The 56,468-nt window shown below is 72.2% G+C and carries 50 protein-coding genes (1 of these 50 running past the window's edge); 19 read left to right on the forward strand and 31 right to left on the reverse strand.

Translation table 11 applies throughout. The features are described from left to right. From ACZ7JA_RS14905 to ACZ7JA_RS14920, 4 genes are all read left to right on the forward strand, one after another. Window positions 1–228: hypothetical protein (locus tag ACZ7JA_RS14905; protein WP_470808575.1), on the forward strand; the 228-nt coding region annotated here is incomplete at its 5' end. 158 nt (window positions 229–386) lie between these two features. Continuing rightward, a complete protein-coding gene (locus tag ACZ7JA_RS14910) occupies window positions 387–1,433 on the forward strand; it encodes a zinc-binding dehydrogenase (RefSeq protein ID WP_470808577.1) in 1,047 nt (348 codons plus the stop codon). A 113-nt stretch (window positions 1,434–1,546) separates the two neighbouring features. Further along, window positions 1,547–2,176, forward strand: coding sequence for a TetR/AcrR family transcriptional regulator (locus ACZ7JA_RS14915; RefSeq protein WP_389448238.1), 630 nt, complete (start codon window positions 1,547–1,549; stop codon window positions 2,174–2,176). A gap of 126 nt (window positions 2,177–2,302) precedes the next feature. After that, a complete protein-coding gene (locus ACZ7JA_RS14920; RefSeq protein WP_389448236.1) occupies window positions 2,303–2,635 on the forward strand; it encodes an alpha/beta fold hydrolase in 333 nt (110 codons plus the stop codon). Here ACZ7JA_RS14920 and ACZ7JA_RS14925 read toward each other — a convergent pair. Further along, window positions 2,604–3,239 carry a TetR/AcrR family transcriptional regulator gene (locus ACZ7JA_RS14925; protein ID WP_351665450.1) on the reverse strand — a complete coding sequence of 212 codons (636 nt, stop codon included), beginning with the start codon at window positions 3,237–3,239 and terminating at the stop codon, window positions 2,604–2,606. The two genes, ACZ7JA_RS14920 and ACZ7JA_RS14925, sit on opposite strands and share 32 nt — an antisense overlap. 137 nt (window positions 3,240–3,376) lie before the next feature. Between ACZ7JA_RS14925 and ACZ7JA_RS14930 the strand changes: the two genes are divergently transcribed. From ACZ7JA_RS14930 to ACZ7JA_RS14960, 7 genes are all read left to right on the forward strand, one after another. After that, the gene (locus tag ACZ7JA_RS14930; protein WP_389448233.1) at window positions 3,377–4,522 is read left to right on the forward strand and encodes a VOC family protein; all 1,146 of its coding nucleotides are present in this window, start codon (window positions 3,377–3,379) and stop codon (window positions 4,520–4,522) included. Next, window positions 4,519–5,457 (forward strand): fumarylacetoacetate hydrolase family protein, encoded by a 939-nt coding sequence (locus tag ACZ7JA_RS14935; protein ID WP_470808581.1) that lies wholly within the window; start codon window positions 4,519–4,521, stop codon window positions 5,455–5,457. Before ACZ7JA_RS14930 ends, ACZ7JA_RS14935 begins: the two co-directional genes overlap by 4 nt. Continuing rightward, on the forward strand, window positions 5,454–7,055 hold the full coding sequence (gene mhpA / locus ACZ7JA_RS14940) for a bifunctional 3-(3-hydroxy-phenyl)propionate/3-hydroxycinnamic acid hydroxylase MhpA (protein WP_470808583.1): 1,602 nt from the start codon (window positions 5,454–5,456) through the stop codon (window positions 7,053–7,055). Before ACZ7JA_RS14935 ends, mhpA begins: the two co-directional genes overlap by 4 nt. A 16-nt stretch (window positions 7,056–7,071) precedes the next feature. Continuing rightward, complete coding sequence (locus ACZ7JA_RS14945) at window positions 7,072–9,105, forward strand: acetoacetate--CoA ligase (RefSeq protein WP_470808585.1); 2,034 nt, start codon at window positions 7,072–7,074, stop codon at window positions 9,103–9,105. Continuing rightward, on the forward strand, window positions 9,102–9,449 hold the full coding sequence (locus ACZ7JA_RS14950; protein WP_351665460.1) for a DoxX family protein: 348 nt from the start codon (window positions 9,102–9,104) through the stop codon (window positions 9,447–9,449). The genes ACZ7JA_RS14945 and ACZ7JA_RS14950 overlap by 4 nt, the downstream gene beginning before the upstream one ends. A 73-nt stretch (window positions 9,450–9,522) precedes the next feature. Beyond that, the gene (locus ACZ7JA_RS14955) at window positions 9,523–10,227 is read left to right on the forward strand and encodes a hypothetical protein (protein ID WP_450749935.1); all 705 of its coding nucleotides are present in this window, start codon (window positions 9,523–9,525) and stop codon (window positions 10,225–10,227) included. Between the two features lie 212 nt (window positions 10,228–10,439). Then, entirely contained in the window at window positions 10,440–12,125 is a 1,686-nt protein-coding gene (locus tag ACZ7JA_RS14960; RefSeq protein ID WP_351665464.1) for a ribonuclease J, read from the forward strand. Between the two features lie 56 nt (window positions 12,126–12,181). On the opposite strand, the gene ACZ7JA_RS14965 is transcribed toward ACZ7JA_RS14960, so the two are convergent. Then, window positions 12,182–13,162, reverse strand: a complete 981-nt coding sequence (locus tag ACZ7JA_RS14965) for a cupin domain-containing protein (RefSeq protein ID WP_470808588.1) — start codon at window positions 13,160–13,162, stop codon at window positions 12,182–12,184. 95 nt (window positions 13,163–13,257) lie between these two features. Beyond that, window positions 13,258–14,085 (reverse strand): AfsR/SARP family transcriptional regulator, encoded by an 828-nt coding sequence (locus ACZ7JA_RS14970; protein ID WP_351665468.1) that lies wholly within the window; start codon window positions 14,083–14,085, stop codon window positions 13,258–13,260. Window positions 14,086–14,893: 808 nt separating this feature from the next. On the opposite strand from ACZ7JA_RS14970, the gene ACZ7JA_RS14975 reads away from it, so the two are divergent. Next, on the forward strand, window positions 14,894–15,877 hold the full coding sequence (locus tag ACZ7JA_RS14975; RefSeq protein WP_389302789.1) for a helix-turn-helix transcriptional regulator: 984 nt from the start codon (window positions 14,894–14,896) through the stop codon (window positions 15,875–15,877). A gap of 293 nt (window positions 15,878–16,170) precedes the next feature. On the opposite strand, the gene ACZ7JA_RS14980 is transcribed toward ACZ7JA_RS14975, so the two are convergent. The 13 genes from ACZ7JA_RS14980 to ACZ7JA_RS15040 form a co-directional block, all read right to left on the reverse strand. Further along, entirely contained in the window at window positions 16,171–17,487 is a 1,317-nt protein-coding gene (locus tag ACZ7JA_RS14980) for an NAD(P)/FAD-dependent oxidoreductase (protein ID WP_351665470.1), read from the reverse strand. 142 nt (window positions 17,488–17,629) lie between these two features. After that, window positions 17,630–18,613 carry an LLM class flavin-dependent oxidoreductase gene (locus tag ACZ7JA_RS14985; protein ID WP_470808591.1) on the reverse strand — a complete coding sequence of 328 codons (984 nt, stop codon included), beginning with the start codon at window positions 18,611–18,613 and terminating at the stop codon, window positions 17,630–17,632. Between the two features lie 6 nt (window positions 18,614–18,619). After that, entirely contained in the window at window positions 18,620–18,787 is a 168-nt protein-coding gene (locus tag ACZ7JA_RS14990; protein WP_351665474.1) for a hypothetical protein, read from the reverse strand. Between the two features lie 22 nt (window positions 18,788–18,809). After that, on the reverse strand, window positions 18,810–21,656 hold the full coding sequence (lanM, locus tag ACZ7JA_RS14995; protein WP_470808594.1) for a type 2 lanthipeptide synthetase LanM: 2,847 nt from the start codon (window positions 21,654–21,656) through the stop codon (window positions 18,810–18,812). Next, entirely contained in the window at window positions 21,653–23,845 is a 2,193-nt protein-coding gene (locus ACZ7JA_RS15000) for a peptidase domain-containing ABC transporter (RefSeq protein WP_470808596.1), read from the reverse strand. Before ACZ7JA_RS15000 ends, lanM begins: the two co-directional genes overlap by 4 nt. 2 nt (window positions 23,846–23,847) lie before the next feature. After that, entirely contained in the window at window positions 23,848–26,865 is a 3,018-nt protein-coding gene (locus ACZ7JA_RS15005; protein ID WP_470808598.1) for a type 2 lanthipeptide synthetase LanM family protein, read from the reverse strand. A 110-nt stretch (window positions 26,866–26,975) separates the two neighbouring features. Further along, on the reverse strand, window positions 26,976–27,137 hold the full coding sequence (locus ACZ7JA_RS15010) for a class II lanthipeptide, LchA2/BrtA2 family (RefSeq protein WP_351665482.1): 162 nt from the start codon (window positions 27,135–27,137) through the stop codon (window positions 26,976–26,978). A gap of 36 nt (window positions 27,138–27,173) precedes the next feature. After that, on the reverse strand, window positions 27,174–27,335 hold the full coding sequence (locus ACZ7JA_RS15015; protein ID WP_174266226.1) for a class II lanthipeptide, LchA2/BrtA2 family: 162 nt from the start codon (window positions 27,333–27,335) through the stop codon (window positions 27,174–27,176). Window positions 27,336–27,364: 29 nt separating this feature from the next. Beyond that, on the reverse strand, window positions 27,365–27,529 hold the full coding sequence (locus tag ACZ7JA_RS15020; RefSeq protein WP_351665484.1) for a plantaricin C family lantibiotic: 165 nt from the start codon (window positions 27,527–27,529) through the stop codon (window positions 27,365–27,367). Window positions 27,530–27,694: 165 nt separating this feature from the next. Next, a complete protein-coding gene (locus ACZ7JA_RS15025) occupies window positions 27,695–28,459 on the reverse strand; it encodes an ABC transporter permease (RefSeq protein WP_470808601.1) in 765 nt (254 codons plus the stop codon). Then, window positions 28,456–29,373, reverse strand: a complete 918-nt coding sequence (locus ACZ7JA_RS15030) for an ABC transporter ATP-binding protein (RefSeq protein ID WP_351665488.1) — start codon at window positions 29,371–29,373, stop codon at window positions 28,456–28,458. Before ACZ7JA_RS15030 ends, ACZ7JA_RS15025 begins: the two co-directional genes overlap by 4 nt. Before the next feature lie 181 nt (window positions 29,374–29,554). Then, window positions 29,555–29,863, reverse strand: coding sequence for a transcriptional regulator (locus ACZ7JA_RS15035; protein ID WP_351665490.1), 309 nt, complete (start codon window positions 29,861–29,863; stop codon window positions 29,555–29,557). Then, window positions 29,863–30,369 (reverse strand): hypothetical protein, encoded by a 507-nt coding sequence (locus tag ACZ7JA_RS15040; RefSeq protein WP_351665492.1) that lies wholly within the window; start codon window positions 30,367–30,369, stop codon window positions 29,863–29,865. Before ACZ7JA_RS15040 ends, ACZ7JA_RS15035 begins: the two co-directional genes overlap by 1 nt. Before the next feature lie 148 nt (window positions 30,370–30,517). Here ACZ7JA_RS15040 and ACZ7JA_RS15045 point away from each other — a divergent pair, with 148 nt between their 5' ends. Both ACZ7JA_RS15045 and ACZ7JA_RS15050 read left to right on the forward strand, forming a co-directional pair. Next, window positions 30,518–31,480, forward strand: coding sequence for an ABC transporter ATP-binding protein (locus tag ACZ7JA_RS15045; RefSeq protein WP_470808995.1), 963 nt, complete (start codon window positions 30,518–30,520; stop codon window positions 31,478–31,480). Continuing rightward, window positions 31,477–32,652, forward strand: coding sequence for an ABC transporter permease (locus ACZ7JA_RS15050; RefSeq protein WP_389302272.1), 1,176 nt, complete (start codon window positions 31,477–31,479; stop codon window positions 32,650–32,652). Before ACZ7JA_RS15045 ends, ACZ7JA_RS15050 begins: the two co-directional genes overlap by 4 nt. Before the next feature lie 503 nt (window positions 32,653–33,155). Here ACZ7JA_RS15050 and ACZ7JA_RS15055 read toward each other — a convergent pair. Next, window positions 33,156–33,662: a MarR family winged helix-turn-helix transcriptional regulator gene (locus ACZ7JA_RS15055; protein ID WP_470808604.1), complete on the reverse strand. Its 507-nt coding sequence runs from the start codon at window positions 33,660–33,662 to the stop codon at window positions 33,156–33,158. 79 nt (window positions 33,663–33,741) lie between these two features. Here ACZ7JA_RS15055 and ACZ7JA_RS15060 point away from each other — a divergent pair, with 79 nt between their 5' ends. Both ACZ7JA_RS15060 and ACZ7JA_RS15065 read left to right on the forward strand, forming a co-directional pair. Beyond that, a complete protein-coding gene (locus ACZ7JA_RS15060; protein WP_351665498.1) occupies window positions 33,742–35,874 on the forward strand; it encodes an MMPL family transporter in 2,133 nt (710 codons plus the stop codon). A gap of 75 nt (window positions 35,875–35,949) precedes the next feature. Next, window positions 35,950–36,291 (forward strand): DUF3140 domain-containing protein, encoded by a 342-nt coding sequence (locus tag ACZ7JA_RS15065; RefSeq protein ID WP_351665500.1) that lies wholly within the window; start codon window positions 35,950–35,952, stop codon window positions 36,289–36,291. A 528-nt stretch (window positions 36,292–36,819) separates the two neighbouring features. Here ACZ7JA_RS15065 and ACZ7JA_RS15070 read toward each other — a convergent pair. The 8 genes from ACZ7JA_RS15070 to ACZ7JA_RS15105 all read right to left on the reverse strand — a co-directional run bounded on the left by ACZ7JA_RS15070 (window position 36,820) and on the right by ACZ7JA_RS15105 (window position 48,161). Beyond that, window positions 36,820–38,784, reverse strand: coding sequence for an SWIM zinc finger family protein (locus ACZ7JA_RS15070; RefSeq protein WP_470808996.1), 1,965 nt, complete (start codon window positions 38,782–38,784; stop codon window positions 36,820–36,822). A gap of 782 nt (window positions 38,785–39,566) precedes the next feature. Continuing rightward, window positions 39,567–42,428 carry a DEAD/DEAH box helicase gene (locus ACZ7JA_RS15075; RefSeq protein WP_404029600.1) on the reverse strand — a complete coding sequence of 954 codons (2,862 nt, stop codon included), beginning with the start codon at window positions 42,426–42,428 and terminating at the stop codon, window positions 39,567–39,569. A gap of 132 nt (window positions 42,429–42,560) precedes the next feature. Beyond that, window positions 42,561–43,142: a sugar kinase gene (locus ACZ7JA_RS15080; protein WP_351665504.1), complete on the reverse strand. Its 582-nt coding sequence runs from the start codon at window positions 43,140–43,142 to the stop codon at window positions 42,561–42,563. Next, complete coding sequence (locus ACZ7JA_RS15085; RefSeq protein WP_351665505.1) at window positions 43,139–44,284, reverse strand: ROK family glucokinase; 1,146 nt, start codon at window positions 44,282–44,284, stop codon at window positions 43,139–43,141. The genes ACZ7JA_RS15080 and ACZ7JA_RS15085 overlap by 4 nt, the downstream gene beginning before the upstream one ends. Before the next feature lie 117 nt (window positions 44,285–44,401). Next, window positions 44,402–45,205, reverse strand: coding sequence for an ATP-binding cassette domain-containing protein (locus tag ACZ7JA_RS15090; RefSeq protein WP_351665796.1), 804 nt, complete (start codon window positions 45,203–45,205; stop codon window positions 44,402–44,404). Next, complete coding sequence (locus ACZ7JA_RS15095; protein WP_351665507.1) at window positions 45,172–46,212, reverse strand: ABC transporter permease; 1,041 nt, start codon at window positions 46,210–46,212, stop codon at window positions 45,172–45,174. Before ACZ7JA_RS15095 ends, ACZ7JA_RS15090 begins: the two co-directional genes overlap by 34 nt. Then, window positions 46,209–47,213, reverse strand: coding sequence for a sugar ABC transporter substrate-binding protein (locus ACZ7JA_RS15100; RefSeq protein WP_351665508.1), 1,005 nt, complete (start codon window positions 47,211–47,213; stop codon window positions 46,209–46,211). Before ACZ7JA_RS15100 ends, ACZ7JA_RS15095 begins: the two co-directional genes overlap by 4 nt. A 210-nt stretch (window positions 47,214–47,423) precedes the next feature. Continuing rightward, on the reverse strand, window positions 47,424–48,161 hold the full coding sequence (locus tag ACZ7JA_RS15105) for a GntR family transcriptional regulator (RefSeq protein ID WP_389302795.1): 738 nt from the start codon (window positions 48,159–48,161) through the stop codon (window positions 47,424–47,426). 129 nt (window positions 48,162–48,290) lie between these two features. Between ACZ7JA_RS15105 and ACZ7JA_RS15110 the strand changes: the two genes are divergently transcribed. Further along, window positions 48,291–49,313 (forward strand): Gfo/Idh/MocA family protein, encoded by a 1,023-nt coding sequence (locus ACZ7JA_RS15110; RefSeq protein ID WP_351665509.1) that lies wholly within the window; start codon window positions 48,291–48,293, stop codon window positions 49,311–49,313. Window positions 49,314–49,353: 40 nt separating this feature from the next. Here the strand turns inward: ACZ7JA_RS15110 and ACZ7JA_RS15115 are convergent, their stop codons facing one another. Continuing rightward, on the reverse strand, window positions 49,354–50,544 hold the full coding sequence (locus tag ACZ7JA_RS15115; RefSeq protein ID WP_389448202.1) for a cytochrome P450 family protein: 1,191 nt from the start codon (window positions 50,542–50,544) through the stop codon (window positions 49,354–49,356). A gap of 200 nt (window positions 50,545–50,744) precedes the next feature. Between ACZ7JA_RS15115 and ACZ7JA_RS15120 the strand changes: the two genes are divergently transcribed. Continuing rightward, on the forward strand, window positions 50,745–51,140 hold the full coding sequence (locus ACZ7JA_RS15120) for a guanyl-specific ribonuclease (RefSeq protein WP_351665511.1): 396 nt from the start codon (window positions 50,745–50,747) through the stop codon (window positions 51,138–51,140). Window positions 51,141–51,266: 126 nt separating this feature from the next. Here the strand turns inward: ACZ7JA_RS15120 and ACZ7JA_RS15125 are convergent, their stop codons facing one another. The 3 genes from ACZ7JA_RS15125 to ACZ7JA_RS15135 all read right to left on the reverse strand — a co-directional run bounded on the left by ACZ7JA_RS15125 (window position 51,267) and on the right by ACZ7JA_RS15135 (window position 53,806). Continuing rightward, window positions 51,267–52,175 (reverse strand): DMT family transporter, encoded by a 909-nt coding sequence (locus tag ACZ7JA_RS15125; RefSeq protein WP_351665512.1) that lies wholly within the window; start codon window positions 52,173–52,175, stop codon window positions 51,267–51,269. Between the two features lie 134 nt (window positions 52,176–52,309). Then, window positions 52,310–52,918 carry a dihydrofolate reductase family protein gene (locus tag ACZ7JA_RS15130; RefSeq protein ID WP_470808999.1) on the reverse strand — a complete coding sequence of 203 codons (609 nt, stop codon included), beginning with the start codon at window positions 52,916–52,918 and terminating at the stop codon, window positions 52,310–52,312. A gap of 75 nt (window positions 52,919–52,993) precedes the next feature. Beyond that, window positions 52,994–53,806, reverse strand: coding sequence for an AIM24 family protein (locus ACZ7JA_RS15135; RefSeq protein ID WP_389302296.1), 813 nt, complete (start codon window positions 53,804–53,806; stop codon window positions 52,994–52,996). A gap of 101 nt (window positions 53,807–53,907) precedes the next feature. Between ACZ7JA_RS15135 and ACZ7JA_RS15140 the strand changes: the two genes are divergently transcribed. Further along, window positions 53,908–54,657 carry an SDR family oxidoreductase gene (locus tag ACZ7JA_RS15140; RefSeq protein WP_470808617.1) on the forward strand — a complete coding sequence of 250 codons (750 nt, stop codon included), beginning with the start codon at window positions 53,908–53,910 and terminating at the stop codon, window positions 54,655–54,657. A 319-nt stretch (window positions 54,658–54,976) separates the two neighbouring features. Here the strand turns inward: ACZ7JA_RS15140 and alc are convergent, their stop codons facing one another. Next, window positions 54,977–56,092: an allantoicase gene (gene alc / locus ACZ7JA_RS15145; RefSeq protein WP_470808619.1), complete on the reverse strand. Its 1,116-nt coding sequence runs from the start codon at window positions 56,090–56,092 to the stop codon at window positions 54,977–54,979. Window positions 56,093–56,147: 55 nt separating this feature from the next. Further along, window positions 56,148–56,468: the 3' portion of an allantoinase AllB gene (gene allB / locus ACZ7JA_RS15150; RefSeq protein WP_470808621.1), read on the reverse strand. It continues 1,017 nt past the right edge of the window; 321 of the gene's 1,338 nt are visible here — the last part of the coding sequence; its start codon lies off the right edge, out of view; the stop codon is at window positions 56,148–56,150.

Consider the following 56,468-nt stretch of genomic DNA (forward strand, 5'->3'; position numbering starts at 1 on the left):
CGGTTCGTGCAGAACGCCATCGCCAACGCCGCCGACACGGTGTGGCAGGCCATCCAGGACGGCGCGTACGTCTACGTCTGCGGTGACGGCCGCCGTATGGCCCCCGCCGTCCGCGAGGCACTCGCCGCCATCCACCGCCAGAAGACCGGCAGCAACGACGAGACCGCCCAGCAGTGGCTCGCCCAGCTCGAAGCGGACGAGCGCTACCAGCAGGACGTCTTCGCCTGACCGTCGCCCACCGTCAAGGCGCGCTGCCCCTCAGCCGCCGGGAGGCGTGCGGACGTCCTGCCTCCCCCGCACGCCTCCCGGCCCCACCAGCCGTTCAGACACCCCATGGCACATGGCCCGAACCACCGGGCCGTGCCGCTCACAGAAAGCAGATCACCATGGACACCATGCTCGCCGGGCGCTTCCACCTGGACAGCAAGAAGTTCGCCGTGGAAGAGGTCCCGATCCCCGTGCCGGGGCCGGGCGAGATCCTCATCGAGGTCAAGGCCGCCGGTGTCTGCCTCTCCGACGTCCACCTCCTCGACGGCTCCCTCGTCCCGCTGTTCGCCACCTCCGACACCGTCACCGTCGGCCACGAGGTCTCCGGTGTGATCCACACGCTCGGCCCCGACCTCAAGCGCGGCCTGCCCGTCGGCACCCGCGTCACCCTGGAGGCCGGCAAGACCTGCGGCACCTGTGCCGGATGCGTGCGCCACCGCCCGTGCACCCAGATGCTCACCGCCGGCATCGACTACGACGGCGGCTGGGCCGAGTACGTGATCGCCCGCGAGGACACCCTCATTCCCATCCCCGACAGCCTCCCCTTCGACCAGGCCGCGATCATCCCCGACGCGGTCTCCACCCCCTACGCCGCCGTCGTCGCCACCGCGGGCGTCCGTCCCGCCCAGTCCGTCGGCGTCTGGGGAGTCGGCGGAGTCGGCGCCCACAACGTCCGCCTCGCCCGCCTGGTCGGCGCCGCCCCGATCATCGCCGTCGACCCGCTGCCCAGCGCCCGCGAGCGCGCCCTCGCCTTCGGCGCGGACGTCGCCCTGGACCCGGCGGCACCCGACTTCGCCGACCAGGTCCGGGCGGCCACCGGCGGACGCGGCCTGGACTTCGCCTTCGACTGCGCCGGCGTCCCCGCCGTCCGCGACCAGGCCGCCTCCGTGCTCGGACTGGGCGGCTCCCTGATCCTGGTGGGCATCACCCCCAAGCCGCTCACCATCACCGAGGGCCTGACCTTCAACTACCTGCAGAAGCAGGTCCGCGGCCACTACGGCGGCAGCCCCGAGTCCGTCTCCGAGCTGGTGCGGCTGACCGCGGCCGGCCGCCTCGACCTGGCCCCCTCCATCACCGACCACATCCCGCTCGTCGACGCGGCCAACGCGGTCAGCCGGCTGGAGAACAAGATCGGCGACCCGATCCGCCTCATCCTCGTCCCCTGACGCCCGTCAGCAGGACGTCAAGCCACCCTGGGCAGGGGTGAGTGGGCGCCGGTGTGTGAGGGTGCACCGGCGCCCACGGCTTTCCCGCAGCCAGAACCCGTGGAGATGGAGCCATGCACACGACCGACGCCCCACGCCGCACTCCGCAGCGCAGCGACGCTCGCTCGAACCGCCGACGCATCCTCGCCGCTGCCCGGCAGAAACTACGGGACGACCCCGACGCGAGTCTCGACAGCATCGCCCTGGCGGCCGGCATCGCACCACGCACCCTCTACGGTCACTTCTCCAACCGTCGAGCGCTGGTCGCCGAGTTGACGCAGGAAGCAGCTCGGGCGCTACGACAGGCGTTCGCTGCGACCCGTGTCCCAGATGCCGACCCGCTGGAGACGATGACGCGGATGGCCCTGGCGGCATGGGCGGTGGGCGACCAGTACCGCATGCTCATCTCCCTGGGGCGACACCATCTGGGAGAGGCGACGATCCGCGCCACCCTGGCACCCGCTCGCGAAGAGGCCGTGGCGGCCATACGACGCGGCCAGCATTCCGGCGTGTTCGCGGACCACGTCCCCGCGCCCATCCTCGCTCAGGCGCTGGAAGCCCTGATGCTGGCCCTCGCCGAGGAGAACACCGCCTCCGCCTGGGCGGACCCTGCGGGTGAGGCCGCGGCGACCGCGTTCCTCGTCGCCGCCGGAGTGGCACCACACATCGCCTCGCACCGGGTTCGAGCCGTGTTGCGCCAGTAAGGGAGACTCCCGGAACGCTGCCGGGCCATTGGGCTCCCCTCGGGCAGACGCCTCCTGCCCCGGACTGGCCCCGGCCCATGGTCCTCAAGCATCCCGGCTGAGCCGGCCGAACGGACAGCCGGCCGCGTGGACGAGACCATGCGCGACAGCATTCTCAAGCTATACCGTTCCGCCTTGACGGTCGGTGCGGAGTGGGAACCGGATCTGGCGAACCCGGCCGGACCGTCCCTGGTGTTCTGGGGGGCGCTCGACCCGGTCTGCCCCGTCGAGTACGGCGAGAAGATGGCCGCTTCCCTGCGCGCCACCCGTTTCCTGAGGCTCGACAGCAGCCACTGGACGCCGATCCAGAAGCCGGCCGAGCAGGGCGACGGTGCCGTCGTACGAGGCGCACCACGCCTTGGCCCGCGGCGCAGATTTCGGCGGCTCCTCAGTCGAGGCCCGGCAGCGGGCGCCGGGTGACCTCGTGCGCGTCCTCCGGGCGAAGGCCCAGCATGCGCAGGACCATCGCGGCGAGGTCGGAGGCGGCCTCGTCGCCGTCGAGGTCGGGGCGGGCCAGCCTCAGTGCCACCAGGGACAGCAGGGTCCCGCCCAGAGCGGACAGGGCAGTGGTCGGATCGGTGCCGGTGAAGCGTGCCGAGGCGATGCCGCGTTCCAGATCACGAAGTGCTCGTGGCGAGAGGCCGCGGTCGGAGTGGATGTGGGCCAGGCCGCGGTCGCGCAGGATCCGCATGAGTTCGGGGTGTGAGTCCGCCATCCGTGCGGTCAGGCGGAAACCCGCAGCGACGAGCTCGGCGGGGTCGTCGATGCCTTTCACACGCTCGTCGATGACCTGCCCGAACTCCTCCAGGGCGTCCGTCACCGCGGCGTCGAACAGTTCCGTCTTGGACTCGAAGTGGTTGTAGAAGGAGCCGAAACCGACGTCGGCGCGCTCGGCGATGGCCTGGATGCTGGCGCTGGTGTCCCCGGTCTCCGCGAGGATCTGCCGCGCCGCACGGATGAGTGCCTGACGGGTCTCGGCGCGGCGCCGTTCGAAGCGGTTGCGGGGCGGGGCTGACGTCGGCATACGACGAGTGTAACAACCGTGCCGATGACACCCCCATGACTGATGATTGCCTCAATTCTTTGGGTCTGCTCTATTGACGATGAGGGACGGCAAAGTTGATGATTTCCTCATTACAGCAGTGTTGCTTGGAGGGCACCATGTCCCACACCCCCGTTAACAGGGCCGATCCGCAGACGCCCCACCAAGATCTCCACAGCGAGCTGGGCGCCCTGCGCGGTGAACACCCCGGACGAGCGAGAAACCCCGTCATCAAGGTGGCCGACCTGGCCTGGCTGGAGTTCGAGAAGCCGGACCTGGACCGGGCCGAGGTGTTCGCCCGCGACTTCGGGTTCGCCATCGCCGCCCGCACCGAGCGGGAACTGTGGCTGCGTGGCACCTTCACGGGCTCCCCGTGCATGGTCATCCGCCATGGGCAGGCGTCCCGCTTCGTCGGGCCGGCGTTCCGCGCGGCCGAACGGGCCGACCTGGACCGGCTGGCCCGGACGACCGGCAGTGAGGTCCGTGACATCGCCGTACCCGGTGGCGGACAGGCGGTCGCCCTGCTCGACCCTTCCGGCTTCCCGGTCCGGGTCGTGCACTGCGCCGAGCAACTGCCCGCGCTGCCAGAGCAGCAGCCGCTGATTCTCAACACCGGCAGCGAGCACCGCCGTACGAACGCCACCCAGCGTCCTCCCCGCGAGCCGTCGCGTATACAGCGCCTCGGGCACGTGGTGCTGGAGACACGGGTGTTCATGCGGGCCCTGAACTGGTACTTGGACACCCTCGGGATGATCGTGTCCGACTTCCTGTTCCTGGACGGACAGCGCGGCCGCGGGCCGACCATGGCGTTCATCCGCTGCGACCAGGGCAGCCTGGCGGTCGACCACCACACACTGGCCCTGCACCTCGGGCCGGGCACCGGGTACGTCCACTCCGCCTACCAGGTCACCGACCTCGACTCGATCGCCGCCGGCGGCGAGTACCTCACCGAGCGCGGCTACAAGCGCAGCTGGGGGATCGGCCGGCACATACAGGGCAGCCAGCTCTTCGACTACTGGCGCGACCCCGACCACTTCATGCTGGAGCACTTCGCCGACGGCGACCTGTTCTCCTGCGACCTCGAACCCGGGTGGGCTCCGATGTCGGCGAGCGGCCTGGCCCAGTGGGGCCCGCCGGTGACCCGCGACTTCCTGGGCGCCAGTCCCTCCCCGGCCAAGCTGCGCGAGGTCATGTCGGCCCTGCGCGGCGACAACGAACTCGACCCCGCACGCCTGCTGGGCCTGATGAAAGCGATGAGCTCATGAGCACCAACGTTCTGCGCACCCCCGACGGCTGGTGGGCCGTCCGGGCCGAGCGCGCCGTCCGCATCGAGACCAAGGCGGTCACCACCGCCGACCTGCTCGCCGAGCGGGCCGCGGTCAGCGCAGCCGCCGCCTCCACCGACAGCGGTACGCCCGTGGCCGACCTGGTGGCGCTGCCTCCGGTCACCACCCCCTGCCGCGTGGTGGCCCAGATGGTCAACTACCGCAGCCACGCCAAGGATTCCGGCTTCACGGGCGACATACCGCCCACCTTCTTCCGCAAGGCGTCCGGCTCGGTCAGCGGACCCCACGACACGATCGTCCGCCCGTCGCACGTGAAGTTCCTCGACTACGAGGTGGAACTCGGCCTCGTCATGGGCGCGACGCTCCCGGTGGGCACCGTTGTGGAGGAGCAGGACCTGCCCCGCTACGTCGCCGGCCTCGTCCTGACCAACGACGTCAGCGCCCGCGACGTCCAGCTGACCAAGACCCAGTTCTACGAGAGCAAGTCCTACCCGACCTTCACCCCGACCGGCCCGTACCTGGCCCTGCTGGAGCCCGAGGACTTCGCCCATCTGCTGAACCTGCGGCTGCGGCTGGACGTCAACGGCGTGTCCCGCCAGGACCGCACCCTCGCCGACATGATCGTGCGACCCGCGCAGGCGCTCACCCTGCTCGCTCGCTTCCAGACCCTCGACCCGGGCGACCTGCTGCTGACCGGCACCCCCGGCGGCACCGCCCTGAAGGCCCCGCCCAAGCCGGTCGAGAAGATCGCCGCGCTGCTGCCGCCCGCGCTGAAGTGGAAGGCGTTCTTCAACGGCCAGGCCAAGAACCCCCTGTACCTGCGCGACGGTGACCTCGTCACCGCCACCATCGCCACCCCGGACGGGCGGATCGACCTGGGCGAGCAGCGGACCGCCGTGGCGGACGCCCAGTGAGCACCACAGCCCGCAGACCGGTAGTGATCATCGGTGCGGGACCCGTCGGGGTCACGGCCGCGCTCCTGCTCGCCCGGCACGGAGTGCCCAGCCTGCTCCTCGAACGCCACCGGGACATCTACCCCCTGCCACGTGCTGTCGTCGTGGACGACGAGGTCCGGCGGATCCTGCAGAGCGTCGGTGTCCACGAGGAGTTCGCCGCCGTCTCGCGCCCGGCGCCGGGCCTGCGGCTGCTGGACGCCCGGCGCCGCGTGATCGCCGAGTTCCCGCGGTCCCTGCAGGGCCACCACGGCTTCCCGCAGACCAGCATGTTCGACCAGCCGGAGCTCGAGCGGCTGCTGCGCGAAGCTCTGGCGCGCCGCCCGGAGTGTGAGCTGTGGGGTGGGGTGGAGGTCGTGTCCGTCAGCCAGGACACCGACGGAACGGCTCCGGTCCGGGTCACCTTCCGCCGCGACGGCAGCGATGAGGACGAGCATGTGTGGGCCGACGCCGTCCTCGGCTGCGACGGCGCCGGCAGCCTCACCCGCGACGCCATCGGCGCCGTGTGGGAGGACCTGCACTTCGAGGAGAGCTGGCGGGTCATCGACGTGCGCACCAGCCTCCCGGTACGCACCTGGGAAGGCGCCGAGCAGATCTGCTGCCCCACCCGACCGGCCACCTTCATGCGAGTCGGCGAGGACCGCTACCGCTGGGAGTTCCGGCTGGCCGACGGCGAGTCCCTGGACGGCCCGGAAGGGCTGAAGCAGTTGCACGAGCTCGTCGCCCCCTGGGTCGATCTGCCGCCCGCTGCCCACGGGGGTGACGACTTCGAGGTGATCCGGCAGGCGCGGTACACCTTCCGGGCCCGCCTCGCCGATCGCTGGCGCCAGGGGCGCGTATTCCTGCTGGGCGACGCCGCCCACCTCACCCCGCCCTTCATCGGGCAGGGCCTGTGCGCGGGCCTGCGCGACGCCCGAAACCTCACCTGGAAACTCGCCCGCGTCCTTCAGCGGGGTGCGGACGACCGCCTGCTGGACACCTACCAGCAGGAGCGCAAGCCGCACGCCCGCCACGTGATCCGTGTCGCGGTCGCGGTCGGCTGGGCCATGACCGGGGGACAGGACCGCGGTGCGGCCATTCGTCGGGCCGTGGTGGGCGCGGCCTGCCGCATCCCCGGCGTGACAGCGGCGGTGAGCCGCGACCTCAGTCCCGCACTGACCGCCAATCCGCTGGTACGACGCCGCCCCCGGCTGACCGGCCGTTCCCTGGCCGGCACCTTCTGCCCACAACCCCGGGTGCTGTACCACGGTAGGCGCGAGCGCCTCGACGACATCCTCGGGGACTCCTTCGCCGTACTGACCGCCGTGCCGCCCACGGCACGGATGACAGGCATGGCCACGGCCCTGGGCGCATCCGTGATCCATGTCGACGACCTGGACGACGACGGCGCCCTGGCCTCCTGGCTGGCACGCGGCCGGGCCGACGCCGTCCTGCTGCGTCCCGACCGCGTCGTACTGGACACCGTCGCCACCGGCACCAGCGACTTCACCGACACCGCCGCCTGGGCTCCGCTGCTGCACACGGCCCGCCGCACCGCCGAAGCCCGGCCCGCACCCTGACGAGGAACACCACACCATGACCACCCCGCACTCCACGCCGCATCCGGAGCCCTTCCTGCCGCCCGACCCGAAAACGGCCGCGGGCAGCCGCATCGCGGACTTCGCCCGCTGGGCCGCCCGGCACGCAGGCGCCGAAGGCATCCAGGCCCCCACCGACTACCAGGCCCTGCACCACTGGTCCGTCACCGACCTGGAAGGATTCTGGGCGGCGGTGTGGGAGTACTTCGAGGTCGACGCGACCACTCCGTACGAGCGGGTGCTCGCCGAGGAGACCATGCCCGGCGCCCGCTGGTTCCCCGGCGCCACCCTCAACTACGCCCACCACGCGCTGCGCAACCTGCACCCGGACGCTCCCGCGATCACCGCACTGGACGAGACCGGAGCCGCCTACGAGATCACGGGCCGGCAGCTCCGCGCCCAGGTCGCCTCCGTCGCGGCCACCCTGCGCGACCTGGGCGTCGGACAGGGCGACCGGGTGGTCGGCTACCTGCCCAACACCCCGCACGCCGTCATCGCCTTCCTCGCCACCGCCAGCCTGGGCGCCGTGTGGTCCGTGTGCGGCCAGGACTACTCCCCCAAGGCCGCCGCCGACCGCTTCGCCCAGCTCGAACCCACGGTGCTCATCACCGCGGACGGCTACCTCTTCAACGGCACCCGTCACGACCGCCGCGCCGCCTCCCTCGACCTGGCCGCCGCCCTTCCCACGCTCAAGGCCACGGTCCTCGTGGATCACCTGGGCCTCGCATGGCCCGCGACCCGGGCCGCGAGACTGACGGTTCCCTGGGAGGACGCGGCCGGTCGCACCGAGTACCTCGGGATCACTCCCGTTCCGTTCGACCACCCGCTGTGGATCGTCTTCTCCTCCGGCACCACCGGCCTGCCCAAGGGCATCGTCCACGGCCACGGTGGCGTCCTGCTGGAACACCTCAAGATCCTCGGGCTGCACTGCGACCTGGGCGTCGGTGACCGCCTGCTGTGGTACACCACCACCCACTGGATGATGTGGAACCTGGTCGTCTCCACGCTGCTGACCGGTGCCGCCACCTGCACCTACGACGGCAGTCCCGCCCCGGTGGCGCGCCCGGACGCCCTGTGGGAGCTGGCGGCCCGCCACAAGGTCACGGTCTTCGGCACCAGCCCCCAGTACCTGCTGGCCATGGCCAAGCTCGGCGTCGATCCCGGCGTGCACGACCTGTCGGCGATCCGCGTCATCGGCTGCACCGGCTCCGCCCTGCCCGCCTCCGCCTATCCCTGGGTCCGCGACCACGTCGGCGCCGGCATCCAGCTGGCGTCCACCAGCGGCGGCACGGACGTCGTCTCCGGCTTCGCCGGCAGCGCCCCCACCACCCCCGTGTGGGCGGGTGAACTATCGGCCCCCAACCTCGGCGTGGCGCTCGCGGCGTACGACGACGCGGGACGACCGGTCACCGACCAGGTCGGCGAGCTCGTCGTCACCCGGCCCATGCCGTCGATGCCGCTGCACTTCTGGAACGACCCCGACGGCAGCCGCTACCGAGACGCCTATTTCTCCGCCTTCCCGGGCGTGTGGCGGCACGGCGACTGGATCACTCACACCTCGCACGGCTCGGTGATCGTCCACGGACGCTCCGACGCCACCCTCAACCGAAACGGCGTACGCCTGGGCAGCGCCGACATCCACGACATCGTCGAACGCCTCCCCGAGATCACCGAGGCCCTCGTCATCGGCGCGGAGGAACCCGACGGCGCTTACTGGATGCCGCTCTTCGTGGTCCTCGCCGACGGGATCGGTCTGGACGAGTCCCTGTGCGAGAAGATCCGCGACGCGATCCGCACCGGCGCCTCACCCCGTCACGTCCCCGACGAGATCCTCGCCGTGCCGGCCATCCCGCACACGAAGACCGGCAAGAAGCTCGAAGTCCCGGTCAAGCGCCTCCTCCAGGGCGCCCGCGCCGAGCAGATCCTCAACCCCTCCGCGGTCGACGACCCCGGCCTGATCGCCTACTTCGCCGGCCTGGGGGCCGAACGCCGCCAGGCCCGCCGCCCGCACACCCCCGAAGGCGTCTCATGATCCTCTCCGCCTCGCTGACCTGTCTCATCGCGTTGATCTTCGCCCTGCTGGGCACGGCCAAGATCCTGGCCCTGGGTCCGATGCCCGAGCTGGCCGCCCACGCCGGCTTCACCACCGCGGCCTACCGGCTCATCGGGGGCCTGGAGCTGGCGGGCGCCGTCGGCGTGGCCCTCGGCCCGGTCGTCCCGCTGTGCGGCGGCCTGGCCGGTATCGGACTGCTGATGCTGCTCGCCGGTGCCGTGACCACGCACGTACGCAAGGGCGACGGGCTGGCCAAACTCCTCCCCGCGGTGACATGCGCGGCCCTGGTCGCCTGGTATCTCGTACGCCTCGCCGGCCTCTGACCCGTTCCGGGGGGACCGCCGGCCTCCACTCGTCCCGTTAGCGAGCCCACGGTGGGGCTGGCAGACTGACTCTGTGGTTCCGCTGACGGTCGCGGCGGATCAGATCGCGTCCTCATCGCTTACCGGCGCCAGTGTGGTATCAGCCTGCGCACTGCTGTTCACTGTCGCGTCGTTCTGGTGGCTCAACGCACGACAGGGACGCCTCCAGACGTGGGAACCTCATTCCTTCGCGGCGATCATCCACGGTTCCACGGCACGCCTGCGACTGCCACTCGTCCTGCACAACACCGGTCCCAAACCGATCGTCGTGCAGGACCTCATCCTGACCTTTCCCGATGAGCCCGCCTCTCATCTGCCCCTCCTGTGGGTGTCCTCCCCGTCGCGGCTCCAACCGGGGCCGGACGAGGCGGCAAAGCTGCCCGCCGGATTCGTCGTGCCCGGCAGAGAAGCGCACCAGCTCTTCCTCGAGTTCGAGGCACCGTTTTCCGGGTTCCTCCCCGAGGCCCGTGACTACAAGGTCCAAATACAGGTGCGGGTCGGCCACCGCAAGGGTTGGCGCCCCCTGTTGACGTTCATCCTGCGGGCCGCCAACATCATCGATCCAGACCGCTACACCGTCTACGACAACGCACCGGTCGAGCTGACGAAGGAAGACCAGAGAAGAGCGGATGCCGCGCTCCTCGAGTTGCTGGAAGAGCACGGGGACGGCTCCCCTTCGGGCGGCGGGAGGCGGGGGGACCCTCCGAATGACGAAGGTGACGCCGACACGAGCCGCTGATATCGCCGTCTGTCCTCTGACGTAACAGCGGCGGCACCGGCCCCCGCCGACCCCGCCTGTAAGGGCTTGCCTTCGAACGCACCGCTCACCGGCGCCCTCACCAACTACGCGACTCCCCCGGACCGCGATGCCGGGCGTCGTACCCCGCCGGCACCGGACGGATCACAAGGGTCGTGGATCAACCTGTGCCGCTCTACGGGTACCGTCAGGGTATGAGTCACCCGCACCCCGAGCTGAAAGCCGCCCCGCCCCTTCCCGAAGGAGGGCTGCGGGTCATCGCCCTAGGCGGCCTCGGCGAGATCGGCCGCAACATGACCGTCTTCGAACACGCGGGCAAGCTGCTCGTCGTCGACTGCGGTGTGCTGTTCCCCGAGGAGACCCAGCCCGGGGTGGACGTGATCCTGCCGGACTTCACCTCGATCCGGGACCGGCTGGACGACATCGTGGGCCTGGTGCTCACCCACGGCCACGAGGACCACATCGGCGGCGTGCCGTACCTGCTGCGCGAGCGGCCCGACATCCCCGTCGTCGGCTCCAAGCTGACGCTGGCCTTCCTTGAGGCCAAGCTCAAGGAACACGGCATCCGGCCGCGCACGGTGCGGGTGCGGGAGGGCGACCGGCGCGGCTTCGGTCCCTTCGACTGCGAGTTCGTGGCGGTCAACCACTCCATCCCCGACAGCCTCGCGGTCGCCATCCGCACCCGGGCCGGGATGGTGCTGCACACCGGCGACTTCAAGATGGACCAGTTCCCGCTCGACGAGCGCATCACCGATCTGCGCGCCTTCGCCCGCCTCGGCGAGGAGGGCGTGGACCTGTTCCTCACCGACTCCACCAACGCCGAGGTGCCCGGCTTCACCACCTCCGAGCGCGAGCTGAACCCGGCGATCGAGCAGGTGATGCGCACGGCGCCGCGCCGGGTCATCGTCTCCAGCTTCGCCAGCCACGTGCACCGCATCCAGCAGGTCCTGGACGCCGCCCACCAGCACGGCCGCAAGGTCGCCTTCGTCGGCCGGTCGATGGTGCGCAACATGGGCATCGCCCGGGACCTGGGCTATCTGAAGGTCCCCTCCGGTCTGGTCGTGAGCACGAAGGAGCTGGAGAAGCTCCCGGACCACAGGATCACGCTGGTGTGCACCGGCTCCCAGGGCGAACCGATGGCCGCGCTGTCCCGGATGGCCAACCGCGACCACATGATCCGCATCGGCGAGGGCGACACCGTCCTGCTCGCCAGCTCCCTCATCCCCGGCAACGAGAACGCCATCTACCGGGTGATCAACGGACTCACCCGGTGGGGCGCCCACGTGGTCCACAAGGGCAACGCCAAGGTGCACGTCTCCGGGCACGCCAGCGCCGGCGAACTGGTCTACTGCTACAACATCGTCAAGCCCCGCAACGTCATGCCCGTGCACGGCGAGTGGCGCCACCTGCGGGCCAACGGCGACCTCGCCATCCGTACCGGTGTCGACCCCGACCGGGTCGTCATCGCCGAGGACGGGGTCGTCGTCGACCTCGTCGACGGGCGCGCGTCCATCACCGGCAAGGTTCCCGCCGGCAACGTCTACGTGGACGGCATGGAAGTCGGCGGCGCCACCGAGGCGTCCCTCAAGGACCGCCTCACCCTCGCGGCCGAAGGCGTGGTCACGGTGGTGGCGATCGTCGACGCGGACACCGGCGCCCTCGCCGAGGCCCCCGACTTCCTGGCCCGCGGCTTCGTCCACGACGACGCCACCTTCGAGCCGGTCGTCCCGGTCATCGAGAAGACCCTGGCCACCGCGGCCGCGGAGGGCGTCGGGGACGCGCGCCAACTCGAACAGCTCATCGCCCGCGCCGTGGCGAACTGGGCGTTCCGCACCTACCGCCGCAAGCCCCTCATCATCCCCGTGATCATCGACGCCTGAACCGCGCCCCGGCGGCACGGTCCTGGACGCGGTCGGGTTCGACCGCGTCCAGGTTCTCAGGATGAGCGGCCCGTCCCGGCCGGAGGCCCGCCCGACGCGCCGGGCGCGGGTCCGACGTCCGGGAGGCCGAGCCGGAACCTGCCGAACTGCGCGCCGTCCCGGGCGGCGAAGAACGACTTCAGCAGGTCCTCCTGCTCGAACGCCCCGTTCAGCCGCTCCCGCACCTTCCGCAGCACCTCCCGCGGCCCCTCCGGGTCGCCGAAGCGCAGCAGTTCGGCGCACATGGCCTCGTCCTCGCGGAGGCCCTCCACCAGCCAGTGGACGAGGTCCAGGCCGGTGGTGCAGGGGATCGAACCGGTGATGTGGAGGGAGGGGCCCTCCTCGGTCACCGGGTCGTGCCAGTAGCCCCGTGGCAGGAAGAGCACGTCGCCGGGCGAGAGCACCAGGTCGTCGACGGTCTCGGCCGGCGGCGTACCCATCGCCGAGTCCCTCGGGTGCATGGAGAACTCGTTGCGCCCGAAGATGCGCCACCGCTTCCTGCCCTGGAGCTGGATGGCGAACACGTCGTGGTTGTCCCAGTGGGCGTTGAAGCCGCCGGTGGGCGCCCAGGAGGCGTAGAGGTTGAACTCGAAGTCGCTGAGCAGCCGGCGCTCGAAGGCCTCGGAGAGCCGCGACAGCCCGGGGTGGATCTCGTCCACGTACCGCATCGCGAGGGTGTGGCCCGCGCCCAGCGCCGCTCGCAGCCTCACCGGATCGACACGGACCCGCCGGCGCCCGCGCCGGGCGGCGCGCGCCTCCAGATAGGAGGCCTCGGGGAGTTGCCTGCCGTCCCGCGACAACCGCATCTGCGGGGACCGGAGTTGATGCGTCTCCAGGATCTCGTTCAGGTCGTCCCAGCCGAAGACGCCCCTGATCTGCTCCGCGGCGCCGGGGAACACGCGGTGTTCGTGGTGGTAGACCCGCGACAGGAAGTCGCCGGCGGTCAGCGTGGAGACGAAGTCGTCGATCGAGTCCGAGAGGTCTTCCGGGTGTTCCATGGCTCCTCCGTGATTCGCCGCCGGTGCGGGACCGGCCGGTCGCGGTGGGAAGTGGGCGGACGATGTGCCGGGCGGGCCGCTCACGGCCGGGAGGCTCACCCGGTCGCCTCGTGGAAGGGCAGCCGGGGGGCCGCCACCGCCGGGAGCGCCCGGCCTCGCTCGCGTCCCGGGCCCACGTCGCCCCAGGGCGCGTGGGCCCGGCAGGAGGCGGCGCGCACGACCAGCCGCAGGGCCTCGTCGCCGTCCCAGGTGAGCGCCGCGCCCCTGATCGCCTCGATGCTCGGAGGCACGTCGAGGCCCAGGTCCTCGACGAGGACCGTCCTGCAGCGCTTGAGGACGCTGAGGGCGCCCGCCGAGTCGCCCTGGACGCAGTACACGGCTGCCAGGAGTTCCCAGAGACGTTGCCGGTACGGCGCTTCCGCGATGACCGTCTCGATGCGGTAGGACAGCATCTCGGTCCGGCCCGCGATGAGCAGCGCGGTGAAGAGGTCCTCGTAGGTGTCGAGGCGCCCGTTGCGAAGCCCGGTCGCGTGCGCGTCGAACCAGCGCGTCATCGGCAGATCCTGCCCGAACGGACCACGCCAGAGGGCCAGCGCGTCCTCGAGCACGGCGATGGCCCGGTCGGCCTCACCCCGCGCCAGGTGGGCGCGGCCCTGCCGGGAGGCCTGGAGGAACACGGGCAGGTCGACCTCGTCGGGCCCGACCTCCAGCCGGTAGCCGCTCTGTGTGCCGCGGCATGTCTTGATCCTGTCGCTCAGCCCCGGCATGGCCCGGTCGAGATCGCGCCGCAGTCCGGTGAAGTGACTGCGAATGTTCGCCCTGGCCGACGAGGGCGGATCGTCCCACAGCAGTTCGGCCAGTTCCGTCATTCCGACGGGGTGCCCGGACCGCAGGAGCAGGGCCGTGAGAATCGCCCGCCGCATGGGGGAACGAACCTCGACCTCTTCCTGAAATCGCAGGTGCCCGAGAATTCTGAACAGCATGGCGCCACCCGCCCCTTTCATCGGAGCGGACAGCACATGGCTGTGAACCACACCTTCTTCCCGGGAGGAAAGCCCGTTAAAACGGAGCAGCGACTCACGGTCGACGTCATAATTGTCCCCCATTACTTGCTCAATGTGACGATCTGTTCAGCTTGCCCGTGACCCGAACTGCGTGAAGTCAGGTGGCCGGGCCGGCCATGGCGCGGACCGGCGTGGGCAGGCACGGTGTCCGCCGGGAACCGGAGTGACGGTCGCGGCGGGTGCCGCTGTCAGGAACATGACTTGACTCCAATTCAGATGTCCGCAAAGGCCGTTGAAGGCCATTGGGCCCGTGGTGCCCGCTTTGCCACGGCCGCTTCGCCTTCCTCCGGCGGCAACCGCGACCGAGGAGAGGAAACCATTCCGGTATCCCGTCCGTCCGCACCAAAGTTCTGTCAGGAAATTGCCGTGCAGCCTGTTGCCACGTGCAGCCAGGACATGACGGGACGAACCAGCGCCGCTCGCGACGGATGCCGGGCGGCGGGGCTCTCTTTCACCCAACTCCGGTGAGCTTTTCGGACGCGGGGGTACCGAAGTGACGAGCTGTCCAGAAGGCGCGCCGGACGCCATCAGTCGCTACCATGACGATCATGCACACTGTTGACAGGAGCATCACCAGAAACACACAAGCCGGCGCCCCCGCTTCAGGGCGTGTGGCTCACGCGGCTTAGTTGACGGGGCGCCAAAAAGGGGGAAGCACTTGACCGATGTGCTGGCACTTGACCAAGAGACACTCCGGGTGTATCGCGCTTTCCTGTTTCACAGCGAACAGGAGACGCACGAACTGGCCCGTTTGACGAACAGCGACGACGGCAGCGTGAAGGCGGCCATCACACGGCTCGTCGACCTGTCGCTGCTCGCCCCCTCCAAGGACTCGCCCGGCGGGCTGAGAGCCGTGGACCCGTTGCGCGGGATAAGGGTTCTGCTCGAACGGGAGCAGGAGGAGCTCGCGTGGCGGGAACACCGCATCAAGCACAACACGACGATGCTCGACGCCATAGCCGCGGAATACGCCGCCGCCGTGAGATCGGCCCAGGTGGACGGCATCGAGCGACTTCACCGCATCGACGACATCCGTACACGTATAGAGGCCCTGGCGGAGTCCTGCCAGCAGGAGAGTCTGGCCTTCCATCCTGCGGGGGCACTGACCGAGGAGTCCGTCGAGGCGTCCAGGCCTCTCAACCAGCGTGCCATCGCCCGCGGCGTACGTTTTCGCTCGATCTACATCGACAGTATCATGCGTGATCGCGTCACCCGGTCGCATGCCCAGTGGATGGCCGAGCACGACTGCGAGGTGCGCACCGCCCCCTCCCTGCCGATGCGCCTGCTGATCGTGGACACCACGGCCGCCGTGGTCAGCGGGCTGCCCGGACAGGTCTCCGGCACGACACTGCTCTTCCGGAGCAGGCCGGTGGTCCTGGCCATGCGGGCCCTGTTCGAGGCGTACTGGGACCACGCGAACTGGTTCTCGCCGGGGTCGGCTTCCGGCGAGGCCTCCCCCGGCGAGATCACACCCCAGGAACGCAAGCTGCTCGAGTTGCTGGCCGACGGTCTCACCGACAGCGCGGTGGCACGCTCACTGGGGATCAGCGTGCGCACGGAGCGCCGGAAGCTGGCGGGTCTGATGGAGCGGCTCGGCGTCTCCAGCCGTTTCGCGGCAGGCGTGCAGGCGGCTCGCCGGCAGTGGATCTGACGCCGGCCGGCCGTGCGCTCCGCACGGCCGGCCGGTCCGTGCCCGCCTCCGTCCCCGCGCCGGACGCGGCCGGATCGGGTCACCCGGCGGACGCGGCCAGGTGAAGTCCGACACGACCGGCTCCGCCGGGGAGCCGGCCGCCGTCGCGGCGGTGGCCGGCGTGGCGGGCCGGCGGACTCGTCGGGGCACTGCGCATCCTTCCGTCGGACGGGAAGCGGGGCGTCGCGGGCCGGGAGCGCGGCGCCCCGGCTCTCAGGGCACCGGGCCGACGGCCCGCCACGACGCGGTCACCTTCAGCGCGCGGGACCGCTCGCCGTCGCCTCCCGGCTCGCGGTGGCCTGCTCGTCCCACTCCTGCATGACGCCCTCGACCTCCTCGACGCTCATCGGGTCGAAGTCCACTACGTCCGCCACGGCGTTCACGCCCGAGATCATCGAGACGAACCCGACGCGCGAACTCTGCGTGACCATGTTCCCGATCTCCCGGGCCCGCTCCTCGTACTCCTCGCGCAGCCGGGTCGGGTCCATGAAGAAGCGCACGTAGGCCAGGATGTCCTTGAACAACTGGCGGTAGAGGGCGTCGAACCGCTCCAGGGCCCGCGCTTCCTGCCGCTCGTCCTCCAGCGCGGCGCCGATGGCCCGGGCGGCCAGCCAGGCCCCGGAGGTGCCCAGCCACACCCCGGAGGAGAACAGCGGGTCGATGAACGCGGCGGCGTCGCCCACCGCGGCCCAGCCCGGGCCGTGGAAGGTGTCGCACACGTGGGACCAGTCGCGTGTGGTGCGCAGTTCGCCGAGGGTCTCCACGTCGACCATCGTCCTCGCGACGTGGCTGTCCCTCAGGCAGTCGAGGAAGACGTCCCGCTGGGTGCGTCCGCCACGGGTCTGCTCGGCGAGCTGCTCGGCGGACAGCACGTAGCCCATGCTCAGCTTGGTGTCCGAGAGCGGAATGCCCCACACCCAGCCGCCGCCCTGGATCGCCTCGACCAGGATGTCGTCCTGGTACGCGATGGGCGAGTAGGAGTCGAAGTACGTCCACACCGCGACGTTGCGCAGGTCGTCCTGCCAGTTGGTCCGGGTCAGCTGACGGGTCAGCAGGCGGCCCTGGCCGGAGGCGTCCACCACGAAGCGGGCGGTGGCCCGGTGGGTCTCGCCGTCCTGTGTGTAGGCCACCCCGGTCACCCTGCCGGTCCCGTCCCGGAGGACCTCCGTGACCTGGGCGGCCTCGTGCACCATGGCGCCGAGCTTCCGGGCGTTGTCGAGCATCAGCTCGTCGAACTCGCTCCGCGTGACGTGCCAGGCGTGGGTGAAGTGGCTGCCGGTCGCGGAGAAGGCCGCGGAGAAGTCGCTGCGCCAGGGCTCGGGGTCCCGGCCCCACCGCAGGGTGATCCCGCTCTTGTGCCGGAAGCGTGCGTCCAGCTCGTCCACGAGGCCGAGTTCCTCCATGAGCGGGGCCATGCCGGACACCATGGACTCCCCGATGTGGTACCGGGGGAAGGTCTCCCGTTCCAGGATGAGTACCGTGTGGCCGGCCTTGGCGAGCAGGCTTCCGACCGTGGATCCGGCCGGGCCGCCTCCCACGACGACGACATCGACGTTCTCGGTGCGGGACATGTGCTTTCGCCCTCTCTGCTGACGGACAATCGTGTGATCAGGCATGGAAAGGTGACGCGGGGCGGGTCGCTCGGCATGGGCTCGGCGGACGGCGCCCCGCGGGCCACGGCTGGCGCGCCGGGCCGCCGGCTCTGCCGCTGCGTCAGATCGGCCGGACTTCGTCCGCGGACGCGCCCGACGCGCTGCCGAGCACCTGCAGGAGGTCCTCGGCGGCCGCTTTCGGTCCGTGCGTCTGCGCGACACCGATCGTGTTGAGGACGACCTCGTCCACCCCCGCGGCGGCGAACTCGGCGAGCCGGTCGCGGATCTGCTCCACCGTGCCGTACAGGAAGGCGCCCGCGTCCGCGACCCGCGCGGCGTCCTTCGCGTCGCCCTGGTCGGAGACCGCGATCCCGGCCTTCCGGAGCGCGTCCTGGTAGTGCGGCGCCTTCAGATGGTTCCCGCAGGTCGCTTCGACCAGGGCGGTGACGTCACGGCCCTCGCGCGCGACCGCCAGCGGCACGATGGCCGTGGTACGCACGGGCTCGTCGAGCTTGCGGTCGGCGCCGTGCATCGCCGGGACCAGCGTCTCGGCCAGGTAATGCGCCGGCAGGAGCCAGGTGACGGCCCGGTCGGCCACCTCGCCCGCGAGGGCCGCCATCCTCGGGCGCAGCACCCCGAGGCCCACCTCGACCCGTGGCGCCGGGCGCTTCGGCAGCCGGGCGGCCACCGAGAAGTACTCGCCCTCGACCATGGCGTCGTCACCCGACACCAGGGCGCGCACGATCGTCGCGTACTCCCGGCAGGCCCGCAGTTGACTGGCGTACGGCCGTCCCAAGAGAGCGCTCTGGAAGGACAGGGGGCCCGGACCGAACCCGGCCACCACGGGGTGCCCGGTGGCGAGGGCGACCGAGCGCGCCTCGAACGCCGCCTGGTACGGCGACCGCATCGGCATCAGGGAGACCCCGAAGCCCATCGGGACGCGCACCCCGATCCCGGCGAGCCAGGTGGCGAGGTGGTGGGAGTCGAGGACCAGCGACTGCCCCTGCCACAGGCGCTCGGCGGCGGTCCACTGCACGAGGTTCGCGAACAGCACCGCCTGTTCGGGACGGGCCGGCACCACCGGCAGCAGTATCGAGTACTTCATCGTGCGCTACCGCTTCCGTCGGCGTACCGACACGATCAGGGAGATGACGGCTCCGGCCACCAGGCCGAGCACGGCACCGCCGCGGTTGTCCTGGCTGAAGGCCACGGCCGCGACGAGGGCCCCGACGAACAGGGGGAACGTCGCCGCCATGCCGTTCTGCTTGTTCTGGCTCATCACTGGTCTTCCTTGTCTGTGGTCACCGCGGGAGTTCCGTCAGGGCGCTCGCGCCGCGCGGCCGCGGGGAGGACGGTTCCGGCACGCCGGCGGCGGTCAACGCGACCGGCACGAAGGCCGGGGGCCGGCCGTCCAGCGCCCTGTCCAGCATCAGGTCGGTGTGACCGATACCCGACCAGCCGAACATGTAGCCCAGCAGCGAGGTCCTGCCCGGACACCCGGTGTGGAACCCCTGTTCACGAGCCGCCCGCGCCACGCGTCCCCGGTAGGCGGCCGCCCGATCGAGCAGGGACGGATCCTCGCAGAGGCCGCTCGCCGCGATCAGCGACTGGATCACCCCGCTGGAGCCGTGGCACACCGACAGGTCCACCGGCTTCCCCTCCCGCAACGACGTGGCACGGTCCGCCAGTTCGGCGAGGCGACCGCCGGCGAGGGTGCGCGGGCGGCCCGCCGAGGCCAGGATCTCCGCCGCGACCAGCAGCAGCCCGGCGCTGCCGTTGCACCAACCGGGCACCGGCGGCAGCTCACCGTGGGCCAGGCGTTCGGTCAGCCAGTCCGCGGCCGCGTCGGTCAGCGTCGGGTCACCCAGGTACCGGCCGATCCGGGACACGGCCCACCGCATGCCGATGTCGCCGTGCGCGACGTCGAACCAGGCACGGTCCAGCGTCGTCCCGGCCTGTGCGAGCACCAGGTCGCACAGGCGGGTGAGCCGGTCCTCGTCCATCAGGGGGGCCTGCCCCGCTTCGAGACGGGCCAGCACGGCCATGAGCAGGCCGGCGGGACCATTGGCCAGGTCCCTCTCCAGGGTGCCGGCCTCGACGCGCTCCGCGATGCGCTCCAGCAGCCGGGACACCCAGACGCGGTCCTGCCCGCGGGGCCGGGTGAGCAGCAGCGAGGCCGCCCCGGTGAAGACGCTCTCCGGGGCCCTCAGCAGGGCCTCCCCGTACACCTCGAGAAGCGCGCTCAGGCCGCGGTCGGCACTCAGGTGCAGCTCTTCCAGTGCCGGGTCGTGCCGCGCTGCGTCCTCGAGGAAGGTGACGATCCCTCCGCTGTCGTGGAACGACAGGTAGTTCCCCGGCACGATGGTGGGGACTCCGCGGTCGGGCCCCACCCCGCCGATCCAGCCGCTCTGCGCACCGTGCTCGCCCTGGTGCGTCACCCGCACGTCCTGGAGCGTGCGGGCCACCAGCGGCCACCACGCCTCGTCCGCGGTGGTGCGCGGGACTGCGGCGAAGAGGCTGTGACGGGACATCACGTCCGGTGCCGCCTCACCGAGTTCGCCGAAGCACTCCTCCAGCACGAACCGGTGGTAGGCGTCGCTCTGTCCGGCGTGGAGGGCGAGACCCGCGCGGGCGAAGTCCGCCGGTGACGACGGGTGGGCCCGTTCCTGCCGGGAGGTGTTCGTGGCCAGCTCGGTGGAACCGGCCCGCGCCGTGAAGTAGGGCACGTTCCCGGTGTCCAGTGCGCTGCGCTCGGCCTCACCCGCGAACGCGCGTGCCTCGTCGCTGAGATGCCGGGGGAAGCCCTTCAGCAGGCCCAGAAGGCGCTCGGTCTCACCGGCGTCGCGCAGGTACTTGGGCTGGGTCGCCGCGTCGAGGAAGCGGCCGTACACCATCGTCGAGCGGATGAGGCAGCGTACGGGCAGGTCGGCGTACCGGCCGACGACGTCCTCGATCGCCTCGCGCTGCCGGACGGCTCCCAGGGCGTCGGTGTATCCGGCGAGGATGTCGCCGTAGTACCGCACGGCCGGCAGTCCCTCCTCGCCGAGCCGCGGCACGTTCTCCTTGTGCCGGTACACGACGGGTTCCCAGCGCAGCCGGACGGCGTCCGTGCCGCCGTCCTGGATCACGGTCTTCTTCAGTTTGCCGGACACCTGCTCGCCGCCGACGCCGACGCCCGCCATGATCACGTCGATGGGCGATTCGGGCCGGACGTTCGGGACCAGCATGGTGGAGGCCACGGACGCCTCGACGTGGTGGATCAGCCGGTGTTCCAGCGAGTCGGTCCCGGAGCCGGCGCCCGGCCGCAGCATCATCTCCGTGTCGATGACGCACGGGTGCTCCCCCGCGGCGAGCAGGTTCTCGTCGTGGAGGTCGGACGCGCCGATGGCGCCGAAGAGCGCGCACAGCGCGCCGAAGCGGTAGAAGTACCGGGCCGGTTGGTCCGGCGCGGTCATGGCGCGCGGGGTGACGAACCGCTGCCATCCGTGCCCGCCGACGGACAGCGACGCCGGCACGCAGCCGTCGAGGGAGTGGGCGAGGTACGGCTCGGCCACGGCGTACAGGTCGCGGACGAAGTCGTCGGCCGCCAGCGTGCGCGGCTTGAAGACCAGCTTTCCGCCGCTCGCGAGGCGTAGGCCCACGACGCGCCGGTTGTCGTTGTGGGGGTCCCCGCCCGTGGTGACGAGGGAGGCCAGCGTGTCGTTCCCGTCCGCCAGCAGCCCGCCCGCCGCAAGCCGCGGCCGGTCCTCGTGGAAGGCGGTGAGCATCTCGTCGTAGGCGTCGAGGAAGTGGTCCAGGACCACGGTGAGCCGACGGCGCAGCACCTCGTAACGGGCCAGGACCTCTTGGCAGTTGTGCGAGTCCTCGAGGTGCCGGCGGAACTTCCGGAGCGCCTCGTCGCCGTCGGCGGACATGGGCAGCCCGAGGGCTTCCCGGAACTCGTGGAACTCCCCTATCAGCACCCGGAGGGAGTGTCCCTCCACGGTGGTGACGAGGTCCTCCCAGATCTGGTCGGTCAGGGCCTGCGCGTGCTGGGGCGTGGACACCCGGGAGAGGGGGCCGTGCAGTCGGTCCACGACTGCCTGACGGGGTACGCGGTTCGTGTAGAACGACAGGAAGTCGACGACTGCCACCTGCGGGTCGGTCACGCTCGTTCTCCCCCCACCAGCGTTTCCTCCCGCTGGTCGTCGCCGTACAGGTCTGCGTACAGGTCGCCCTCGCCGAGGAGGTCCTCGTGGGTGCCGGCTTCCGTGATGGAGCCCTTGTCGAGGACGTAGATCCGGTCGGCCGACTTGACGGTGGCCAGGCGGTGCGCGATCACGACCTGAGTGGCCCCGATCTCCGAGATGACCCGCATGACACGGCGTTCGTTGATGTTGTCGAGCGCCGCCGTGGCCTCGTCCATGACCAGGATCTTCGGATTCCCCAGCAGGGCCCGGGCGATGGCGATCCGCTGGCGCTGGCCGCCGGAGAAGTTGGCCCCCATGTCGGAGACCAGGGTGTTGAACCCCATGGGCAGCTCGTTGACGAAGTCGAGGATTCCCAGCCGGTCGCAGAACTCGCGGACGTGCTCCTCGGACAGGTCCTTGCCCAGTGTCAGGTTCTCCAGGATGGTGCGGTTGTGCATGTGCACCTCCTGCGGGATGTAGCCGATGGTGCGGCGCAGGGCGGTCTTGTCGTACTCCTCGAGGTCGTGGCCGCCGTACTCGATCGTTCCGCACGTGGCCCCGTAGAGCCCGCAGATGATGCGGCCGAGGGTGCTCTTGCCGGATCCCGAGGGTCCGACGAGGGCCACGCGCTCTCCCGCGCCGATCGTCATCGAGACGTTCCGCACCACCAGATCGCTGTGCTGGGTGAACCGGAAACTGACGTCCTTCAGGGTGATGGACGGGGCGGCGAGCTCGGTCCTGGTGCCGCCGGGCGCCTCCGGCTCCTCCTCGGAGATCTCCGCCAGCCGGGACACGTACCGGGACACCTCGTTGAACGACGTGTAGGTCTGGAACACCGAACTGGCCAGGGAGAAGTAGGTCGCGGAGATCGCCTGGACCGACACGGCGGCCCCCAGGGAGATGCCGCCGTGGCCGACCAGGTAGAGGCTGAACAGCAGCAGGATCAGCGGTCCGAACATCTGCGTCGTGGTGGACAGTCCGGCTATGCGGCCCTGCTGGAGACGCATCCGCGTCCTCATCGCGTTCAGCGAGTTGCTGTACGTCTCGTTCCAGCCGGTCAGGAACTCCTCGGCGTAGCCGCCCATCTTGATCGCCGGGATCGACACGATGGCGTCGAGCTGGGTTCCCTGGCTCTTCGACAGGTAGGCGATCTCCGAGTCGACCGCCTCGGTGACCCGGTACCGCGTCTTCATCAGGTACAGGGCGTTGAGCAGGAAGAGGCCCACGGCGACCAGGCCCAGGCGCCACTCCGTGACCAGCAGGTACACCGTGACGCAGACGAGTGTGCCCACGTCGAGCACGCCCTGGGCCATCCGGGACGAGATCAGGTCGCGTACCGACGTCACGCTGTTGAGCCGGTAGATCAGTTCACCGGGCGGCCGCGTGGTGAAGAATTTGAACGGCAGGTTGAGGAGCCTGGTGAACGTCTGGCTCATCAGGTCCTTGCCGAGCACGGCGATCAGCGAGGACAGCAGCACGACCCGCGTCAGGTGCAGCACGTAGTAGCACAGGGCGGCGGCCAGCACGGCCCCCAGGAGGACGGCGGAGTCGCCGAGCCCCTGCCAGTGGGCGTACCGGTCGACGGCCCACCGGGTGAGGACGGGAATGCCGAGGACCGTCCCGTAGCCGCTGAGCGACAGCAGCGCCACCAGGCCTATGCGCTTCTTCGCGTCCGTCGTGAGCAGCAGGAACTTGCGCCACTCGGCGAACGGCCTGGCGCGCTTCCGCTCGAACCCTTCGGCCGGCTCGGCGGCGAGGACGATCTCGGTGAAGCTCTTCTCCAGCTCCTCGCGGCTGATCCGGCGCCGTCCGACCGCGGGGTCCATGACGACGGCCGTCCGGCCGTCGAAGTTCTCCAGGACCACGAAGTGGTAGTTCTCCCAGTAGAGGATCACCGGTGAGGTGAAGTTCTCCAGGGCGGCCACGTTCCTGACCCGGTACGGCTTGACCCGCATGCCGCGTGACTCCAGGAAGTGCGCCAGCTGGCCGGCCGACAGGCCGTCACGTCCCGCTTCCATGACCTCGCGGGCGCTGACGATCTCCTCCGCGCGCCCGTAGTACCGCAGCAGCGCGATGCACGAACACAGACCGCACTCCGTCTGCGTGACCTGGGTGACGGTCGGTACGCGGCGTGCCGTGTGGATCTTCTCCCGGTGGGGTGTCGCCATGGTCAGCGCCCTCCCACGGTGAGGGTGAGCGGGCACAGGCGCAGGTCCGGATCGATCCGGTTGAGCAGGTGCAGTGCCAGGCCGGCGCTGCCGACCATGAGGCTGTTGGTGTGCGCGTAGCGGCTGTCGGGGTCGGCCGTCTTGCGGCGGAACACCTCCGGTCTGAGCCATCGGCGTTCCTGCTCGCGTACGTCCGCGTGCAGCGGGGCGCCGTCCGGGCCGGCGATGAAGCGCAGGGTGGCGTGGTTCCCCAGGTCGCCGTGGCACCAGGTCAGGTTGCGGCCGAACCCGAGGCGCAGTGTGTTGTCGATCGCCTGGTCCCGCGCGGCCGTGACGTCCTCGGCGCCGGGCACGGTCCCGTAGGCGGCGAGGGCCAGGGCGACACTGGTCGAGCCGTGGCACCAGCCGGTCGAGAAGGTTCCGTCCTGCGAGGCACGGGACGACCAGTTCCGCTCGTCCGGGTCGAAGAACACGTCGAGCCGCCTGACGAGTGCGGTCAGCACCGTCTCGACCAGGGACCGGTGTTCCGCCGGCAGCAGCGCGTGGGCACGGCCGAGGGCGTGGACGATCCCGCTGACGCCGTGGGCGAACCCCGACTGGTCCAGGACCGACCGGGCGTGGACGCCGTCCGACTGGATCGCCCGGACGAGGAGGTGCGTCACCTCGGTGACGGCCTCGGGAGCGTCGGGGCCCGCGATGGCCGTTATGCAGTTCAGCACGCCCGCGAGGCCGCTGATGACGTCCAGCGGCAGCTCGTCGGCCGGCTCGGCGCGGATCTGCTCGAGCACCAGGGGTACCGCTCCCCGGGCGGCGCGCACCCAGTCGTCCTCGCCGGCCAGGCCGCCTGCCGCCGAGAGGCAGAACAGGATGCCCGCCATGCCGGTGTAGCCGCCGTAGCCGGCCTGCCGGAGGCTGCGGGACTCGTAGCGGTGCGAGGCCAGGATGTCGGCGGTCGCCGAGAAGATCTGCCGCGACACGTCCAGGTAGCGGTCGTCGTCGAGGACACGTCCGGCGGCGCAGAGGGTGAGGGCGATTCCGGTCCGGCCCGTGTAGAGGTCGTAGCCGAGCACGCCGGGCGGCCAGGGGCGGTCCGCCTCCGCGGACGCCAGCGGCCCGATCCAGGTCCTGGGCAGGTGGGCGAAGCGGTCCGGCAGGGAGGTCTCGACCAGACCGTCGCAGAGCTCCCGCGCGAGGGTGACGAGGGCCTGACGCTCGCCGGAGCCCGCCCCGCCGTCCGGCGCGGGGGCTTCCGCGTGCCGTGCGGGAGACAGGTGGTTGTCCGGGAACTGGGCGGTGAACGCCGACCGGATGAGCCGCAGTTGCTGTGCGAGATCGGTCTCGCCGAGGCGGGCCGCCTTGCCGAGGGCGAGTTCCAGCGGGGAGTGGCCGAGCGCGGCGCCCACCTCCCGGCCGTCTCCGTCGCAGATCCCGGTTCCGGTGGCGCTGACGGTGAAGTACGGGACGTCCCGCTCGGCCATCTGCCGGAGCTCCGAGACGATCAGCGGCCGGGCGGAGGTCTTGCTGGCGATGGCGATGCGCTTGAGCAGCGCGAGATAGGTGGCCGGGTCGTCGAGTGCGCTCGGCCCGGTGGTCATGCGCAGGGTCTGGGAGTAGAGCGCGGTGGGGTTGTGCACGTAGCGGATGCGCAGGCCCTCGGCGAAGGTGCGCAGCAGCGTGGTCCAGGTGCCGGGCGCCGCGAGGACGGCGCGGTACGTGCGCGTGAAGCCGTCCGCCATCTCCCGGCCGAGGCGGAGGATCTCCTCCTCGGTCCGCTCGCCGACGACGGTCTTGCGGCCCTGCACCGCCTGCGTCTTGAGGGAGAGCCGGATCCGGTCCGTGTAGGGCGCGTCGAAACTCATCTGCTTGAACGGAGACGTGCCGCGCCCCGGCCCGCCGAGGAATCCGAGGTCCACGTGCCCGCCCCGGTCCTTCTTCCTGCCCGCCATCACCAGCGGCAGGATGCCCACCCCGTAGACCGACTGCCCGATGGTGGCGTACGCGTTCCCCTCGGCCTCCGGAACCGGACCGTCGTGGACCCGCTCCGGGTGGAGAAGGGTCTCGAGATCCACCGGGACCGGACCGCGGCGGGTCGGCACGATGTTCTCGAAGTGCATGTCACGCGCGTTCAGCACGTACAGGACCGCCGCCAGTTCGCCGCTGTCCCGCATGAAGCGCTCGGAGATGCCGGAGACGTCCTCGGCCTCGACGTACTCGACGTATCCGTAGCCGTCGCGGGCGAGTGCCCGGGCGGCGACGAGGCGGGTGCCGAAGGCCTTGTTGAGTTCGCCCGCGAGGCGGAGGTAGGCGGCCTCGCAGGACACGTCGCGCGGTTTGTAGACCAGGCGGGTGCCGGACTCGAAGGTGAGGATGCAGACGGCGCGGCCATGGTGGTGGGTGTCGCCCTCGGGGGTGCCGAAGGAGACCAGCCGGTCGTCCGGCGCGAGACCGAAGGCGTCCCGGAGCACCTCCCGGTCGGCGACCACCCTGGAGCAGAGTTCGACGACGGCGTCGACGGTGCCGGCCAGCACCACCGGCGTGAGATCGCGCAGCACGGGGAAGTCGAGACCTGCGGCGGCGGTGAACGACCCGCGTATCGCCTCGTCCACGAAGTACCGGTAGCGCTCCTGCGGGCTGTCGCCCGCCAGAAGTCCCTGCTCGCGCGCGTGGTTGACGGCCGCAACCAGCGGACGGGTGTACGTCTCGCGGACGCGGATCTCCGCCCTGGCGAGCAGTTCGACCAGCGCGTCGTCCGAGTCGGTGAACAGGGCGGGAAACGCGGCCAGCGGATCTCCGTCCGCGGCGCCCGCCGCGATCGCCCTGATCACGTGCTGGAACGGGTATTCCTCCGGACGGGTCAGCCAGTCCTTGACGACCCCGGGCCGGGCGGATGCCGCGTCGGACTTCTGCGGCCCGCCGGCGACCACGGCGAGAACGTGGTCGTCGAACGGCGCGAGCGGCGTGATCGTCTCACCGATCTCCGTGTCGTCGAACTCCGGATAGAGGTTGATCGCAGATCTCATTGCCGTCCTTCTGCACGCGATGTGAAGTACCCCCAAAAGGCGGGGCGGAATGGACCCTTGGGGGTTTCGATCCATTCCGCCCCACCCGCTTACACCGACCTACAGAGCACTCAGCAGGCGCTGGTGCACTTGGTGGTCGGGCAGAAGGCGACGCTGGCCGCCACCGTCACGGCGATGGAGACCGGCGTCGTGCCACCGGTGACGTCGGCCTCGCTCAGCTCGATGAGCTCGGCCTCGTCGTACGCCCCGAGAATGTCCTTCTCGTTCTGCATGATCGTTCCTTCCCCGTTACTTGAAGAGATCCGTTGTCAGCAGGCGCTGGTGCACTTGATGGTCGGGCAGAAGGCGACGCTGGCCGCCACCGTCACCGCTATGGAGACCGGCGTCGTGCCACCGGTGACATCGGCCTCGCTCAGCTCGATGAGCTCGGCCTCGTCGTACGCCCCGAGAATGTCCTTCTCGTTCTGCATGGAATTGCCTCTCTCGTCGCCGACCACGGTCAGTTGCAGTTGGCCTGGCATTCCTTGGTGAGGGTGCACCAGCCGCCGTGGTTGCCCAGCGCGTCCGAGAGCGAGAAGGTGTTCGTGGTGCACGCTCCGTAAGCGACGCCGTCGAAGTCCTGCTCTTCGATCTCCTCGAGGAGGGACAGGTCACCCTGGTACATGGCAGTTCTCCCTTGTGTGGTGGATGCGGGCGCCGAACTGCCGTTCGGCGTCTGCTCCGATCATGGGAGGCGGACATTCGACCCCCGCATCGCCGACGAGGGAGAGCACGCATCGGCCGCGCATAAGGTCCGCATGTGCCGGGCGCACGGACCGCACCGGTGCCGTCAGGCGTCGCGGCGCCGCAGGGCCAGGTAACCGGCGATCGCCGCGGCCGCGGTCCAGGCCGCGAGGACGGCGAGTCCGGACCACGCGTTCAGCACGTACTCGTCGGGCGCGTGCCGGTAGAGCACCAGCCCGCCGGCCTGGTCGGGCAGGAACTGCGCGGCCTTGCCGACGCCGGGGATGTTGGTGAGGATCGTCGAGACCGTGAAGAAGAGCGGCACGAGGATGCCCATGGTGATCGCGGAGGAGCGCAGAAGGACGGCGACGGCCATGGAGAACACGCTGAGCATCGTCGCGTAGAGCACCGCCCCGAACAGGGCGGGCAGCACGCCGTCGTCCGTGAGGGACACGCACTCGTCGCCCATGGTCGCCTGGGCGAGGAGGAAACTGGTGACGGCGGCGACCGCGGAGACCGCCAGCGCCGTCAGACCGCCGGTGAGCAGCTTGGCGGCGTAGAACACTCCGCGCCGGGGCACCGCGGCCAGTGAACTGCGGATGGTCCCGGACGAGTACTCGCTGGTGACGACCAGCACCCCGAAGACCACGAGCCCGATCAGCCCCAGCCGCAGCCCGCTGAATCCGGCGGAGACGGGGTCGAAGGACGACGGGGCCGGCTTGTGCGCGTACTGGTGCTGCACGACGGCTCCGGTGAGCACGGCGAAGGCGAGGCTGAGGCCGACACAGACCGCGAGGCTCCACGGCACGGAACGCACGGTGCGCGCCTTGGACCACTCGAAACCGACGGCCGCGCCCAGGTCGTTGCTCATCGCACTGCCTCCTGCTCCGCGCGGTACTCGACGGCATCCGCGGTGAACTGCATGAACGCCTCCTCCAGAGAGGCGGTTCTCGGGCTGACCTCGTGGACGGCGATCCGGTTCTCGGCGGCCAGGGTGCCCACCGTCCTCGGGTCGGTGCCCACCGCCTCCAGCGATCCGTCGGGCCCGGTGTCCACGTGGACGCCGCGAGCGGTCAGGAGGTCGCGCACACGCTCCGGCTCCGGCGTGCGAATGAGGACGTACGACCGGGAGTTGGCGGCGATGAACTCCTCCACGGAGGTGTCGGCGAGGAGCCGGCCGCGTCCGATCACGACCAGGTGCCCGGCGGTCAGCGCCATCTCGCTCATCAGATGGCTGGAGACCAGGACCACACGGCCCTCGTCCGCCATGCGCTTCATCAGGTCGCGGATCCACTTCACGCCCTCGGGGTCCAGGCCGTTGACCGGCTCGTCGAGCAGCAGCGCCTGCGGGTCGCCGAGGAGCGCGGCGGCGATGCCCAGCCGCTGGGCCATGCCCAGCGACAGCCCCTTCGCCCGCTTGTCCGCGACACTCGCGAGTCCGACCGTCTCCAGGAGTTCGTCGACCCGTCGCAGCGGCAGGCGGTTGCTCCGGGCCAGACCCGCCAGGTGCCCCCGCACGCTCCGGCCGCCGTGCACCGCGCGGGCGTCGAGCAGCGCGCCGACGGTGGTCAGCGGACGGGGCAGGTCCTCGTAACGCCTGCCGCCGATGAGGACTTCGCCGGAGGTGGGACGGTCGAGGCCGATCATCGCGCGGATCGTCGTGGACTTTCCGGCGCCGTTGGGCCCCAGGAAGCCGGTCACGCGGCCCGGCTCCACGCGGAAGCTCAGTTCATCGACCGCTCGGGTCTTTCCATAACATTTCGTCAGCTCTCGCACTTCGATCATCACACTGTGTCTCCCATGACTAACGTTCCGTGTATGAGCATGGGTGCCGAAAGGCGGGGCCGGGGCCGGAGTCGCCCTCAGTCGCTCCGCGCCCGTCCCGGCGCCACGTCAGACCGCGAGGTGATCCCCGGGCGACCGGAGCCGCCGCTGACCGCCGGAAGCAACCCGCCGTTCCCAGCGGTCAGTCGGCCGGTCGCGCGGCACGCGCCGTCGCCGCGATCCGCTCCAGCGCCGCGGCATGCCGCACGAACGCCTCCCGCCCCTTCGGCGTGAGCCGTGCGAGCGTGCGCCGGGCGCCCACGCCGACCTGCTTGCGCACCTCGACGTACCCCTCGGCCGCGAGCGCCGACAACTGCTTGGACAGGGCGGAGTCACTGGTGCCGATCGCGTCCCGGATGAATCCGAACTCGGTCCATCCCGCGGGCGCCAGCAGGGCGACGATCGTCAGCCGTGGGGCCGGGTGCAGGAAAGCGTCGAAGTCGGCGTCCATCAGTACCGCCGCTCCGCCCGGCGCCGCAGCCTTGCCTCGGCGGCCCGGCGGGCACGGGGCGCCGCCAGCAGGCACGCCCCGACCACCACCGCGGCGGCGACGAGGTGGGGCGCCGGCACGCCGCCCGAGGAGAGCGCCGCCGCCAGCCCCAGGAACACCCCGAACCCGGCGATCCCGCAGACCACTCCCACCAGCGCACCCGTGGCGCCCGGCCTGTTGCGGACCGGCGCACCGTGGGTGTGGCGGACCACGATCAGCGCCACCAGCAGCAGCCCCGGGAGCAGCACCGCGCCACCCCAGGGGTTGGGCAGGTCGAAGGACGCGAAGGAGACGAACAGCAGCAGCGCCGCCGTCAGCACGGAGGAACGTGACAGGCCGAACCGCAGTTCGGCCGCACCGGACTGTTCCTGCCGTCTGCGGATGTCGTCGAGCGCGGCCTGCGCGTCGGCCGGCGTCACGGCCTGCCGGCCGAAGGGGTCCCTGTCGTGCTTGTCGTCGGACGTCATCCGCCCTCACACCCTCCTGAGGAGCACCTCTACTTTCCTATCGAGAAAGTAGCAGGTAGTTTCCTGACAGGAAAGTAGACTCCGCGCACACGTCCACAGCACAGGAAGACGGAAGGGGAGGCCCGTGAAACCTTTGCTACTCGAGGAAGTGTCGAAGCGCTTCGGAACCCGACAGGCGCTGGATTCGCTCACGTTGACCGTGCGGCCCGGGGAGATATCCGGCTTCGTCGGCGGCAACGGAGCAGGCAAGACCACTGCCATGCGCATCGGCGTCGGGGTGCTCGCTCCGGACCGCGGACAGGTGCTCTGGGGCGGGGCGCCGGTCGGGAGACTGGGGTCGGCACGGTTCGGCTACATGCCCGAGGAGCGCGGGCTGTACCCCAAGATGACCGTAGCCCGGCAGCTGATCTACTTCGGCGAGCTCCACGGGCTGTCCCACGCCGACGCCCTTGAGGCGATGGTCCGCTGGACGGAGCGGCTGCGGATCACCGAGCACCGCGACAAGCGGGTGAACACCCTCAGCCTGGGCAACCAGCAGCGCGTCCAGCTGGCCGCCGCCCTGGTCCACGATCCCGAAGTGCTCGTCCTCGACGAGCCGTTCTCAGGACTCGACCCGCTCGCCGTCGACGACATGAGCGACGTCCTCCGCGAGAAGGCGGCACAGGGTGTGCCCGTGCTCTTCTCCAGCCACCAGCTGGACCTGGTCGAGCAGCTCTGCGACCGGGTCTCGATCGTGCGCGCCGGACGCCGCGTGGCCTGCGGGACCCTCGACGAGCTGCGGCCCGCAGAGGCGAGCGGCCAGGTGTACGTGGAGGTCGAGGGCGCCGGCGAGGACTGGCCCGCGGGCTGCGCCGCGGTCGCCGGCTTCCGGGCGCACCAGCAGGGGGTCCTGGTCGATCTCGCCGGGGGCCGCACCGAGAACGACCTGCTGGTGGAGGCCGTGCGGCACGGCACCGTGAGGCAGATGCGGCGCCATGTGCCCGGCCTCGCCGAACTCTTCCGCGACCTGGTCGAACCGGTCCGGGATGCGCCGCCCGCGGGCTCCGCGGCCACCGGTGCGCCGACCCCGGCGAAGACCCGTACCTCCGACCTGGACGAGGTGTCCGCGTGAAGCGCTCCGGCTCCGAGCAGCACTCGTTGAACCCGACCCGGGTCCGCCTGGTCTACGTCCGGGAACTGCGGGCGCGGATGTGCACCAGGGGCTATCTGGTCAGCCTGGTCCTGCTCTCCCTGGTCACGTTCGGTCTGGTGATCGGCTTCGACTTCATGGGGCGCAGCACCTCCGCCACCGTGACCGTCTGCGGCACTCCGGCCGCGTCGCTCGGCACCGCGCCGCCCGGAGTGCGGGTGACGTCGTGCGACGGCATGCCGGGGGCGCGCAGGCTGGTCGAGAGCAAGGACGCGGACGCGGCGGTGGTCGTCGCCGGAGGCCACGCGTCCCTCCTGACCCGCGCCGACTCCAGCGATCAGGCGCGGGCGGGCGCCGACGCGCTGGCCAGGGCCTGGGCGGGCCAACAGGCCCTGCTGCGGCAGGACGTGGACCTGGGGCGGCTGGCACGGGACACCGCGGCCGCCGAGCCCACCACCGTGACGGTCGGGAAGTCCGTGGGCTCGCTCCAACTGGGCGCCGCGGCGAGCCTGATCATCGTGTTGTTCATGCAGATCGTCAATCAGGGGTCGGTGATCGCGCAGGGCGTGGTCGAGGAGAAGTCCACCCGGGTGGTGGAGGTGCTGCTCGCCACGCTCACTCCGCTGGAACTGCTCGTGGGCAAGGTCTCCGGGATCGTCACGGCCGGCATGCTGCAGGTGGCCACGATGCTGGGCGCGGTGGCCGGGGCGCAGTCGGTGATGTCCGGGGAGACCACCGCGATGCCGGGGTTGCGGGCCCTGGCGGTGACGGTGCTCTGGTTCCTCCTGACCTTCGCCATGTTCGCCTCGCTGTACGCGGCGGCCGGGTCACTGGTGTCCAGGCCCGAGGACCTGCAGGGCGTGCTGACGCCGGTGATGCTGCTCGCCCTGGCGCCGGTCGGCGCGGCGACGGCGGCCGCCGCCCACCTCTCCGCGCCCTGGGTCTCGGTCGTGCAGTACATACCGCCCTTCTCCGGCCTGCTCATGCCGCTCAAGGCATCGGTGGGCACGGCGACCGTGCAGGAGCAGCTCGCCTCCGCCGCCGTCCTGCTGGTGGTCACGGCCTGCTGCATGCTTCTCGCCGGGAGGATCTACCGCAACTCGGTGCTGCGGGTGGGTGCGCCGGTGCGGTGGCGCCAGGCGCTGGCGGCCTGAGCCGCGCTTTCCCTCGATCGGCAGGGGACACGGGCCCCGCGGCCAACCGGCGGCCCGGCCCCTGCCCGGCTCCACGGGCGGACCGGGGCGGCGGACCCATGCGACACGGGCGGACCCATGCGACACGGGCGGACCCATACGGCGCGGGCGGACCCTGCGACGCGGACGGACCCATACGCCGCAGGCGGACCCTGCGACGCGGACGGACCCATACGCCGCAGGCGAGCCACACGGCGCAGGCGGCGCCACGGGGCCGCGTGTCACGCCGGCGCGTCCCACACCGCCGCGCCCCACGCCGCCGCGCCCCACACCGCCGCGCAGCGCGCCCGACCCGCCCCGCCCTCGTCGCCACGTTGGATGAGAGATCAGCGCGAGCAGCCATTGGACCCCGCGCTCGACGACACCCCCGACGGTCCGGCCGAAGCTCCAGTCGGCCGCGGCCGGCGCCGGCATGCCCCGTACTTCGTGAGGCTCCGTCGGCCGGGTGCGGACTTCCCGGAACCTCAGGCGCGGGGGGCGGGCCCGCTGCGCAGGAGGGCGAGTTCCCGGTTGATCTCCACGAGGAACCGGGAGACCACGGCCAGCTCCTCGCCGCTGAAGCGCTGCCGCGCGGCCTCGGTGCCGCGGGCCAGGGGCTGGAAGAAGTCCCGGGCGACGCCTCTGGCCGCCTCCGCGTAGTGCAGGTGGACGACGCGGCGGTCGTCGGCCGCGCGGATGCGCCGGATGTGCCCCGCCCGCTCCAGGCGGTCCAGACAGGCGGTCATGGCGCCGGAGGTCAGATCGAGCAGCCCGCGCAGCCGCCCGGGCGTCATGGGCCCCTCCTCCGGATCGGCGTCCAGGATCGCGACGAGTGCCTGGACGTCGGTGAGGTGGAGACCCTGCGTCTGGGCGAACTCGTGGGCGATGCGGTTGAACTCGCCGTTGAGCCGTCGTAGAAGGACCGCGAAGTACTGCAACCCCGTGGGGTCGTCCGCCGGAAGAGACGGCGAGGCGTGTTCGGTCCCGTGCATCGCCCCAGTATATGGTTACTCAATCATTGAGATACTTCACGGCTGAGTTATTCGGTCGCACAGAAATTCGAGGAGACGCATGAGAGCGACACCCGGCCGGACCCGTTGGCTCGTGCCGCTCGTGCTGCTGTTCGTCTGGCTCGGCGTGGGCGGAACGCTCGGGCCCTACGCCGGGAAGCTGGGCGAGGTCGCGACCAACGACCAGTCCGCCTTTCTCCCGCAGAGCGCGGAGTCGACCAAGGTGCTCAAGGCCCGCGAGGCGTTCGACGAGGCGGAGACCCTGCCCGCGATCGTCGTCTGGACGGCGGACGGCAAGCCCATCGCGGACGACCGGCGCGCCACCGCCACCCGGGCCGTCGGCGCACTCGCCGGGCGGACCGGAATCGTCGGCGCGCCCTCGCCCGCGCTGCCGTCCGAGGACGGCAAGGCGCTGCAGGCCGTCGTCCAGCTGCGGCCGGACCTCGGCGACCGGCTGCCCGACGTGCTGGACACCGTGCGCGAGGCCGCGAGGAGCGTGCCGGGCACGACCGCGGAGATCGCGGGCCCGGCGGCGAGCCAGGCCGACCTGGGGGACGCGTTCGCCGGCATCGACGGGCTGCTGCTGGGCGTGGCGCTGGGCGCCGTGCTGGTGATCCTGCTCCTGGTCTACCGGAGCGTCCTGTTGCCCTTCGTGATCATCCTCGGGGCGGTGTTCGCCCTCGGCCTGGCCTGCGCGGTCGTCTACGTGCTGGCCGACCACGACGTGGTCCGGGTGGACGGTCAGGTGCAGGGCATCCTGTCCATCCTCGTGATCGGCGCCGCCACCGACTACGCGCTGCTGCTGGCCGCGCGGTTCCGCGAGGAACTGGCGACGGGCCAGGACCGTGCCGCGGCCGCGCTGGCGGCGGTGCGCAGGTCGTTCGGCGCGATCACCGCAAGCGCCGCCACCGTGGCCCTCGCGCTGCTGGCGCTGCTGGCCAGCGACCTCACCAACAACCGCGCGCTCGGGCCGGTCGGCGCCATCGGCATCGTCTGCGCCGTGCTCTCCGCGCTCACCTTCCTGCCGGCCGTGCTGGCGCTGCTGGGGCGCACCGCCTACTGGCCGTCCCGGCCGCGGGAGTCGGACGCCTCCATGGAGGGGCACGGCGTGTGGCACCGTGTCGCCGGCAAGGTGGGCGCCCGTCCGCGCGCGGTCTGGGCGGTGACGGCGATCGGTCTGGCCGCGCTCGCGGCCTTCGCCCCCTCGCTGTCCGCGAAGGGTGTGCCGCTCGACGAGATCTTCGTGAACGACGCCCCCTCGGTCGCCGCCCAGAAGACCCTCGGCGAGCACTTCCCCGGCGGCTCCGGCAACCCGGCCGTCATCATCGCCGACGCCGGCCGGGCCGCTCAGGTGACCGCCGCGGCGAAGGGCACCGAGGGCGTGGCGTCGGCCGCCGCCGTCTCGGCGTCCGGGCGGCCCGGCGGCGGAGCGCCGAAGGTCGTGGACGGGCGGGTCCGCATCGACGCCACCCTGGAGGCCGCGGCGGACAGCGACGCCGCCAAGCGGACGATCGAGCGGCTGCGCACGCGGGTGCACGCGGTGCCCGGGGCCGACGCGCTGGTCGGCGGCTACACGGCCCAGCAGTACGACACCCAGCAGACCTCCGCCCGGGACCGCACCGTCATCGTGCCGGTCGTCCTCGGGATCATCCTGCTGATCCTCGTGCTGCTGCTGCGCTCCCTGCTCGTGCCGGTGCTGCTGGTGGCGACGGTGGCGCTCAACTTCCTGGCCACGCTCGGCGTTTCCTCGCTCGTGTTCAAGCACGTGTTCGGGTTCGGCGGGGCGGACGCGTCGGTGCCGCTGTACGGGTTCGTCTTCCTGGTGGCGCTGGGCGTCGACTACAACATCTTCCTGATGTCCCGGGTGCGGGAGGAGGCGCTCGTGCACGGCAACCGGCAGGGTGTGCTGCGCGGTCTGACCACGACCGGAGGGGTGATCACCTCGGCCGGCGTGGTGCTGGCCGCGACGTTCGCCGCGCTGACGGTGATCCCGCTGGCCTTCCTGGTGCAGATCGCCTTCATCGTGGCCTTCGGCGTGCTGCTGGACACCCTGGTGGTCCGCTCGCTGCTGGTCCCGGCCCTGGTGCTCGACATCGGCCCGCGGGCCTGGTGGCCCAGTGTCCTGCCGCCCGACGGCGTCGCGCCCGTGCCCGGCGCGCGCGAGGCCGGCGGGGTGGAGGGCGCCGGGGTCTGAGGATGCGCGCACCGGTGACCTGGACGAACCTGGGCGAGTGAGACAACCGGGTGACGTGAGGGGTGACCATCGTTGATGTCCGCGCAGAAGAGCGGCAGCGAGGACGACGACGTCCGGCACGCGTTCGGCGACGCCGTCAACATGACGGCCGGCGAACTCGAGAAGTGGCTGGAGACCGACGAGTCGAAGAGCGTGGGGCAGAGTGACGGCGGCGAGAGCGTCGGACACGAGTCCGGGCGGCGCATCGTCACCCTGCTGCGCACCAAGAAGGCGGATCTCGGCGAGGACGACATCGCCCACATGCGCAAGGTGGTCGGCTACGTCAGGCGCCACGTCGAGCAGCGCCCCGACGGCGACGTCACCGACACCAGATGGCGCTACTCGCTCATGAACTGGGGCCACGATCCGAAGAAGTGACCGGCCGGCGGCCGGGGGACCATCTGGGAGCTGGTGCTGGACGGCGCCGGCACGGTACAGGCGTGCACACCGCGGGCGCTGGAGCTGCTGGGCGGCGCGGACACGGCCCCGAGCGGGCTCGACCTGCCCTCGCTCGTGACGGATCCCGCGGTGTGGGACCGCCTGGCCGGTGCCGCCGCCGGCCGGGACGCCTGCGCCCGGGTGACGCTGCGCCGCCCCGGCGGCGGCCGGCTGGACGTCGACGCGCAGGTGGCGTCGCTCACCGGAGACACCGGGGCGCGCTTCCTCGTACGGCTGCTGGCCGCGGAGGAGTCGGCACGCGAGGACGCGTGGGGGATGCGGGTGGCGCTGTCCGGCGACGGTCTCGCCGCCGCCGACCCGCGCGCGCAGCAGCGGCTGGACCTGTCGCACGGGGCGGCGGTGCGCATCGGCGCCCCCCCCCGTCGCGTGTGGGGTGGCCGTGCACGACGGCCTGATCGCGGCCTTACCCACCCTGTGAGCCGTGCCCCGGACACCGGGGGGCGCGGCCTACAGGTCGTCCGGGGCGCCCAGGCCGGTCAGGGCTCCCACCGGGTCCGGGTCGGGAGTGCCGCGGGGCCACCAGTCGTCCTGGCCCGGCTCCGACTCGTAGGCGTACCACAGGCCGTCGCGGCCCAGCCGGAGCTGGACGTGGCCGCGCGGGTGGGTGAGGTGGTTGCGCCAGGGCCGGAACGCCGGGAGGTCGGCGGCGAGCAGCAGCGGGCGGGCCCGGTCGAAGCGGCCGGCCGGCGGGTCCCAGGGGTCCTCCAGGACGGCCAGCCCCTCCTCGCCGCCCTGCCGCCAGGCGGCGACCGCGCGGGCCAGGTCGGCCGGGGTGCGGCCGACGGCCGCGGCCAGCGTGGCGTACAGGGCGCGGGTGGCGGCGGTCAGGCCGGAGCCCGGCCGGGCCGCGGCGAGCCGTACGGCGTCCTGCCAGAGCGTGAGTTCGGCGACCGGGTCGCGTCCGGTGGTGAGCAGCGCGTGCGCGCGGGCGGCGGCGTCGGTGGCGAGCTGGTCCAGCGCGAGGGGGTCCGGGCCGCCGGGCGCGGCCGGGTACACCGGCGGCTGCTCGGGGTGCGGCGGCACGGGCAGCGGGCGGGGCGGCGCGGGCAGCCGGCGCGGGGCGAGGGCCTCGGTCGCGCGGACGCCGGGCAGGGACCGCGGCGCCCCCTCCTGAGCGGCGCGGGCCGCCCGGGCGGCGCTGCGGCGGGACAGCGCGTCCAGCAGCTCGCGTTCGCCTCGGCCGCGCAGCAGGAGCAGCACGAAGGGGTCGGCGTCGAGCAGGCGTGCCGTCTGGTAGCAGAGGGCGGCCGCGTGCTTGCACGGGTGGCCGGAGTCGGGGCAGCTGCAGCGCGGGGCGAGATCGCCGGGGCCGGGCAGCAGGGGCACACCGCAGTCGGCGAGCGACTCGGGCAGCTCCTTGTCGAGCAGCGCCGCGATGTGGCCCGGCCGGTCCGCGGCCGTGTCCAGGAACCGCTCCCAGTCGCCGTCGTCCAGGGTCCGCAGGCGCACCTGCACCCGGTACGGCCGCGGGCGGCTCCCGCGCACGTACGCCAGCACCGAGCCCGGGGTCACCGTGATCGCGTCCACGTTGCCCGCGTCCGCGTAACCCCGGCCCCGGACCAGCCTCTTGACGTCCAGCGCACCCCGCTCCAGCGCCTCCACCCAGGCGTTCCCCCACCAGGTCCCGGCGAACGCCGAGCCCTCCGCCGAAACCGCCCGGGCCGCGAACGCCGGGAAGGTGCGCCGGAGTTCGGAGTCCCGGTGCGGCGTCGCCATGCTGCCGGGCACCTGCGGGGACGCGGCCGGACGGTCGCCCGTGCGGCTTGGGGCGCCGACGCCGCCGGGCTTGTGCTTGGCCCCTGAGATTTCCGGGGCCCGGGGCGTATCGGGCGTATTCGGACCCTCAGGCGTCTCCGAGACGTCCGAGCCGTCCGGGTCGTCCGGACCGTCGGTCCATGAGGGCATGCGGAAGGCGCTGTTCAGGAACTGCCGCATGTCCCGCACGGCTTGCACCCGTGCGGCCCCGGGCTGCCCGGAGCCGCCGGGCGACGGGGACGGGCCGGCGGCACGGCGCGCGGACGCGCTCCGCCCGCGCCGCGCGCCGCCTTCCGCCGCCCGCGCCGCCTCCCGCCGAGCGGCACGCAACGCCTCCCGCGCGACATCACCCGGACGCCCTGCGGAGGACGGGGCCGCGTGAGAGGAGGGCGCGTCGGCGGACGGGGCCGCGTCGGAGGACGAGGCTGCGTCGGAAGACGAGGGCGGCTCCGAGGACGTGTCGGCATCGGTGGGCAGAGGCGCGTCGGTTGACGAGGCATCCTCGGTCGGCGGGATCGGATCTGCGGACGGGGCCGGGTCAGAGGACGGAGCCGCATCGGCAGGCCGGGCAGCCTCGGACGACGACCCCGGCAAGGACGAAGCCTCCGTCACCGGCCCTGCCGGGCCGGCGGGCGGCGGGACTTCGGCGGCCCGAATCCCGTCCTCGGGCTCCGCTACGGCAGGCGTCCGGAGCGCACCGGAGGACGCCGCGCCTCCGGACGGCCGGCCTTCAGCGGCCGGCGGCACGGCAGACCACCGGGCGTCGGCACGGGCCGAGTCGGCGGACGACCCCGCCTCCGACCCCGAGCGCGGGTCGTCGGACGACCGGCCCGAGGAGGACGAAACCCCAGCCGCCGACCCCGACCGACCAGCGGACGGCCGACCCTCGGCGGCCGGCGGCACGGCAGACCACCGGGCATCGGCACGGCCCGACTCGGCGGACGACCCCGCCTCCGACCCCGAGCGCGGGTCGTCGGACGACCGGCCCGAGGAGGACGAAACCCCAGCCGCCGACCCCGCCCGACCAGCGGACGGCCGACCCTCGGCGGCCGGCGACAGGGCGGACCACCGGGCATCGGCCAGGGCCGAATCGACGAACGAGGCGGCCTCCGACGCCGGGAGCGGGGCGTCGGACGACCGGCCCGAGGAGGACGAAGCCCCGGTCGCCGGTCCCGGCCGGGCTTCGGCGGCGGGCCGCTGGGTGTCCGCGGGGGCCGGGGCGGATGTCGCGGCTCGCAGGGCCGCTCTCGCGATGTCGGCGGGGCGGGGCTCGGCGGTGCCGGCGGGTTCCGCGCCGGACTCGGTGCCGGGCTCCGGTGCGGTGGTGGCCGGTGGGTTCTCCGGCTCGGGGGCCGTCCCGTTGCCGGCGGTCCCCGTGCGCCGGCGGGCCGCGCGCAGGGCCTCGCGGGCGGCGTCGCCGGGGCGTGGCTCCCCGGGCGTCATGACGTCCTCCGCAGGGAGACGAGGTCGGAGAGTTCGCGGTCCGTCAGTTCGGTCAGGGCGGCCTCGCCGGAGCCGAGAATGGCGTCGGCCAGGGCTCGTTTGGCGGCGAGCATCTCGGCGATGCGGTCCTCGACGGTGCCCTCGGTGACCAGGCGGTGGACCTGGACGGGCTGGGTCTGGCCGATGCGGTAGGCGCGGTCGGTGGCCTGCTCCTCGACGGCCGGGTTCCACCAGCGGTCGAAGTGCACGACATGGCCCGCGCGGGTGAGGTTCAGGCCCGTGCCGGCCGCCTTCAGCGAGAGCACCAGCACCGGGGTCCCGCCGCTCTGGAAGCGGTCGACCATGCGCTCGCGCTCCGGCACCGGCGTGCCGCCGTGCAGCAGGTCCACCGGGACCGCGCGGGCGGACAGGTGGGCGGTGATGAGCCGCGCCATGCCGACGTACTGGGTGAAGACGAGGGCGGAGCCGTCCTCGGCGAGCACGGTGTCCAGCAGCTCGTCCAGCAGCGCGAGTTTGCCGGAGCGGGCGGCCAGGCGGTCGGCGCGGGCGTCCTCCTTGAGGTACAGCGCGGGGTGGTCGCAGATCTGCTTCAGGGCGCCGAGCAGTTTCAGGACCAGGCCCCGCCGGCCGATGCCCTCCGCGGTCTCGATGGCGAGCATGGACTCGCGCACCACCGCCTCGTACAGCGCGGCCTGCTCACGGGTGAGCGGCACCGGGTGGTCGGTCTCGGTCTTGGGCGGCAGTTCGGGGACGATGCCGGGGTCGGATTTCTTGCGGCGCAGCAGGAAGGGGCGGACCAGCCGGGACAGCCGCTCCACCGCCTCCTGGTCCTCGCCGTTCTCCACCGCGCGGGCGTGCCGGGCGCGGAAGGACTTCAGCGGGCCGAGCAGGCCGGGGGTGGTCCAGTCGAGCAGAGCCCACAGTTCGGAGAGGTTGTTCTCCACCGGGGTGCCGGTGAGGGCCACGCGCGCGGGCGCCGGGATGGTGCGCAGCGCCTTCGCGGTCGCGGAGTACGGGTTCTTCACGTGCTGCGCCTCGTCGGCGACGACCATCCCCCAGGGCTGCTCGGCGAGCTGCCCGGCGGCGGAGCGCATCGTGCCGTACGTGGTGAGGACGAAGCCGCCGGCCAGGCCGTCGAGGGTGCGGTCGGGGCCGTGGAAGCGGCGGACGGGCACGCCGGGCGCGAACCGGGTGATCTCGCGCTGCCAGTTGCCCAGCAGGGACGCGGGGCAGACCACCAGGGTCGGCTCGGTGCGGGCCCGCTTCAGGTGCAGGGCGATCAGCGTGATCGTCTTGCCGAGGCCCATGTCGTCGGCGAGGCAGCCGCCGAGGCCGAGGGAGGTCATCAGATCGAGCCAGGCCAGACCGCGCAGCTGGTAGTCGCGCAGTGTGGCGTCGAGCCCGGCGGGCGGTTCGGCCGGGCGCAGTCCGGCGGTGAGGCGGTCGCGCAGGGCGGCCAGCGCGCCGGTGGGGACGGCCTCGACGCGTGCGCCGTCCACCTCGGCGGTGCCGGTGAGCGCGACGGACAGGGCGTCGACGGGATCGAGCAGGCCCAGTTCGCGTTTGCGGGCCTTGCGGACCAGGGCGGGATCGACCAGCACCCAGCGGTCGCGGAGCCGGACGACCGGCCGGTGGGCCTCGGCGAGCGCGTCCATCTCGGCCTCGCTGAGCGGTTCCCCGCCGAGCGCGAGCTGCCAGCTGAACCGCAGCAGCTCCTCGCTCTCGAAGAACCCGGTGCCGTCGGTCGCCGAGCCGGGCGCCGGGCGCACCACGGCGGCGGCGCTGAGGTCGCGGGCGAGGTCGCGGGGCCAGTGCACGGCCACCCCGGCCGCGCCGAGCCGGGCGGCGGCCACGCCGAGCAGGTCGCCGAGTTCCTCCTCCGACAGGGCGAGGACGTCGGGCACGTCCTGTTCGGTGAGCCGGTGCAGCGGCGGCCACACCCGGGCGGCGCGGCGTACGGCGAGGGCGGCGTCCACCCGGGCGCGCGGGCCGAACGCCGCGTCCGCCTCGCCGGCCCACAGGGCGGCCGCGTCGGTCATCAGGGTGGGGTCGGCGAGGCTGTGCACCTGGACGATCGCGGCGCCGGCGGCGCGGGCTCCTCCGACGGCATCGGCGTCGAAGACGTCGGACGCGGACAGGTCGAGGCGCAGTGAGATCCGTACCCCCGCGTCCATGCCGGCGGCGACCTCCGCGGCCCAGTCGTGGGCGTGCGGGAGGGACTGGGGCTCCCGGGCGGCGAAGGGCCGGCCCGCGGTGTGGGCGGCGGCGGGGGTGCGGGGCAGGGTGTCGGCGACCGCGTCCAGGAAGGACCGGACCAGCGCCTCCGGCTCGGGCAGCCGCAGCGGGCCCGGCTCCGGCAGCGGGACGGCGTGCCCCTCGGGCGGCAGGGCGGCGGCCACCTCGCGCAGGTGGGCGATGTCGTCGGGTTCCAGCGGACCGGCCCGCCAGGCGTCGTGGCCGCCCGGGGTGAGGCCGGGCAGCAGGCGGCCGCGGGCGACGAGGCGCAGGGCGTGCAGCGCGGCGGCGCCCCAGCAGACGGTGGCCGGGTGGGCGGCCGGGTCGCGCCGGGCGCGGACCAGCAGGGGCAGGGCGTCGGCGATCGGCAGGGTGAGCGCGGGCACCTGCCGGCGGCGGGCGCCCGCTCCGTGGCGCCGTACGACGGTCAGCTCCTCGACGGCGGGCGCTCCGGACCCGGCGTCGGTGGGCAGCGGGCCGCCCTCGGGGTCCCAGAAGGCGATCCGGCTCTCGCGCGGGAGGGGCGCGGGCAGGTAGACGGACGCGAGGCGCACCGGTACCGGGTTCCCGGTACGGCCGGGCGCTCCCCCGGATTCCGCGACCGCGGTCGTGCCACCGCTCATACGTTCTGCCACCTCCCGCCCTGGTCCTGGACCGACCGGACGTCCTCGACTCTACGGGCGGGGTCCGACAACCGGGTCCGGCGGCCGGGCGGCCCGGGCGCCGCGGGCCGGGGGGGGCCGCCCGGAACGGCGCTACGGGACCGTGCGGGAGACGACGTACACCATCGGGTAGTTCGGGTCGGCCATGTTCACGAGCACGTCCTGGGTGGGCGCCGGGTTCTTCTGCGGATGGGCCAGTCCGTACCACTGGCCGGGTCCGGAGAAGTTCCAGCCGGAGACCTTCCGGTCCCGGGCGCTGATCGGCTTGAGGTCCTTCTTCAGCTCGTCCCGGCGTACGCCCATGGCGCCCAGGAAGGCGTCCAGGCCGGCGCTGTTGGTGCGGAACTCTATGTAGAGCCGGCTGGTCTTCCAGTTGTTGGTCTCGTAGTACGCGATGTAGTCGGCGGGGTGCGGCACGGCCACCTGGTAGAGGCGGCGCTGCACCTTGGAGGGGAAGCCCGGGGCGAGGCCGGTCGCCGAGTACTTCGCCTCCTTGTCCTTGCCGCTGCTGCGGCTCTGGTTGGCGGAGATCACCAGGTAGCCCGCCGGGACGCCGATGAGCAGCACGATGATCAGCAGGGTCAGCACCCTGCGCTTCGCCTTGTGGCGGGGGTCCTCCACGGCGCGGCGCGGCTCGTCCGGCGGCGCGGCCTGGTGCGGCAGCGATGTGGTCATGCGGTGTCCTGGTCGCGGCGGGCCTGTGCGTACCGCTCGTAGCGCTCGTGGCGTTCCACCCGGCGCCGCTTGGCCCGCCGGAACCGCCGGGCGACCAGCCGGGCGAGGTCGGCGGCGCCCACCATGCCGGCCTCGGGGCCGAGCTGGGCGCGGGTGATGCGGGCCTCGGGGCGGTAGCCGCGGCCCGTGAGGTGGCGTTTGAAGGCGTCCCGGGCGGGGCCGATGAGCAGGTCGTCGGCGGCGCTGACACCGCCGCCGATCACGAAGCAGGACGGATCGAGGGCCGCCGCGAGGTTGGCGATGCCGACGCCGAGCCACTGGCCGATGTCCTGCAGCAGCTCGATGCACATGGCGTCGCCCTCGCGGGCCAGCTCGGTGATCATCGGGCCGGAGATGTCGTCGACGGCGCCCTTGACGTGCTCGATGATCCCATAGGCCACCGGGGAGTCGGCCGCGGCCAGCTCCTTGGCCTCGCGGACGAGCGCGTTGCCGGAGCTGTACTGCTCCCAGCAGCCGCGGTTGCCGCACGGGCACCGGTGGCCGCCGGGCACCACCTGCATGTGGCCGAACTCGCCGGCGACGCCGTACTTGCCGCGCTTGACCTGGCCGTCCTCCAGGATGGCGCCGCCGATGCCGGTGCCGAGGGTGATCATGACCAGGTGGTCCTCGCCGCGTCCGGCGCCGAAGCGCCACTCCGCCCAGGCGGCGGTGTTCGCGTCGTTGTCCACCAGCACCGGAACGGACAGGCGGCTGGCGAGGCGGTCCCGCAGGGGCTCGTTGCGCCAGGACAGGTGGGGGGCGAACAGGACGCGGTTGCGGTCGGCGTCGACCCAGCCGGCGGCGCCGATGCCGACCGCGTGCACGTCGTGCCGGTCGGACAGGTCCAGGACCAGCTCGGCGATGGTGTCCTCGACGACCTTGGGGCTCTTCGACTTGTCCGGGGTCTCCGTGCGGAGCTTCTCCAGGATGTTGCCGTCCGCGTCCACCACGCCCGCCATGACCTTGGTGCCGCCGATGTCGATGCCGACCGTGGGCACGCGCGGCGCGGTCAGGTGCGAGCGGCGTTCCCTTGTCCCGACCGTGCGGAGCACGGGGGCTCGACGGGAGCCGATGGGGGCGGTGAGGTCGCGGTAGGTGCTCATCGTTGCTCGATTCTGCCGCACGCTCGCGCCTGGTGCGGCAAGGGGGAGCGGAGGAGGGCGCGCGATCGGCGCCGGGCACGGGCCCGTCCCGGCGGATCGCGCGGTTCCCAGCGCCCCTCAGCGACGCTGCAGTTCGTGGCGCAGGGCGTCGAGGTCGGACCCTCCCGCCATCTGCTGGGTCAGCTCGTCCAGGGTGATCCCGTCCCTTGTGTGATTGCCCACCATCGTGCCCCGCCGCAGCAGGACGAACCGGTCGCCCACCAGGTACGCGTGGTGCGGGTTGTGGGTGATCAGTACGACGCCGAGGCCCTCGTCGCGTGCCGCGGCCACGTACTTCAGCACCACGCCCGACTGCTTCACGCCCAGCGCCGCCGTCGGCTCGTCCAGGATCAGGACCTTGGCGCCGAAGTGGACGGCGCGGGCGATCGCCACGCACTGGCGCTCGCCGCCGGAGAGGGTGCCGATGGGCTGGTCGACGTCGCGCAGGTCGATCCCCATGCGGAGCAGGGCCTCGCGCGTGGTGCGGCGCATGAGGTCGATGTCCAGGCGCTTGAAGGGGCCCACGCCCTTGCGGGGCTCCGAGCCGAGGAAGAAGTTGCGCCAGACCGGCATCAGGGGAACGACGGCGAGGTCCTGGTAGACCGTGGCGATGCCGCGGTCCAGGGCCTCGCGCGGGGAGGAGAGGGCGGTCTCCTCGCCCTCGATGCGCAGGGTGCCGCCGTCGTGCCGGTGCAGGCCCGCGACGATCTTGATCAGGGTGGACTTGCCGGCCCCGTTGTCGCCGAGGACGCAGGTGATCTCCCCGGCGTTGACCTCCAGGGAGACGCCTTCGAGGGCGCGGACGGTGCCGTAGTGCTTGCTGACGTCGGTCAGCTCGACGAGGGACGTCACTTGTTGGCCTCCGCGCGCTTGCGGACCCAGGCGTTGAGCAGGGTCGCGAGGAGCAGCATCGCTCCGAGGAAGAACTTGAACCAGTCCGGGTTCCACTCGGCGAAGACGATGCCCTTACTGGTCATGCCGAACAGGAGCGCGCCGACCGCGGAGCCGACGGCGCTGCCGTAGCCGCCGGTGATGAGGCAGCCGCCGATGACGGCCGCGATGATGTAGATCAGCTCGTTGCCGACGCCCTCGCCGGACTGGACGGCGTCGAAGGAGAAGAGCAGGTGCTGCCCGGAGATCCAGGCGCCGAGCGCCACGCCCATGTACAGGCCGATCTTCGTCCTGGCGACCGGCACGCCGACCGCGCGGGCCGCGTCCTGGTTGCCGCCGGCCGCGAAGATCCAGTTGCCGGCGCGGGTGCGCAGCAGGATCCAGGAGCCGAGGGCGACCAGGCCCAGCCACCACAGGATGGTGACCTTGAAGTCGACGCCGCCGACGGTGAGGGTCGAGGCGAAGACGGCGCGGGCGCTCGCGAAGCCCTCCATGTCCGCGATGCTCTTGGTGGAGACCGTGTCGTCGATCAGCTTGGTGAAGCCGAGGTTCATACCGGTCAGCATCAGGAAGGTGCCGAGCGTGATGATGAAGCTGGGCAGCCCGGTGCGGGTGAGCATGAAGCCGTTGAACGCGCCGATGGCCAGGGTGACCAGCAGCGACACGCCCACGCCGACCCAGGTGTTCGCCGTCATCTGGTAGCTGAACATCGACGAGACCAGCGCCGAGGACGTCACCAGGACGCCGGCGGACAGGTCGAACTCGCCGCCGATCATCAGCAGCGCCACCGGGACGGCCATGATGCCGATGGTCGAGGAGGCGTACAGGACGGTGCTGAGGCTGGCGGTGCGCAGGAAGCCGTCGGCGGCGAAGGCGAAGAAGACGAAGACGGCGAGCGCGCCGACCACCGAGCCCAGCTCCGGGCGGGCGAGCAGTTTCCGCAGCGGCGAGCCGGCCAGGAGTCTCTCGTCCGGCGCCTGTTCCAGGGTGGCGTTCACCGGGTGCCCCGCTCGGTGTACTCGGCCAGCGAGGCGGCCTGGTCCTTGGTGACGATCTGCGGGCCGGTCAGCACGGGCCGGCCGCCGCCGAGGACGTCGCCGTTGTACTTGTACAGCCAGAGCAGGTCCACGGCCTGGTAGCCCTGGAGGTAGGGCTGCTGGTCCACGGCGAAGCCGAGGGTGCCGTCCTTCAGCTCGGCGGCGACCTTGGCGTTGAGGTCGAAGGTGTCGATCTCCGCCTCGCTGCCCGCGCCCTTCTTCGCCTGCACGGCGGTGTCGGCGTAGGGGGCGCCGAGGGTGACGACCGCGTCGACGGAGCTGTCCGCCTGGAGCTTGGCCTCGATCGCGGACTGCACGTCGGGCATGTTGGTGCCGTTGACGTACAGCTTGCGCACGGTGCCGTGGAAGGTCTTGGCCACGCCGTCGCAGCGCTGCTCGTGGCCCACGTTGCCCTGCTCGTGCAGGACGCACAGGGCCTTCTTCCTGCCGCGCTTGTTCAGCTCCTCGCCGACGGCCTCGCCGGCGACGGTCTCGTCCTGGCCGATGTGGGTGAGGGCGCCGAAGGCCTTGGACTCCTCGGAGCCGGAGTTCACGGTGATCACCGGGATGCCGGCCTTCTCGGCGCGGGCGACGGCGGCCTTGAGTGCGTCGGGCTTGGCGAGGGTGACGATGATGGCGTCGACCTTCTTGTCGACCGCCGCGTCCACGAGCTGGGCCTGCTGCTGGGCCTCGTCGTCGTGCGAGTACAGGAAGTTGATGTTGTCCTTGAGCGCGGCCTGCTTGGCGCCGCTCTGCACGATGTCCCAGAAGGTGTCGCCGTCTCCCGAGTGGGTGACCATAGCGAAGGTCCAGCGGGGGGTGTTCACCGCCGCCCGCCCCTGGGCCGCGGCGGCCTTGCGGGCGTCCTCCGCCCGTTTGCCGCCGGTGCTGCTGCACCCGGCGAGGGACACGGAGAGTGCCCCTGCCAGCGCTATGCCTACCCAGGTCCGAAACCGTGCCACGAGGCCGTGCCCTTCTTGCCGTGTCCGTCCGTACGCAAGGGGCCGGCGATCATCTCGGCGGCCCCCAACACTCCAGTATCGAACACGGGGAACACCCGTGACACCGCCGGGGAGCCCCTGCCCGTCACCTTGTCAGGACATTGCGACGTGCGGCGGGCCGGGCGGTCACGGGGGTACGGGCCCGGCGGTCGGGGACGAACGGGCGGCGGCTCAGGGGCGCACCAGGAGCTGGAACTCGAAGGAGTAGCGGCTCGGACGGTAGGTGTGGTCGCCGTACTCCACCGCGCGGCCGGTGTCGTCGTAGGTGGTGCGCCGCATGGTGAGCAGCGGGGCGCCCTCCGCCTCGGACAGCCGCTCGGCCTCGGCGGCCGTGGCGCCCCGGGCGCCGATGGACTGGCGGGCGCTGTGCAGGGTGATCCCGGCGGAGCGCATCAGCCGGTACAGGCCGGTGGCCTCCAGCCGGCCGGTCTCCAGGTCGAGCAGACCCGGCGGCAGGTGGTTGGTCAGGTACGCCATCGGCTCCCCGTGCGCGAGGCGCAGCCGCTCGACGCGGTGGACGTCACCGCCCTCGGGCACCCCGAGCGCCGCGGCGATCTCGGCGGAGGCCGGTTCGACGGTGTTGACCAGGACCTTCGTCTCGGGCCGCTGCCCGGCGGCCTCCAGGTCGTCGTAGAGGCTGCTCAGCTCCAGAGGGCGCTTGACCTGGCTGTGCACGACCTGGGTGCCCACGCCCCGGCGACGGACCAGCAGGCCCTTGTCGACGAGCGACTGGATGGCCTGGCGGACCGTGGGCCGGGACAGGCCGAGCCGGGCGGCCAGCTCGATCTCGTTGCCCAGCAGGCTGCCCGGCGTGAGGCCGCCGTGCTCGATCGCGGCCTCCAGCTGCTGGGAGAGCTGGAAGTACAACGGCACCGGGGAACTGCGGTCCACCCGGAGATCGAGTGTCACGGTCGGGTCCACAACTGGTTTGGGCACGGCTCGAGCGTAGTCGCGTGCCCGGTTGACGGGAAGTCGTGTAGTCCGGTTGTCCGGACATGACGATTGACAGGGCCCCGGGTCGGCCCTCACTTTGTTTCCATGCGCATCGGGGTCATCGGTACGGGCCGCATCGGCACCATTCATGCGAACACGCTCAGCCGCCATCGCGAGGTCGGGTCGCTGATCCTGACCGACGCGGACCCGGCGCGGGCACAGGAGCTGGCGCACCGGCTGGGCGAGACGGCGGCGCCCGGGGTGGACGAGATCTTCCGCTGGGGCGTGGACGCGGTGGTGATCACCACCGCGACCGCGGCGCACGCCGAGCTGATCGGCCGGGCGGCCCGGTCCGGCCTCCCGGTCTTCTGCGAGAAACCCATAGCGCTCGACCTGCCGGGGACGCTGCACGCGCTCGCCGAGGTCGAGGCGGCGGGCACGGTGCTGCAGATGGGGTTCCAGCGGCGCTTCGACGCGGGCTACGCGGGCGCCCGGGAGGCGGTGCGCTCGGGCCGGCTGGGGCGGCTGCACACCGTGCGGGCCATGACCTCCGACCAGTCCCCTCCCCCGCCGGAGTGGCTGCCGCTGTCCGGCGGCCTGTTCCGCGACACCCTGATCCACGACTTCGACGTGCTGCGCTGGGTGACGGGCCGCGAGGTCACGGACGTGTACGCGGCCGGTTCGGACGCCGGGCCGCCGATGTTCCGCCAGGCCGGGGACGTCAGCACCGGCGGGGCCCTGCTCACCCTGGACGACGGCACGCTGGCCACGGCGACGGCGACCCGGCTGAACGGCGCGGGATACGACGTCCGGATGGAGCTGGCCGGCGAGCGGGACACGGTCGTGGTCGGCCTGGACGACCGTACGCCGGTGGCGTCCACCGAGCCGACCGGGCCGCCGCCCGCGTCCAGGCCCTGGACCGGGTTCCTGGAGCGCTTCGGGCCCGCCTACGAGGCCGAGCTGTGCGCCTTCGTCGAGGTGCTGCGCGGTGAGCGGCCCAACCCGTGCGACGGGCAGGAGGCCCTGCAGGCGCTACGGATCGCCGAGGCCTGCGAGGTGTCCCGGCGGGAGCGCCGCCCGGTGCGGCTGCTGGAGATCCAGGACCGGGTCCAGCCGTCGTACGGCTGAACCCGTGCCGTACGGCGGCGCCCGCCCGGCCTCGCGCGGTTCACCAGCGCACGGGCAGGCTGCGCATCCCCCGCATCAGCAGGCCCGGCAGCCACTCGCCCGTGGGGCCGTCGAGTGCGAGCCCGGGGGCGCGTTCCAGGAGGGCGCCGATGGCGATCCGGCCCTCCAGGCGGGCCAGGGGCGCGCCCAGGCAGTAGTGGATGCCGTGGCCGAAGGCGAGATGGCCGCGGGCGTCTCGGCGGATGTCGAACCGGTCGGGGTCGGCGTAGCGGTCGGCGTCACGGCCGGCGGCGGTGAGGCCGATCATCACCGACTCGCCCTTCTCGATCACGCGGCCGGCGATCTCCAGGGGTTCGGCGGCGTACCGGTAGGTGCCGGTCTCCACCGGGCCCTCGTAGCGCAGCATCTCCTCGACGGCGCCGTCCAGCAGGCTCATGTCGGCGCGCAGGGCGGCGAGTTGGTCCGGATGGGCGAGGAGGGCGTGGACGCCGTTGCCGATGAGGTTGACGGTGGTCTCGTGGCCGGCGATGAGCAGCAGGTAGGCCATGCCGCTCAGTTCGTCCGGGGAGAGCCTGTCGCCGTCCTCGGCGGTGGTGCGGATCAGGTCGCTGAGCAGGTCGTCGGTGGGGCCGGCGCGACGCTTGTCCTCGATCAGTTCCGGGAGGTATTCGGAGAGGGCGACGATCGCGTCGTACTCCGTGTCGGCGTCGGTCGGTGCGACGACCTCGGTGGAGATCCGGCGGAACTCGGCGCGGTCCATGTCCGGGACGCCGAGGAGTTCGCAGATGACCGTGAGGGGCAGCGGGTAGGCCAGCGCCTCGATGAGGTCGGCGCGGCCGCGCGGCAGCATCTCGTCCAGCAGCTCGTCGGTGATCCGCTGGATCCGGGGGCGCAGCCGCTCCACCCGGCGCATGGTGAACGCGCGCGTGACCAGGGAACGCAGCCGGGTGTGCTGGGGCGGGTCGGTGACCAGCAGGTACTTGCCGATCTTCTCCTCGTCCAGCAGCGGCGACCCGATCCGCGCGGTGTCCTTGGCCAGCCGGGGATCGGCGAGGGCGGCCCGCGCCTCCTCGTACCCGACGACCAGCCAGGCCGTCCGCCCCTCGTCCGCCCCGCCGAGCCGCACCCGGTGCACGGGCCCCCGCTCGCGCAGCCTCGCGTAGTACGGATGCGGGTCCGTGCGGAACGCGTCCCCGAACTCGCCCAGATCGACCACCGGTTGCCCGTCCATCGCCCCTCTTCCGAAATCCCCCGGGACACACCGGGGACGTCCCCCGGCGCGGTGCTGCCAAGGTGTCAACGCACGGGGCGGGCACACCGTGCCCGTCGTCACCCCGCACGGTGAACTCGCCGGAAATTCACGTGACTTCACGGGAAACTCCGCAAGTTTGACATTGACATGCCACGCTCTACGCGCGTCATCATGAAGGCATGAGATTCCCCCCACGCGCATCTCGTATCACTGTCGCCGCCGCCGTTCTGTCCACGCTCGTCGTGGGCGGCACCGTCTCCGCCACCACGGCGGACGCGGCCGCCGCCTCCGTCGGCAGCGTCTGCTACGGCGCCCTCCCCCCACAGGCGCACGACACGCTCGACCTGATCGACGAGGGCGGGCCGTTCCCCTACTCGCAGGACGGGACCGTCTTCCAGAACCGGGAGAACGTGCTGCCGAGTCAGCAGAGCGGCTACTACCACGAGTACACCGTCATCACGCCGGGCTCCCCCACGCGCGGCGCCCGCCGGATCGTCACCGGCGAAAAGACCCAGGAGGACTACTACACCTCCGACCACTACGCCACGTTCGACCTCGTCGACTTCGGCTGCTGATCCGTACGGGCGTCGTCCGTACGGCGACGCGAAGGCCCCCGGCGCACCGCGCGCCGGGGGCCTTCCGCCGTCGGGGAGCGCGGCGCGGCCGCCTCCCGGGCCCGCGCCGCGGTGCGCGGGCGTGCGTCAGTCCGCCGCCCGGCGGCCCCAGGCGGTCCCGCCGAGCACCAGTACGCCGCCGACCAGGCCGAGCGTCCCGAGCCGTTCCCCGCCGAGGGCGATGCCGGCCGCAGCGGCCCACAGCGGCTCGGTGCCCAGCAGCAGGCTGACCCGCGACGGCGAGGTGCGGCGGACCGCCCACATCTGCACGAAGAACGCGAACAGCGTGCACAGTGCCGAGAGGAAGAGCAGGCCGGCCCACTCCTGCGGGCCGAAGCCGGCCGCGGCCGTCCACGGCGCCGGGCCGCCGGCCCCGGCCGACAGGGCCGCGAAGACGGCGACCGCGGTGCCGAGCTGGACGGTGGTGAGCGGAAGGGCGCCCGCGCCGCGCACGGAGCGCAGCCGGGACATGACGAGGACGTGCAGGGTGCGGACCAGCGCGGCGAGCAGCATCAGCAGGTCGCCGGCGGACGGCCGGGTGAAGCCGCCGCCCTGGGTGAGCAGCACGACGCCGAGCACCGACAGGGCCGCGGCGCCGAGGAAGGCGGCGGTGGGCCTGGTGCGGGTGACCGCGGCCTCGGCGAGCGGGGTGAGGATCATTGTGAGGCTGATGATCAGACCGGCATTGGTCGCCGAGGTGTGCACGACCCCGTACGTCTCCAGCAGGAAGACACCGCCCAGGATCAGCCCCAGCAGGGCCGCGCCGCGCCACTGAGCGCCGGTGAGGCCGCGCAGGGAACGCAGCCCGACGGCGCCGAGCACGGGCAGCACCAGTGCGAACCGCAGCACGAGCACGGCGAGCACCGTACGGGCGGTGGTGATGTCCTTCGCGGCGAGGTAGCTGGCGCCCCAGCAGACCGCGACGAGCAGCACGGGCAGGTCGGTGTGCCAGGCGCGGCGGGGCGCGAGGGCGCCGGGTACGGCGATCGACGACATCGGGGCGGCTCTCCCGGTCTTCCGAGGGGGTGCGCAGACGTCGCCGGCTCGCACGGGGCGCGATCACCGTACCGGTGGGGACGATCTTCGGGCCAGGCCCGCGCCACCGGGGTGCCCCGCGGCCGGCCCGAGGGTCAGAACGAACCGTACTCGGGGCTGCCGAGCGGGTCGTAGCTCTGGATGGAGACGCCCGCGGCGGTGACCCGGCCTCCCGTGCGCTCGAAGCGGGTGGGGACGGCGCCTTCCGCGAACAGCCGGCGGCCGGCGCCGAGGACGACCGGGAAGGTCACCAGGTGCAGGGTGTCGACCAGCCGCAGGTCCACCAGGGAGCGCACCAGGGCCCCGCTGCCGTGGATCTGGAGCTCGCCGTCGGTGCGCTCCTTGAGGGCGGCGACCTCCTTGGCGAGGTCGCCGGAGACGACGGTGGTGCCGGACCACGCGGGCGCCTGGAGGGTGGCGGAGACGACGTACTTGGGCAGGGCGTTGAGCCTGCTCGCGACCGGGTCGGCCGGGTCGGTCATCCCCGGCCAGTAGGAGGCGAAGATCTCGTACGTGCGGCGGCCGAGCAGAAAGGCTCCGGCGCGGCCGAAGGACTCGGTGACGAACCGGCCGAAGTCCTCGTCGCCGTACGGGAAGGTCCAGCCGCCCTGGCCGAAGCCGCCGCTGGTGTCCTCCTGGGGGCCGCCGGGCGCCTGGTACACGCCGTCGAGGCTGACGAAGACGGTGGAGACGAGCTTGCCCATGACAGGTGCCTTCTTCCAGGTGCGGGGGTCCGTTGTCATCAGGTCGGACCCCGCGCGCCCCCGGAAGTCATCGGTTCAGCCGGCGTGGGTCGAGAACAGTCCGCCGGTCGGACCCTGCTTGTCGCCGCCCTGGGCCTTCTTCAGGGCGTTGGCGAGGCTCTCGATGGTGAGGGACTGCAGGATCACCCGGCCGTTGCCCTCCAGGGTGGCCAGGGACAGGCCCTCGCCGCCGAACACGGCGTTCATGATGCCCTGCCGGTTCAGTCCGCCGACGCGCTGGACGCCGTACTGGATGCCCTCCTCGAAGGCGACGACGCAGCCGGTGTCGACCTCGATGCGGCCGCCGAAGTCCGCCGGGTTCAGGTCGATGAAGTTGCCCGCGCCGGCGATGATCACCGTGCCGTGCCCGGTGAACTTCTCCAGGACGAAGCCCTCGCCGCCGCTCATGCCGGTGCGTCCGCCCTGGAAGGCGATGCCGAACTCGACGCTGGACTCGGCGGCCACGAAGGCGTCCTTCTCGGCGAACCACGCGCGCGTGCCGTCCAGCTCCAGGGCGCGCATCTCGCCGGGCAGCACGCCCGCGAAGCCGACGGTGCCCTCGCCGCCCTGCGAGGTGAAGTACTGGAAGGCCAGTGACTCGCCGGCCATCATGCGCTGGCCGACCTGCATGGCGGTGCCCATGGCCTGGCGCAGCATGCCGCCCATGCCGCCGGAGCCGTTCTGCTGCCGGCCTCCGTTGCCCGAGGGGCCGGACAGCCGGGTCTCCATGGTCACGTTCGTCGTCTTGAACAGGAACTTCCCGGCCTCGCAGTACACGGTCTGGCCGGGGCGGAGGTTGACAACCGCCATCTGCATGGCGTTGCCGACGATCTCTTGCTGAAGGGTCACGGGAGGAGAACGCGGGAGGCGGATCGAAGAGTTCCGGGTGTGACGAGGTCGATGTCCGTACACCGCCGGTGGACGGCGCCCCCGGCGGCTGGGATGGGGGCATGACGACGAACGGATCTCTCGACGGCAAGGTGGCCCTGGTGACCGGTGGCAGCCGGGGAATCGGGGCGGCGGTCGCGCTGCGTCTCGCGCGCGCGGGTGCGGACGTGGCGGTGACCTATGTGAACGGCAAGGAGGCGGCGGACGGCGTGGTGCGGGCCGTGGAGGCGCTGGGGCGGCGGGCGGTGGCGCTGCGCGCGGACTCCGCCGACCCGCAGGAGGCGGCGGGCGCGGTGGGCCGGGCTGCGGAGGCGTACGGCGGTCTCGACGTGCTGGTGAACAACGTGGGCGTGGGTCTGCTGGGCCCGCTGGACTCGCTGTCCCCGCAGGACGTCGACCGGGTGCTCGCGGTGAACGTCCGCGGGGTGTTCCTGGCGTCGCAGGCGGCCGCCGCGGTGCTGGCGGACGGCGGGCGCATCGTCACGATCGGCACGTGCATGACCCAGCGGGTGCCGGGGCCGGGCGGGACGCTGTACGCGATGAGCAAGTCGGCCCTGGTGGGCCTGACCAGGGCCCTGGCCCGCGAGCTGGGCGGGCGCGGGATCACCGCCAACATCGTCCATCCGGGCCCGACGGACACGGACATGAACCCGGCGGACGGCCCGTACGCGGCGGCGCAGACGGCGATGACCGCACTGGGCCGCTTCGGCACGGCCGACGAGGTGGCGGCGACGGTGGCCCACCTGGCGGGCCCGGACGCGGCCTACGTCACCGGCGCGGAGTTCTCGGTGGACGGCGGACACGCGGCCTGACGCAGCGGGCGGGGCCCACCGGTGCGGTCCCGCACCGCGTACATGAGAGGCATGCCCGACGTCGCCACGCGCGCGCGGACGCGATGCGACGGGCACGCGCGCGTCGGGCGGACTCAGCCGCCGAGTGCCTGGTGGCGGGCGGGTGAGGCAGCGCGTGGCGCACGGACTCAGTCGTCAGTCCCGGGGCGGGCGACTGAGACAGCGCTGACGGCGCACCGGTGCGAACCCGCCTGCGCGCGAGGCGACGGGCCCGACGTCGCCGCGCGCGCGTCCGCTCAGGTGCGCGCGTGGCGACGGGAGGCGCCCGGACAGCGCGGACTCAGCCGCCCAGTTCCTGGTGGCGGGCCGTGAGGGCGGTGGCGCCCGTTTCGGTCGGGGTGCCGAAGAGGCGGAGGCGGGAGATGCCGCCGTCGGGGTAGATGTCCACGCGCGCGTGGGTCCCGACGGCCGGCTCCGGCAGGACGAAGCGGTGGTTGGTGTCGGGCTGGAGGCGGGTGCGGGGCAGGATCTCCCGCCAGTCGCCGTCCTCGCCGTCCCGGACGGACACCGAAGCCCAGCCCGCGCTGTTGCCCTTCAAATACGCCGTGTCGATCTCGACGGCGCGGATCCGGGCCTGGGCGGCCAGCCGGTAGCGGATCCAGTCGTTGCCCCGGTCGCGGCGGCGGCGCGTCTCCCAGCCGTCGTCCATCTTGCGGGAGCGGCCGGGCTGGATGGTGTTGGTGGCCGGGGAGTAGAAGAGGTCGGAGGCGTCCTCGACCCGGCCGCCGTTCTCCAGCGCGACCACGTCGAAGGTGCCGAGCGCCTCCAGCCACCGGGGGTCGGGGACGACCTCGCCGTACACGCGCAGCCGCGCGATGCCCCCGTCGGGGTGCTGCTTGACCCGCAGGTGCGTGAAGCGCTGCTCGGCGGAGACGGCGAAGCCGTTGGCCGCGTGGCCGCCGACCCGGGTGCGCGGGACGAGCGTCGTCCACTTCACGTCGTCGCCCAGCAGCCGCTCAGGGGACGGGGAGCCGGGCACCGACGCGCCCTCTACCGAGACGGCCTGCGGGTAGTTGCCGCGGAAGTGCGCGGTGTCGACCACGATCCCGCGGATCACGCCGGGCGCGCCGAGCCGGACCAGCGCCCAGTCGTGGTCCTCGTCCGTCGGCCAGGGGTGCTCGGCGGAGGCTCCGCGCCGGCGCCGGGTCTCCCAGCCGTCCATGATCTTGCCCTTGTGCCCGAAGTGCTCGGGGTCGAACTCGGCCCGCTCGGGCACCAGCAGGTTCTCCCGCTGGGCGAAGAACTCGTCGTTGGCGGCGATGACACCGGCGCCGAGCCGCCGGTCGGCGAGGTCGGCGTACTGGGTGAAGGGGAAGTCCGCGGTGCGGTAGTCCGCGTAGGGGTCGCCTCCTCCGTAGGGGTTCGCGTCGCCGGTGAAGCTCGCAATCGCCGTCACAGTGATCAGATTTCCTTTCGGTCGCGGGCCGCCGCGGTCGCGGGGGCCGGGGGAATCAGGGGGTACGGGTCAGCAGCCGCCCCTTCGGTTCGCTGAACTCGCCGTCGGCGGCGATGCGTTCGCCGCGCAGCCAGGTGGACTTCACCACGCCGTGCAGGGTGCGGCCGGCGTAGGCGGTGACCCGGTTGCGGTGCTGCAGGCCGGCCGGGTCGACGGTGAAGGTCTCGTCGGGGGCGAGCACGGCGAAGTCGGCGTCGCGGCCGGCCTCGATGGCGCCCTTATGGGACAGGCCGGCCAGGGCGGCCGTCCGGGTGGACATCCAGCGGACGACGTCCTCCAGGGTGTGGCCGCGCCGGCGGGCCTCCGTCCACACGGC

The sequence above is a fragment of the Streptomyces sp. NPDC038135 genome (assembly GCF_055601245.1).

What these genes read in the sequence shown, in the direction of transcription:
- ACZ7JA_RS14910 (WP_470808577.1), top strand. Translation starts at nt 387, where the DNA reads ATGGACACCATGCTCGCCGGGCGCTTCCACCTGGACAGCAAGAAGTTC.
- ACZ7JA_RS14915 (WP_389448238.1), top strand. Translation starts at nt 1,547, where the DNA reads ATGCACACGACCGACGCCCCACGCCGCACTCCGCAGCGCAGCGACGCT.
- ACZ7JA_RS14925 (WP_351665450.1), bottom strand. Translation starts at nt 3,239, where the DNA reads ATGCCGACGTCAGCCCCGCCCCGCAACCGCTTCGAACGGCGCCGCGCC.
- ACZ7JA_RS14930 (WP_389448233.1), top strand. Translation starts at nt 3,377, where the DNA reads ATGTCCCACACCCCCGTTAACAGGGCCGATCCGCAGACGCCCCACCAA.
- ACZ7JA_RS14935 (WP_470808581.1), top strand. Translation starts at nt 4,519, where the DNA reads ATGAGCACCAACGTTCTGCGCACCCCCGACGGCTGGTGGGCCGTCCGG.
- ACZ7JA_RS14945 (WP_470808585.1), top strand. Translation starts at nt 7,072, where the DNA reads ATGACCACCCCGCACTCCACGCCGCATCCGGAGCCCTTCCTGCCGCCC.
- ACZ7JA_RS14950 (WP_351665460.1), top strand. Translation starts at nt 9,102, where the DNA reads ATGATCCTCTCCGCCTCGCTGACCTGTCTCATCGCGTTGATCTTCGCC.
- ACZ7JA_RS14960 (WP_351665464.1), top strand. Translation starts at nt 10,440, where the DNA reads ATGAGTCACCCGCACCCCGAGCTGAAAGCCGCCCCGCCCCTTCCCGAA.
- ACZ7JA_RS14965 (WP_470808588.1), bottom strand. Translation starts at nt 13,162, where the DNA reads ATGGAACACCCGGAAGACCTCTCGGACTCGATCGACGACTTCGTCTCC.
- ACZ7JA_RS14970 (WP_351665468.1), bottom strand. Translation starts at nt 14,085, where the DNA reads ATGCGGCGGGCGATTCTCACGGCCCTGCTCCTGCGGTCCGGGCACCCC.
- ACZ7JA_RS14980 (WP_351665470.1), bottom strand. Translation starts at nt 17,487, where the DNA reads ATGTCCCGCACCGAGAACGTCGATGTCGTCGTCGTGGGAGGCGGCCCG.
- ACZ7JA_RS14985 (WP_470808591.1), bottom strand. Translation starts at nt 18,613, where the DNA reads ATGAAGTACTCGATACTGCTGCCGGTGGTGCCGGCCCGTCCCGAACAG.
- ACZ7JA_RS14990 (WP_351665474.1), bottom strand. Translation starts at nt 18,787, where the DNA reads ATGAGCCAGAACAAGCAGAACGGCATGGCGGCGACGTTCCCCCTGTTC.
- ACZ7JA_RS15000 (WP_470808596.1), bottom strand. Translation starts at nt 23,845, where the DNA reads ATGGCGACACCCCACCGGGAGAAGATCCACACGGCACGCCGCGTACCG.
- ACZ7JA_RS15005 (WP_470808598.1), bottom strand. Translation starts at nt 26,865, where the DNA reads ATGAGATCTGCGATCAACCTCTATCCGGAGTTCGACGACACGGAGATC.
- ACZ7JA_RS15010 (WP_351665482.1), bottom strand. Translation starts at nt 27,137, where the DNA reads ATGCAGAACGAGAAGGACATTCTCGGGGCGTACGACGAGGCCGAGCTC.
- ACZ7JA_RS15015 (WP_174266226.1), bottom strand. Translation starts at nt 27,335, where the DNA reads ATGCAGAACGAGAAGGACATTCTCGGGGCGTACGACGAGGCCGAGCTC.
- ACZ7JA_RS15020 (WP_351665484.1), bottom strand. Translation starts at nt 27,529, where the DNA reads ATGTACCAGGGTGACCTGTCCCTCCTCGAGGAGATCGAAGAGCAGGAC.
- ACZ7JA_RS15025 (WP_470808601.1), bottom strand. Translation starts at nt 28,459, where the DNA reads ATGAGCAACGACCTGGGCGCGGCCGTCGGTTTCGAGTGGTCCAAGGCG.
- ACZ7JA_RS15030 (WP_351665488.1), bottom strand. Translation starts at nt 29,373, where the DNA reads ATGATCGAAGTGCGAGAGCTGACGAAATGTTATGGAAAGACCCGAGCG.
- ACZ7JA_RS15035 (WP_351665490.1), bottom strand. Translation starts at nt 29,863, where the DNA reads ATGGACGCCGACTTCGACGCTTTCCTGCACCCGGCCCCACGGCTGACG.
- ACZ7JA_RS15040 (WP_351665492.1), bottom strand. Translation starts at nt 30,369, where the DNA reads ATGACGTCCGACGACAAGCACGACAGGGACCCCTTCGGCCGGCAGGCC.
- ACZ7JA_RS15055 (WP_470808604.1), bottom strand. Translation starts at nt 33,662, where the DNA reads ATGCACGGGACCGAACACGCCTCGCCGTCTCTTCCGGCGGACGACCCC.
- ACZ7JA_RS15060 (WP_351665498.1), top strand. Translation starts at nt 33,742, where the DNA reads ATGAGAGCGACACCCGGCCGGACCCGTTGGCTCGTGCCGCTCGTGCTG.
- ACZ7JA_RS15065 (WP_351665500.1), top strand. Translation starts at nt 35,950, where the DNA reads ATGTCCGCGCAGAAGAGCGGCAGCGAGGACGACGACGTCCGGCACGCG.
- ACZ7JA_RS15075 (WP_404029600.1), bottom strand. Translation starts at nt 42,428, where the DNA reads ATGAGCGGTGGCACGACCGCGGTCGCGGAATCCGGGGGAGCGCCCGGC.
- ACZ7JA_RS15080 (WP_351665504.1), bottom strand. Translation starts at nt 43,142, where the DNA reads ATGACCACATCGCTGCCGCACCAGGCCGCGCCGCCGGACGAGCCGCGC.
- ACZ7JA_RS15085 (WP_351665505.1), bottom strand. Translation starts at nt 44,284, where the DNA reads ATGAGCACCTACCGCGACCTCACCGCCCCCATCGGCTCCCGTCGAGCC.
- ACZ7JA_RS15110 (WP_351665509.1), top strand. Translation starts at nt 48,291, where the DNA reads ATGCGCATCGGGGTCATCGGTACGGGCCGCATCGGCACCATTCATGCG.
- ACZ7JA_RS15115 (WP_389448202.1), bottom strand. Translation starts at nt 50,544, where the DNA reads ATGGACGGGCAACCGGTGGTCGATCTGGGCGAGTTCGGGGACGCGTTC.
- ACZ7JA_RS15120 (WP_351665511.1), top strand. Translation starts at nt 50,745, where the DNA reads ATGAGATTCCCCCCACGCGCATCTCGTATCACTGTCGCCGCCGCCGTT.
- ACZ7JA_RS15125 (WP_351665512.1), bottom strand. Translation starts at nt 52,175, where the DNA reads ATGTCGTCGATCGCCGTACCCGGCGCCCTCGCGCCCCGCCGCGCCTGG.
- ACZ7JA_RS15130 (WP_470808999.1), bottom strand. Translation starts at nt 52,918, where the DNA reads ATGGGCAAGCTCGTCTCCACCGTCTTCGTCAGCCTCGACGGCGTGTAC.
- ACZ7JA_RS15140 (WP_470808617.1), top strand. Translation starts at nt 53,908, where the DNA reads ATGACGACGAACGGATCTCTCGACGGCAAGGTGGCCCTGGTGACCGGT.